This window comes from Pseudomonas tensinigenes (assembly GCF_014268445.2).
Taxonomy (GTDB): Bacteria; Pseudomonadota; Gammaproteobacteria; order Pseudomonadales; family Pseudomonadaceae; genus Aquipseudomonas; species Aquipseudomonas tensinigenes.
The window spans coordinates 5,214,727-5,272,397 of the sequence record NZ_CP077089.1; the positions used below are offsets into that span (position 1 = coordinate 5,214,727).

Annotated in this window: 50 protein-coding genes, 4 tRNA genes, 2 pseudogenes and 1 riboswitch (2 of these 57 only partly in view); of the genes and pseudogenes, 22 read left to right on the forward strand and 34 right to left on the reverse strand. The window is 57.9% G+C overall.

Annotated elements, in window-relative coordinates; translation table 11 throughout:
• Positions 1–28: the 3' end of a hypothetical protein gene (locus HU718_RS23150; RefSeq protein WP_095123075.1), read on the forward strand. The gene continues 209 nt to the left of window position 1, outside the view; 28 of the gene's 237 nt are visible here — the last part of the coding sequence; the start codon falls outside the window, past its left edge; it ends in the stop codon at positions 26–28.
• A gap of 20 nt (positions 29–48) precedes the next feature.
• A complete protein-coding gene (locus HU718_RS23155) occupies positions 49–228 on the forward strand; it encodes a PA3371 family protein (RefSeq protein WP_095123077.1) in 180 nt (59 codons plus the stop codon).
• Here the strand turns inward: HU718_RS23155 and phnN are convergent.
• Positions 203–772 carry a phosphonate metabolism protein/1,5-bisphosphokinase (PRPP-forming) PhnN gene (gene phnN / locus HU718_RS23160; protein ID WP_186614707.1) on the reverse strand — a complete coding sequence of 190 codons (570 nt, stop codon included), beginning with the start codon at positions 770–772 and terminating at the stop codon, positions 203–205. The two genes, HU718_RS23155 and phnN, sit on opposite strands and share 26 nt — an antisense overlap.
• 390 nt (positions 773–1,162) lie before the next feature.
• Here phnN and HU718_RS23165 point away from each other — a divergent pair, with 390 nt between their 5' ends.
• Positions 1,163–1,489: an Arc family DNA-binding protein gene (locus tag HU718_RS23165; RefSeq protein ID WP_003178899.1), complete on the forward strand. Its 327-nt coding sequence runs from the start codon at positions 1,163–1,165 to the stop codon at positions 1,487–1,489.
• Positions 1,490–1,615: 126 nt separating this feature from the next.
• On the opposite strand, the gene mgtE is transcribed toward HU718_RS23165, so the two are convergent.
• Positions 1,616–3,058, reverse strand: a complete 1,443-nt coding sequence (gene mgtE, locus HU718_RS23170) for a magnesium transporter (RefSeq protein WP_016983964.1) — start codon at positions 3,056–3,058, stop codon at positions 1,616–1,618.
• A 321-nt stretch (positions 3,059–3,379) separates the two neighbouring features.
• Here mgtE and HU718_RS23175 point away from each other — a divergent pair, with 321 nt between their 5' ends.
• Positions 3,380–3,898, forward strand: coding sequence for a cell envelope protein SmpA (locus HU718_RS23175; protein ID WP_095123080.1), 519 nt, complete (start codon positions 3,380–3,382; stop codon positions 3,896–3,898).
• 19 nt (positions 3,899–3,917) lie between these two features.
• On the opposite strand, the gene HU718_RS23180 is transcribed toward HU718_RS23175, so the two are convergent.
• The 8 genes from HU718_RS23180 to ltaE all read right to left on the reverse strand — a co-directional run bounded on the left by HU718_RS23180 (position 3,918) and on the right by ltaE (position 10,030).
• Positions 3,918–3,994: transfer RNA gene (locus HU718_RS23180), tRNA-Arg, on the reverse strand.
• Positions 3,995–4,066: 72 nt separating this feature from the next.
• Positions 4,067–4,143: transfer RNA gene (locus tag HU718_RS23185), tRNA-Arg, on the reverse strand.
• Positions 4,144–4,215: 72 nt separating this feature from the next.
• Positions 4,216–4,292, reverse strand: a tRNA-Arg gene (locus HU718_RS23190).
• A gap of 107 nt (positions 4,293–4,399) precedes the next feature.
• Positions 4,400–4,490: transfer RNA gene (locus HU718_RS23195), tRNA-Ser, on the reverse strand.
• A 62-nt stretch (positions 4,491–4,552) separates the two neighbouring features.
• The gene (csrA, locus tag HU718_RS23200; protein ID WP_002554426.1) at positions 4,553–4,741 is read right to left on the reverse strand and encodes a carbon storage regulator CsrA; all 189 of its coding nucleotides are present in this window, start codon (positions 4,739–4,741) and stop codon (positions 4,553–4,555) included.
• 187 nt (positions 4,742–4,928) lie between these two features.
• Complete coding sequence (locus HU718_RS23205; RefSeq protein ID WP_008086083.1) at positions 4,929–6,170, reverse strand: aspartate kinase; 1,242 nt, start codon at positions 6,168–6,170, stop codon at positions 4,929–4,931.
• Between the two features lie 90 nt (positions 6,171–6,260).
• Complete coding sequence (gene alaS, locus HU718_RS23210) at positions 6,261–8,879, reverse strand: alanine--tRNA ligase (protein WP_186614589.1); 2,619 nt, start codon at positions 8,877–8,879, stop codon at positions 6,261–6,263.
• 146 nt (positions 8,880–9,025) lie between these two features.
• Positions 9,026–10,030 carry a low-specificity L-threonine aldolase gene (gene ltaE, locus HU718_RS23215; RefSeq protein WP_186614587.1) on the reverse strand — a complete coding sequence of 335 codons (1,005 nt, stop codon included), beginning with the start codon at positions 10,028–10,030 and terminating at the stop codon, positions 9,026–9,028.
• Between the two features lie 274 nt (positions 10,031–10,304).
• A riboswitch (FMN riboswitch) is annotated at positions 10,305–10,476 on the forward strand.
• Positions 10,477–10,577: 101 nt separating this feature from the next.
• Between ltaE and HU718_RS23220 the strand changes: the two genes are divergently transcribed.
• Entirely contained in the window at positions 10,578–11,087 is a 510-nt protein-coding gene (locus HU718_RS23220) for a 6,7-dimethyl-8-ribityllumazine synthase (protein ID WP_007919335.1), read from the forward strand.
• 122 nt (positions 11,088–11,209) lie between these two features.
• Here the strand turns inward: HU718_RS23220 and astE are convergent, their stop codons facing one another.
• The 7 genes from astE to HU718_RS23255 form a co-directional block, all read right to left on the reverse strand.
• Positions 11,210–12,220: a succinylglutamate desuccinylase gene (gene astE, locus HU718_RS23225; RefSeq protein ID WP_122589432.1), complete on the reverse strand. Its 1,011-nt coding sequence runs from the start codon at positions 12,218–12,220 to the stop codon at positions 11,210–11,212.
• A gap of 12 nt (positions 12,221–12,232) precedes the next feature.
• Complete coding sequence (locus HU718_RS23230) at positions 12,233–12,523, reverse strand: hypothetical protein (RefSeq protein ID WP_016983958.1); 291 nt, start codon at positions 12,521–12,523, stop codon at positions 12,233–12,235.
• A gap of 57 nt (positions 12,524–12,580) precedes the next feature.
• Complete coding sequence (astB, locus tag HU718_RS23235; protein ID WP_007919347.1) at positions 12,581–13,927, reverse strand: N-succinylarginine dihydrolase; 1,347 nt, start codon at positions 13,925–13,927, stop codon at positions 12,581–12,583.
• Between the two features lie 163 nt (positions 13,928–14,090).
• The gene (astD, locus tag HU718_RS23240; RefSeq protein WP_186614705.1) at positions 14,091–15,560 is read right to left on the reverse strand and encodes a succinylglutamate-semialdehyde dehydrogenase; all 1,470 of its coding nucleotides are present in this window, start codon (positions 15,558–15,560) and stop codon (positions 14,091–14,093) included.
• The gene (gene astA, locus HU718_RS23245) at positions 15,557–16,582 is read right to left on the reverse strand and encodes an arginine N-succinyltransferase (protein ID WP_008077921.1); all 1,026 of its coding nucleotides are present in this window, start codon (positions 16,580–16,582) and stop codon (positions 15,557–15,559) included. The genes astD and astA overlap by 4 nt, the downstream gene beginning before the upstream one ends.
• A 51-nt stretch (positions 16,583–16,633) precedes the next feature.
• On the reverse strand, positions 16,634–17,653 hold the full coding sequence (gene aruF / locus HU718_RS23250; RefSeq protein ID WP_007919353.1) for an arginine/ornithine succinyltransferase subunit alpha: 1,020 nt from the start codon (positions 17,651–17,653) through the stop codon (positions 16,634–16,636).
• Positions 17,654–17,856: 203 nt separating this feature from the next.
• Positions 17,857–19,077 (reverse strand): aspartate aminotransferase family protein, encoded by a 1,221-nt coding sequence (locus HU718_RS23255; protein WP_007912711.1) that lies wholly within the window; start codon positions 19,075–19,077, stop codon positions 17,857–17,859.
• 304 nt (positions 19,078–19,381) lie between these two features.
• Between HU718_RS23255 and HU718_RS23260 the strand changes: the two genes are divergently transcribed.
• Positions 19,382–27,244, forward strand: coding sequence for a dermonecrotic toxin domain-containing protein (locus tag HU718_RS23260; protein ID WP_186614585.1), 7,863 nt, complete (start codon positions 19,382–19,384; stop codon positions 27,242–27,244).
• Positions 27,245–27,247: 3 nt separating this feature from the next.
• Here the strand turns inward: HU718_RS23260 and argR are convergent, their stop codons facing one another.
• The 7 genes from argR to acs form a co-directional block, all read right to left on the reverse strand.
• On the reverse strand, positions 27,248–28,228 hold the full coding sequence (argR, locus tag HU718_RS23265) for a transcriptional regulator ArgR (protein ID WP_007912706.1): 981 nt from the start codon (positions 28,226–28,228) through the stop codon (positions 27,248–27,250).
• Between the two features lie 262 nt (positions 28,229–28,490).
• On the reverse strand, positions 28,491–29,255 hold the full coding sequence (locus tag HU718_RS23270; protein WP_007912705.1) for an ABC transporter ATP-binding protein: 765 nt from the start codon (positions 29,253–29,255) through the stop codon (positions 28,491–28,493).
• A gap of 27 nt (positions 29,256–29,282) precedes the next feature.
• On the reverse strand, positions 29,283–30,395 hold the full coding sequence (locus HU718_RS23275) for a M14 family metallopeptidase (RefSeq protein WP_186614583.1): 1,113 nt from the start codon (positions 30,393–30,395) through the stop codon (positions 29,283–29,285).
• A 1-nt stretch (position 30,396) separates the two neighbouring features.
• Positions 30,397–31,095 (reverse strand): ABC transporter permease, encoded by a 699-nt coding sequence (locus HU718_RS23280; RefSeq protein ID WP_007912703.1) that lies wholly within the window; start codon positions 31,093–31,095, stop codon positions 30,397–30,399.
• The gene (locus HU718_RS23285) at positions 31,092–31,781 is read right to left on the reverse strand and encodes an ABC transporter permease (protein ID WP_007912702.1); all 690 of its coding nucleotides are present in this window, start codon (positions 31,779–31,781) and stop codon (positions 31,092–31,094) included. Before HU718_RS23285 ends, HU718_RS23280 begins: the two co-directional genes overlap by 4 nt.
• Positions 31,782–31,872: 91 nt before the next feature.
• Complete coding sequence (locus tag HU718_RS23290; protein ID WP_186614581.1) at positions 31,873–32,646, reverse strand: ABC transporter substrate-binding protein; 774 nt, start codon at positions 32,644–32,646, stop codon at positions 31,873–31,875.
• Positions 32,647–33,367: 721 nt separating this feature from the next.
• On the reverse strand, positions 33,368–35,323 hold the full coding sequence (gene acs, locus HU718_RS23295) for an acetate--CoA ligase (RefSeq protein ID WP_007912698.1): 1,956 nt from the start codon (positions 35,321–35,323) through the stop codon (positions 33,368–33,370).
• Between the two features lie 450 nt (positions 35,324–35,773).
• Here acs and HU718_RS23300 point away from each other — a divergent pair, with 450 nt between their 5' ends.
• The 4 genes from HU718_RS23300 (at position 35,774) to HU718_RS23315 (ending at position 38,755) form a co-directional block, all read left to right on the forward strand.
• Positions 35,774–36,034, forward strand: a complete 261-nt coding sequence (locus HU718_RS23300; protein WP_008084846.1) for a DUF2790 domain-containing protein — start codon at positions 35,774–35,776, stop codon at positions 36,032–36,034.
• Between the two features lie 542 nt (positions 36,035–36,576).
• The gene (locus tag HU718_RS23305) at positions 36,577–37,827 is read left to right on the forward strand and encodes a ribonucleotide-diphosphate reductase subunit beta (RefSeq protein ID WP_008084848.1); all 1,251 of its coding nucleotides are present in this window, start codon (positions 36,577–36,579) and stop codon (positions 37,825–37,827) included.
• 89 nt (positions 37,828–37,916) lie between these two features.
• Positions 37,917–38,600: a hypothetical protein gene (locus tag HU718_RS23310; RefSeq protein ID WP_186614579.1), complete on the forward strand. Its 684-nt coding sequence runs from the start codon at positions 37,917–37,919 to the stop codon at positions 38,598–38,600.
• Entirely contained in the window at positions 38,597–38,755 is a 159-nt protein-coding gene (locus HU718_RS23315) for a hypothetical protein (protein WP_186614577.1), read from the forward strand. The genes HU718_RS23310 and HU718_RS23315 overlap by 4 nt, the downstream gene beginning before the upstream one ends.
• A 97-nt stretch (positions 38,756–38,852) precedes the next feature.
• Here HU718_RS23315 and HU718_RS23320 read toward each other — a convergent pair whose 3' ends face one another.
• Complete coding sequence (locus HU718_RS23320; protein WP_186614575.1) at positions 38,853–39,680, reverse strand: hypothetical protein; 828 nt, start codon at positions 39,678–39,680, stop codon at positions 38,853–38,855.
• Between the two features lie 401 nt (positions 39,681–40,081).
• Between HU718_RS23320 and HU718_RS23325 the strand changes: the two genes are divergently transcribed.
• A complete protein-coding gene (locus HU718_RS23325; RefSeq protein WP_186614703.1) occupies positions 40,082–40,639 on the forward strand; it encodes a BRO-N domain-containing protein in 558 nt (185 codons plus the stop codon).
• On the opposite strand, the gene HU718_RS23330 is transcribed toward HU718_RS23325, so the two are convergent.
• Positions 40,636–41,733 (reverse strand): HNH endonuclease, encoded by a 1,098-nt coding sequence (locus tag HU718_RS23330; protein ID WP_186614573.1) that lies wholly within the window; start codon positions 41,731–41,733, stop codon positions 40,636–40,638. The two genes, HU718_RS23325 and HU718_RS23330, sit on opposite strands and share 4 nt — an antisense overlap.
• Before the next feature lie 171 nt (positions 41,734–41,904).
• Between HU718_RS23330 and HU718_RS23335 the strand changes: the two genes are divergently transcribed.
• Entirely contained in the window at positions 41,905–42,891 is a 987-nt protein-coding gene (locus HU718_RS23335) for a hypothetical protein (protein WP_186614571.1), read from the forward strand.
• Positions 42,892–42,894: 3 nt separating this feature from the next.
• Here HU718_RS23335 and HU718_RS23340 read toward each other — a convergent pair whose 3' ends face one another.
• The 3 genes from HU718_RS23340 to HU718_RS23350 all read right to left on the reverse strand — a co-directional run bounded on the left by HU718_RS23340 (position 42,895) and on the right by HU718_RS23350 (position 45,784).
• Positions 42,895–44,085: a hypothetical protein gene (locus HU718_RS23340; protein WP_186614569.1), complete on the reverse strand. Its 1,191-nt coding sequence runs from the start codon at positions 44,083–44,085 to the stop codon at positions 42,895–42,897.
• 86 nt (positions 44,086–44,171) lie between these two features.
• Positions 44,172–44,891, reverse strand: a complete 720-nt coding sequence (locus HU718_RS23345; RefSeq protein ID WP_186614567.1) for a DUF6933 domain-containing protein — start codon at positions 44,889–44,891, stop codon at positions 44,172–44,174.
• A 77-nt stretch (positions 44,892–44,968) separates the two neighbouring features.
• Entirely contained in the window at positions 44,969–45,784 is an 816-nt protein-coding gene (locus HU718_RS23350; protein ID WP_186614565.1) for a sulfite exporter TauE/SafE family protein, read from the reverse strand.
• 112 nt (positions 45,785–45,896) lie between these two features.
• On the opposite strand from HU718_RS23350, the gene HU718_RS23355 reads away from it, so the two are divergent.
• Both HU718_RS23355 and HU718_RS23360 read left to right on the forward strand, forming a co-directional pair.
• Complete coding sequence (locus tag HU718_RS23355) at positions 45,897–46,664, forward strand: AraC family transcriptional regulator (protein ID WP_186614563.1); 768 nt, start codon at positions 45,897–45,899, stop codon at positions 46,662–46,664.
• 93 nt (positions 46,665–46,757) lie between these two features.
• A complete protein-coding gene (locus HU718_RS23360) occupies positions 46,758–47,075 on the forward strand; it encodes a helix-turn-helix domain-containing protein (protein WP_064387600.1) in 318 nt (105 codons plus the stop codon).
• A gap of 36 nt (positions 47,076–47,111) precedes the next feature.
• On the opposite strand, the gene HU718_RS23365 is transcribed toward HU718_RS23360, so the two are convergent.
• Complete coding sequence (locus HU718_RS23365) at positions 47,112–48,167, reverse strand: MBL fold metallo-hydrolase (RefSeq protein WP_186614561.1); 1,056 nt, start codon at positions 48,165–48,167, stop codon at positions 47,112–47,114.
• A gap of 215 nt (positions 48,168–48,382) precedes the next feature.
• Here HU718_RS23365 and HU718_RS23370 point away from each other — a divergent pair, with 215 nt between their 5' ends.
• From HU718_RS23370 to HU718_RS23380, 4 genes and pseudogenes are all read left to right on the forward strand, one after another.
• Positions 48,383–48,991, forward strand: a complete 609-nt coding sequence (locus tag HU718_RS23370) for a TetR/AcrR family transcriptional regulator (RefSeq protein ID WP_137218991.1) — start codon at positions 48,383–48,385, stop codon at positions 48,989–48,991.
• 570 nt (positions 48,992–49,561) lie between these two features.
• Positions 49,562–50,245, forward strand: a pseudogene (locus HU718_RS30050) (PAS domain-containing protein); the annotation flags it as partial.
• Between the two features lie 108 nt (positions 50,246–50,353).
• Positions 50,354–50,791, forward strand: a pseudogene (locus tag HU718_RS30055) (methyl-accepting chemotaxis protein); the annotation flags it as partial.
• A gap of 187 nt (positions 50,792–50,978) precedes the next feature.
• Entirely contained in the window at positions 50,979–51,512 is a 534-nt protein-coding gene (locus tag HU718_RS23380) for a DUF1003 domain-containing protein (RefSeq protein ID WP_110718764.1), read from the forward strand.
• Here HU718_RS23380 and HU718_RS23385 read toward each other — a convergent pair whose 3' ends face one another.
• Entirely contained in the window at positions 51,513–52,454 is a 942-nt protein-coding gene (locus HU718_RS23385; protein WP_186614559.1) for a LysR family transcriptional regulator, read from the reverse strand.
• Positions 52,455–52,469: 15 nt separating this feature from the next.
• On the opposite strand from HU718_RS23385, the gene HU718_RS23390 reads away from it, so the two are divergent.
• Both HU718_RS23390 and HU718_RS23395 read left to right on the forward strand, forming a co-directional pair.
• Positions 52,470–53,174 (forward strand): CTP synthase C-terminal region-related (seleno)protein, encoded by a 705-nt coding sequence (locus tag HU718_RS23390; RefSeq protein WP_186614557.1) that lies wholly within the window; start codon positions 52,470–52,472, stop codon positions 53,172–53,174.
• Positions 53,174–53,479: an antibiotic biosynthesis monooxygenase family protein gene (locus HU718_RS23395; RefSeq protein WP_186614555.1), complete on the forward strand. Its 306-nt coding sequence runs from the start codon at positions 53,174–53,176 to the stop codon at positions 53,477–53,479. Before HU718_RS23390 ends, HU718_RS23395 begins: the two co-directional genes overlap by 1 nt.
• Before the next feature lie 125 nt (positions 53,480–53,604).
• On the opposite strand, the gene HU718_RS23400 is transcribed toward HU718_RS23395, so the two are convergent.
• Positions 53,605–53,931, reverse strand: a complete 327-nt coding sequence (locus HU718_RS23400) for a DUF2025 family protein (RefSeq protein WP_110718768.1) — start codon at positions 53,929–53,931, stop codon at positions 53,605–53,607.
• A 221-nt stretch (positions 53,932–54,152) separates the two neighbouring features.
• On the opposite strand from HU718_RS23400, the gene HU718_RS23405 reads away from it, so the two are divergent.
• On the forward strand, positions 54,153–55,280 hold the full coding sequence (locus HU718_RS23405; protein ID WP_186614553.1) for a glycerophosphodiester phosphodiesterase: 1,128 nt from the start codon (positions 54,153–54,155) through the stop codon (positions 55,278–55,280).
• Between the two features lie 162 nt (positions 55,281–55,442).
• On the forward strand, positions 55,443–55,748 hold the full coding sequence (locus HU718_RS23410; protein ID WP_007917758.1) for a PepSY domain-containing protein: 306 nt from the start codon (positions 55,443–55,445) through the stop codon (positions 55,746–55,748).
• Between the two features lie 312 nt (positions 55,749–56,060).
• Here HU718_RS23410 and HU718_RS23415 read toward each other — a convergent pair whose 3' ends face one another.
• Both HU718_RS23415 and HU718_RS23420 read right to left on the reverse strand, forming a co-directional pair.
• Entirely contained in the window at positions 56,061–56,507 is a 447-nt protein-coding gene (locus HU718_RS23415) for a hypothetical protein (protein ID WP_180698604.1), read from the reverse strand.
• A gap of 110 nt (positions 56,508–56,617) precedes the next feature.
• Positions 56,618–57,671: the 3' portion of a methyl-accepting chemotaxis protein gene (locus HU718_RS23420; protein ID WP_186614551.1), read on the reverse strand. It continues 569 nt past the right edge of the window; the window shows 1,054 of its 1,623 coding nt (coding positions 570–1,623); its start codon lies beyond the right edge, outside the window; the stop codon is at positions 56,618–56,620.

Below are 57,671 nucleotides of genomic sequence, written 5' to 3' on the forward strand. Positions count from 1 at the left end.
GGACGCTGGCGAACGTCTGGTTTTTTGAGATATCTTCAGGAGTACAGCATGTCCAAGTCAGCTGCAGGATTTCTGATCCTCGCCTTATTGAGTGGCGTTGTGCATTTTGCGCTGTTCGAGGACACCGGAATTACCCTGCCGTTGATTGGCTGCGGTGTGTTTGCGGTGTTGTTCGTATTGGCACTGGTTGCCGGCCGCCGGATCAAGTTTGATCCGGTGTTGCGTTGAGTCGGATCAGCTCAAGCAATTGATGAACGGCGGCCGCCAGGTCGCCGGAATTATCGATCAGGTGCACCGGCGCGTCACTTGATCGCCTGTCCTTGAAGAGCGCGTTGCGCGCGAGTCTGGCGTCGATCTGTTCCGGCGTCTCTCGGCCACGGCGCAGCAAGCGTTCGCGCAAGACCTCATCTTTGACTGTCAGCAGAACCGGCAACAGCGTCGGGTAGCTTTCCATCGCCTGACGCAGATTGGCGCGCGAGCCGTTCACCAGCACATCGCGCCCCGCACGCAACCATTCGTCCATTTCTCTGGGAATGCCATAGGCCAGGCCATTGGCTTGCCACGCCAGGGAAAACTCGCCGGCGCGCTGACGTCGTTCGAACTCTTCAGACGTAACGCCGATAGCATCCTCACCCACCGACTCCGCTGATCGGGTAATCACCCGACGCATGATCTCGCAGTGCCTCGCCCGCAATGGCTCACGCGCGGCCTCGATCAGGCTGTCCTTGCCTGAACCGGACGGCCCCATCAGATAAATAAGCCTGCCATCCATCCTGAAAAAGCCCTCGGGCACGTGTCTGCCCCTAGTAAATCGGCAAATTGCCACTATTCTGTACAAGGTAAGGAACAAGGATCGAAAGCCGCATAGCATGCACGTTCTGACGCCTTCGGGCATCAATTGATAGGCATCAGGAAGCGGTCAGTGACGTGGTCGAAGGAAAAGTTTTCCAACCAGTCCGCATTTCTGATAATTGGTGCTGGCATTACGCCTTTACCCGGCTCAATATTTGTCACAGAATTGACGCCAATGATCTGGCAATTTTGAGGCATGATGCCGGCCTCTTAACAATTCAGGTTGAACCATTTGGCGCGGATGCTTGTCCTACCACACATCCTGCGGCCAATCCCGAGAACCGCTCCCCTGAACTAACCGGTTAAATATATGCGCCCATTGAAACAGGCAATTTATTCCAGCCGTACGGCTGACAAGTTCGTCGTACGTCTGCCAGACGGAATGCGTGAACGCATTGCCGAGGTGGCTCGCAATCATCATCGCAGCATGAACTCCGAGATCATCGCGCGCCTTGAGCAGAGTCTTATTCAGGAAGGTGCATTGGGCGAAGAGCTGAGCATGCGCCTGGACAGCCCAGAGCTGTCGCTTCACGAGCGCGAGCTGCTGCAACGCTTCCGTCAGCTGTCTCACCGTCAGCAGAATGCGTTGGTGTCCTTGATCGCCCACGACGCTGAAATGGCCGCAGACGCGTCCTGAGCCGTATCGAACACCTCAAGCCAGCATGATTGCTGGCTTTTTTTTGTCTGCGATTTGAGGACTGCCACAGATAAAGCTCCGCGCACAAAAAAGCCCGCCAATCGGCAGGCTTTTCATTGAAGCGGATCAGAGCAGGAAGATTGTCGCCAACCCCAGGAAGATGAAGAAGCCACCACTGTCGGTCATTGCCGTAATCATCACGCTGGCACCCATGGCCGGGTCGCGGCCCATCTTGGCCAGGGTCATCGGGATCAACACACCCATCAACGCCGCCAGCAACAGGTTGAGCGTCATCGCGGCCGTCATGACCACACCCAGCGACCAACTGCCGTAAAGCAGATAAGCGACCACACCGATCACGCCGCCCCAGACCAGACCGTTGATCAACCCGACTGCCAGTTCTTTACGCATCAGACGTGAAGTATTACCGGTGCTGACCTGGTCGAGCGCCATGGCGCGAACAATCATGGTGATCGTCTGGTTACCGGAGTTACCGCCAATACCCGCCACAATGGGCATCAATGCGGCGAGCGCTACCAGCTTCTCGATCGAGCCTTCAAACAGGCCAATCACACGTGACGCGACGAACGCGGTGATCAGATTGATCGCCAGCCACGCCCAACGGTTGCGCAAGGATTTCCATACCGAAGCGAAAATATCTTCCTCTTCACGCAGACCCGCCATGTTGAGGACTTCGCTTTCACTCTCCTCACGAATCAGGTCGACCATTTCATCGATGGTCAGACGGCCGATCAGCTTGCCGTTCTTGTCGACCACCGGGGCCGAGATCAAGTCGTAACGTTCGAACGCCTGAGCGGCATCGTAGGCGTCTTCGTCCGGGTGGAAACTTACCGGATCGCTGGCCATGACATCAGCCACCTGCTTCTCCGGGTCGTTGACCAGCAAACGCTTGATCGGCAGCACGCCTTTGAGCACACCGTCGTAATCAACCACGAACAGCTTGTCGGTATGACCGGGAAGCTCTTTGAGACGCCGCAGATAGCGCAGCACCACTTCGAGGCTGACATCCTCACGGATCGTCACCATCTCGAAGTCCATCAGCGCACCGACCTGCTCCTCGTCATACGACAAGGCCGAACGGACACGTTCGCGCTGCTGGTTATCGAGGCTCTCCATCAGCTCATGGACGACGTCTCGCGGCAGCTCGGAGGCCAGGTCAGCAAGTTCGTCGGCGTCCATGTCCTTGGCGGCAGCCAGGAGCTCGTGATCGTCCATGTCGGCGATCAGCGTTTCACGAACGGAATCGGATACTTCGAGAAGAATGTCGCCGTCGCGATCGGCCTTGACCAGTTGCCAGAGCGTCAGACGATCGTCCAGCGGCAAGGCTTCAAGGATATAGGCGACGTCGGCGGAGTGCAGATCATCGAGCTTGCGTTGCAACTCGACGAGATTTTGCCGGTGAACCAGGTTTTCAACCCGGTCGTGATGCGCGCCTTCCTGGCGATGAGTCAGGTCTTCAACGACGCGCTGACGCTGCAGCAGCTCGACGACTTGCGCCAGGCGATCCTGCAGGCTTTCCTGTGTTTTCTTTACTTCGATTTCAGACATAGGCGAACTCCACTCCCAGCAGCGGGGCACGCCGGAAGGATCAATCAGTCAATTCATGATTGGTGAAACGGGGTACTGAGTAACTACTGGGTAAGTCCATGGAGGTTTTCCATAAGCCCCGGCGGGGCTGACGGGCGCAATGATACACCGCCTGACGGTTTTAAACGTTAAAAAATCACGGCCGAAACAAGCGCTTGCGAAACAAACCTGAGCACCGTCCTGATCCGTGCAAATGCGACGACTCATCCTGAAAAGAAAACACACCGGCAGTGAAAAATGTAGCGACTACCCTTTAGCGTAGATCGTCATGGAGGACGTCGAATGCCATTGAAATCATCATTGCCTTTACTCACCTGCCTGCTTTTCCTCCCGCCTGCCGAGGGCGCTGCCACCCTTCATCGCTGCGAAGCTATCGACGGCAGCATCACCTTCACCAGCATGAGCTGCGCGAGCGGCGAACAGCTGTCCGTGCAGGCAGTCCATCCTTATATGCCCGGGTCGGTTGTGGCGGTGATGCCGGAGCACAACCACGAAGAAATATCCGGCATGAAAATCAAAGGACGCGAACCTGGCGTTGCTGGCACCGCCGAAGACCCGTGTGGAAACCTGATCGATGCCAGACAACGTCGCGAAGCAATCATCAATCAACGCGTGATTGCCGGGATGACTCAGCAGGATGTCGAAAGCGCACTGGGCAAGCCGGACAAGGTGAATATTCGGACATCGACGACGAGCTATCGCTATGACCTCAAGCGAGGCCGAAGTGCTCAAGTCGATTTTGATGAGAGGGGCTGCGTGAAAGGAAAAGCCAAATCCCGGACAGCAAAAAGCCCGCGTTAAACGCGGGCTTTTCGGTATATGGTGCACTCGACAGGATTCGAACCTGTGACCGCTCGGTTCGTAGCCGAGTACTCTATCCAGCTGAGCTACGAGTGCAATTTGTGTTTTTAGACCAGACCACAACTGGCTGAAACCAAGTTATTCACATTGCTGCAACTAACTCTTAAATGGTGCACTCGACAGGATTCGAACCTGTGACCGCTCGGTTCGTAGCCGAGTACTCTATCCAGCTGAGCTACGAGTGCATTTGTGTTTGTTAGACCAGATCACACCTGGTTGAAGCCAAGTTATTTACATTGCTGTAACTAACTCTTAAATGGTGCACTCGACAGGATTCGAACCTGTGACCGCTCGGTTCGTAGCCGAGTACTCTATCCAGCTGAGCTACGAGTGCATTTGTTGCGCCGCATTATAGCCCGTCTAATCTCTATTCCAACCACTTTTTCTAATAAATTCAACAACTTACAGAAAAAGCCAGATTACGACGTACTAAGCAAATAATGGCGGAGAACGGGGGATTCGAACCCCCGACACCCTTTTGAGGTGTACTCCCTTAGCAGGGGAGCGCCTTCGGCCACTCGGCCAGCTCTCCGCAACACGGGGCGTATCTTAACCAACCTTTTCCCCGTTTGCAAACATAAAAATCGATAAAAATTAATGGCTTGGTTCTTCGTCCTTCTCTTTCTTTATACGCAGGTAAATTTCCTCACGGTGCACGGCAACCTCTTTCGGGGCGTTGACGCCGATACGCACTTGGTTTCCTTTAACGCCGAGCACGGTCACGGTGATTTCGCCATCACCGATAATCAGGCTTTCTGCGCACCGACGAGTCAGAATCAGCATACCTTTCTCCTCACGCAATTCAGTTCAGGGACAACAGTCTGCAAAAAAAAGGCACCCGACCTACAACCGGAGCGATCGTAGCCCTACATGCCTGAGTATTGACCAGCGCGAGCAAAAGAACAGTTCAGGGCTCGCGCCATTCAAAAAATAAAGGGCGCGGTCAGACCGCGCCCTTCAAGAAACGGAATTACTCGCCTTGACGGGCCGGAGCATCCAGTTCGAAAGCCGTGTGCAGGGCGCGCACGGCCAGTTCCAGATACTTCTCTTCGATGACCACGGAAACCTTGATTTCCGAGGTCGAGATCATCTGGATGTTGATGCTTTCTTTTGCCAGGGATTCGAACATGCGGCTGGCCACGCCTGCGTGGGAACGCATGCCGACGCCGACGATCGAGACCTTGGCAATCTTGGTGTCGCCAACCACTTCACGGGCACCGATCTCGCGAGCGGTGTTTTCCAGCACGGTCTGTGCGGCCTGGTAGTCGTTGCGGTGCACGGTGAAGGTGAAGTCGGTGGTGTTATCGTGCGCAACGTTCTGCACGATCATGTCGACTTCGATGTTCGCGGCACTGATCGGGCCGAGAATCTTGAACGCCACGCCCGGGGTGTCTGGCACGCCACGGATGGTCAGCTTGGCTTCATCGCGGTTGAAAGCGATGCCGGAAATGATCGGCTGTTCCATGGTTTCCTCTTCATCAATAGTAATGAGGGTGCCCGGACCCTCCTTGAAGCTGTGCAGTACGCGCAGCGGAACGTTGTACTTGCCGGCGAATTCCACCGCACGGATCTGCAACACCTTGGAACCGAGGCTGGCCATTTCCAGCATCTCTTCAAAGGTGATCTTGTCCAGGCGCTGAGCGACTGGAACCACACGCGGGTCGGTGGTGTAAACACCATCAACGTCGGTGTAGATCTGGCACTCGTCAGCCTTCAACGCGGCAGCCAGTGCCACGCCGGTAGTGTCGGAACCGCCACGACCAAGGGTGGTGATGTTGCCGTGCTCGTCGACGCCCTGGAAACCGGCGACAACCACCACGCGACCCGCTTTCAGATCACCACGAATCTTCTGGTCATCAATCTGCAAGATACGCGCTTTATTGTGCGCACTGTCGGTCAGGATCCGCACCTGATTACCGGTGTACGAAACCGCTGGCACACCGCGCTTGATCAGCGCCATGGCCAACAGGGCAATCGTCACCTGCTCACCGGTGGAAACGATCACGTCCAGTTCACGCGGAACCGGTTGGCCATCGCCACTGATTTGCTTGGCCAGATCGATCAGACGGTTGGTTTCGCCGCTCATTGCAGACAGCACAACCACCAGGTCATCGCCGGCATCGCGGAATTTCTTAACCTTGTCGGCGACCTGCTCGATTCTCTCGACAGTACCGACCGAGGTGCCTCCAAATTTCTGTACGATCAAAGCCATTTCAAAGCCGCCTCTGCCCATGAAGGGCGCCCAATAATTACTCGAACAGCCGCGCGGCCCGCCACTAGACTGCGGGCCGCACGGACTGTCTTATAAACCCTGCTCGACGAATGGAACGGTCAGCGCCAATGCACCATCCAGCGCGCCGGCGTCGATACCGCCGCCCTGCGCCATGTCCGGACGACCACCGCCCTTCCCGCCCACTGCCGCAGCAGCCTGCTTCATCAAATCACCGGCTTTGAGTTGGCCAGTCAGGTCCTTGGTTACGCCTGCAACCAGTACGACCTTTTCCTCATGGACACTGCCGAGCAGGATCACTGCGCGGCCGAGTTTGTTCTTCAACTGATCAACCAGCGCCAGCAGCGCCTTGGCGTCCTGACCATCCAGACGTGCGGCCAGAACCTTCACGCCCTTGACGTCCAGAGCCGAGGACGACAGATCGTCGCCCGCAGCGCTGGCCGCCTTGGCTTGCAACTGCTCGAGTTGCTTCTCCAGTTGGCGGTTGCGCTCGAGCACAGCCGACAGCTTGTCGATCAGGTTGTCGCGGCTGCCCTTGACCAGGCTGGCCGCTTCCTTGAGTTGTTCTTCTGCCGCGTTCAAGTAGGCCAGTGCTTGCGCACCAGTGACGGCCTCGATACGACGCACGCCCGATGCCACACCGCCTTCGCTGATGATTTTCAGCAGGCCGATGTCGCCGGTACGGTTGGCGTGGATACCGCCGCACAGTTCGACGGAGAAATCGCCGCCCATGCTCAACACGCGGACATTGTCGCCGTACTTCTCGCCGAACAGCGCCATGGCGCCTTTGTTCTTGGCGGTTTCGATGTCGGTTTCTTCGGTTTCAACCGCGGAGTTCTTGCGAATCTCGGCATTGACGATGTCTTCCAGCGCTTTGATCTGTTCCGGCTTGATCGCTTCAAAGTGGCTGAAGTCGAAACGCAGACGCTGACTATCGACCAACGAACCTTTCTGCTGAACGTGCTCGCCCAGTACCTGACGCAGTGCAGCGTGCAACAAGTGCGTGGCCGAGTGGTTCAACGAAGTGGCGTGACGCACTTCGGCGTCGACGTGGGTTTCCACTGGCGCGCCAATGGTCAGGCTGCCCGAATCCAGCACACCGTGGTGCAGGAAAGCGCCGCCGGTCTTGGTGGTGTCGCGCACATCAAAACGTGCGTTGCCCGCCTGCAGGAAACCGCAGTCGCCGATCTGGCCGCCGGATTCAGCGTAGAACGGCGTCTGATTCAGCACGATCACCGCCTCTTCGCCTTCATTCAAGACGTCGACCGACTGGCCGTCTTTATAGATAGCGACGATTTTGGCCGAACCGCTAGTGTCTTTGTAACCGGTGAACTCGGTGGCCACATCAACCTTGACCAGGGTGTTGTAGTCCAGACCGAACGAGCTGGCGGAACGCGCACGAACACGTTGGGCTTCCATCTCACGTTCGAAACCGGCTTCGTCGACAGTCAGGCTGCGCTCGCGGGCGATGTCGGCGGTCAGGTCCATCGGGAAACCGTAGGTGTCGTAGAGTTTGAACACCACGTCGCCCGGCACCACGGTGCCTTTGAGTTCCAGCAGGTCCTGCTCGAGGATCTTCAGGCCGTGCTCCAGAGTCTTGGAGAACTGCTCTTCTTCAGCCTTGAGCACGCGCTCGATGTTGCTCTGCTGCTTCTTCAGTTCCGGGAAGGCTTCGCCCATCTCGGCGACCAGCGCGGCAACAATCTTGTAGAAGAAGCTGCCAGTGGCGCCCAGCTTGTTGCCGTGACGGCAGGCGCGACGGATGATCCGGCGCAGTACATAACCGCGACCTTCGTTGGACGGCAGCACGCCGTCAGCGATCAGGAAACCGCACGAACGGATGTGGTCAGACACGACTTTCAGCGAAGACTGGTCGCCATTTTCGCAACCGATGGCTTCAGCCGAAGCCTTCAGCAGGTTCTTGAACAGATCAATGTCGTAGTTGGAATTGACGTGCTGCATCACCGCACTGATCCGCTCCAGGCCCATGCCGGTGTCGACCGATGGCGCTGGCAACGGATGCAACACGCCATCGGCGGTGCGGTTGAACTGCATGAACACGTTGTTCCAGATCTCGATGTAACGGTCACCGTCTTCTTCCGCCGAGCCCGGTGGGCCGCCCCAGATGTGGTCGCCGTGATCGTAGAAAATCTCGGTGCACGGGCCGCACGGGCCGGTATCGCCCATGGTCCAGAAGTTGTCGGAGGCGTATGGCGCGCCCTTGTTGTCGCCGATGCGGATCATGCGCTCGACCGGCACACCGATTTCTTTGGTCCAGATGTCATACGCTTCATCGTCGGAGGCGTAGACGGTGACCCAGAGTTTTTCCTTCGGCAGTTGCAGAACGCCGGTCAGGAAGGTCCACGCGTAGGTAATCGCGTCTTTCTTGAAATAGTCGCCGAAGCTGAAGTTACCGAGCATTTCGAAGAATGTGTGGTGACGGGCGGTATAACCGACGTTTTCCAGGTCGCTGTTCTTGCCACCGGCACGCACGCACTTCTGGCTGCTGGTCGCACGGGTGTACGCACGTTTTTCCTGGCCCAGGAAGCAGTCCTTGAACTGGTTCATCCCCGCGTTAGTGAACAGCAGGGTTGGGTCGTTGCCCGGAATCAAAGAGCTGGAGGCTACACGGGTGTGGCCTTGCTCTTCGAAGAAGCGAAGGAAGGCTTCACGGATTTCTGCGCTTTTCATTAGGTTCTTCCACGGAGGCTGCGGCCAAAGGCCTGTTCGAAACGTCAACAGACGAAGCGACGGCAAAGGGCCGCATTATATCGGCCCTGCGCGCGGGGTACAGCGTGTTTATACGATAGAAACGGTCAATTGGACGGCTAACGCTGTCACTTGCGCGAAAACTCGACGAATGTCGCGATCACTTGCTCGATTTGCGAGCGATTGACGTCCATGTGCGTGACCATGCGCAGACGCGCGGCGGCGCTCAATTTGATCCCGCGTTCGGCGGCAAAGGCCTTGATCGCTTCGGCTTTGTCGCCCATTTGCACATAAACCATGTTGGTTTGCACGGGTTCGACGATGAAACCTGCTTCACGCAGACCTTCGGCGAGCAATTGCGCATTGGCGTGATCGTCGGCCAGACGCTCAACGTTGTGATCCAGCGCATACAGCCCCGCCGCCGCCAACAGTCCAGCCTGACGCATGCCGCCGCCGACCATTTTGCGCAGACGGCGAGCCTTGCCGATCAACTCGGCCGAACCGCACAACACCGAACCCACCGGCGCGCCGAGCCCTTTGGACAAGCACACCGACACTGAGTCGAAATGCTGGGTGATTTCCCGTGCATCGACGCCCAGCTTGACCGCCGCGTTGTAAAGACGCGCGCCGTCGAGGTGCAACTGGAGACCATGGTCTTGGGTGAATTGGCGGGCCCGAGCCAGGTATTCCAGTGGCAGCACTTTGCCCTGCATGGTGTTTTCCAGCGCCAGCAAACGAGTCCGGGCGAAGTGAAAGTCGTCAGGCTTGATCGCTGCGGCGACCTGATCCAGATCCAGCGAACCGTCCGCCTGCACTTCCAGCGGCTGTGGCTGAATCGAACCGAGCACCGCCGCGCCACCGCCCTCGTATTTGTAGGTATGCGCCTGCTGACCCACGACGTATTCGTCGCCGCGCTCACAGTGCGCCATCAACCCCAACAGGTTGCTCATGGTGCCCGTCGGCACGAACAACGCGGCGGCGAACCCCAGACGCTTGGCCAATTCTGCTTCCAGACGATTCACCGTTGGATCTTCGCCGTACACGTCATCGCCAGTGTCCGCCGCAGTCATCGCGTCGAGCATGGCCGGAGTCGGTTGGGTGACGGTGTCGCTGCGAAGATCGATAACGCTCATGAACCTGGCCTCAAGTCCGCAGGGGAAATCCCTTTACGAAGTGGAATTACTGCGGTCATTGCGTGGATTAATCAACCCTTGTGCGCGAAAAGGTCAGGTTACTTCTTGAGAACACGCCATCCATGTGGGAGCGAGCCTGCTCGCGAAAGCAGTCTGTCAGTGACACATCTGCTGACTGACACACTGCTTTCGCGAGCAGGCTCGCTCCCACAGGTTCTGTGCAGGGCCGGAAAATATGTGTTAAAAACGCTGCGCCGCCCGAGAAGGGCGGCAAAAACGTTCTCAGGGCGGGGTGCAATTCCCCACCGGCGGTAATTGCGCGCAATGCGCATAGCCCGCGAGCGCTTGGCGACGAACACGGCATTAGCGGTGATCGACGGCAAGGTCAGCAGACCCGGTGTGATCCCGGGGCCGACGGTCATAGTCCGGATGAAGAGAGAACGGGATTAACGCCAAAGGGCCGTCCGCGCGATGTTGTGCGTGTGCGCACCCTTGAATCCCTTTCGATTCATAACGCCCTGTTTTTCACACAAACAGGAGTCAGAACATGCAACCCACCGCTATCGATAGCAAAAGCAAACACCCTCATGGCGAGCGCGTCGCGTTCATCCAGGCCTGCTGGCACAAGGAAATCGTCGACCAGAGCCGTAAAGGCTTCGTTGCCGAAATGATTGCCCTGGGTTATCAGGAATCCGACATCGATATCTTCGAAGTCGGCGGCGCCTTTGAAATGCCCCTGCACGCCAAGTTGCTGGCGAAGACCGGTCGTTATGCCGGCATCGTCGCCGCAGCCCTGGTGGTGGATGGCGGCATCTACCGTCACGAGTTCGTTGCCCAATCGGTGGTCAGCGGCCTGATGCAAGTGCAACTGGAAACCGAAGTGCCGGTGTTCTCGGTATCCCTGACCCCGCATCACTTCCATGCCGGTGACGAGCATCAGAAGTTCTTCTTTGAGCACTTTGTGCACAAGGGTCAGGAAGCGGCGCGGACTTGCGCGGATACGCTGCGCAAGGTTCGCGCACTGCGCCGCACCGAGCCGCATGCTGTAGCCGTCTAAGCCTCCAACGATCGTTCCCCTGCTCTGCGTGGGAATGCCTCAATGGACCGCTCTGCGTCCGCTTTGGGACGCGGAGCGTCCCGGGCTGCATTCCCACGCGGAGCGTGGGAACGATCATCACGTCAGGCGAGGTTTTCGTCGGTGGTCGGGACGATCAGGATGCCTGCGCGCAAGCCGTTCTTGACCTTGGGATTAGGGAAGATGATACGAGCGCCCTCTTCCTCGATGATCCAGCGGGTATTGGCCAGGTCCTCGGCCAGCACATAACCCATCTCCAACTCGGAAAAGTTTTCAATGTCCTGCGGCAGGTTCAAGCGGAACGCGTCGCTGTGCTTGATGATTTCCCGCGCCACGCTGAACAGTTGCAAACCGTCCAGCTCTGGCTCAGCCATTTCCGGCTCGTTGCCTTCGATGATCTGTTGCAAGCGAGTTTCCAGCAGCGAGACGTTAACCCCGTCGTTCTGCCCGAATGGCCGCGCCTTGCCCAGTTCCAGCGTGAAAGCCTCGGCACCGAGCTTGTCGTAGGTATACGAGCTGAACACGATCGACGGCTTGTTCTGCAGCAGCACCGCTTCCATCCCGGCAGCGCGCAAACGCGCCAGCTCAACACGCGAATGCTGGCGACCTTCCTTCCACGGATACAGCGCGAACTGCTCGATCTTCGAACCGCGAATGGCGGTATGCAGGTCATAGTGCAAACGCTGACGATCCGGCAGGCTGAAGAAACTCGCCGCCAGACGCTCCAGCTCACAGGCGCGCAGCGCTTCCGAACCACTGCTCTGTTCATGACGGCCGTTGAACAGCCGATTGACGTCCTGCTCGACGAAACGCTCGCCCTTGCGAATCGCTTCCGGGTTGCCGAACAGGAACAGAATGCGTGCGCGCGGCTTCAGATCACCGCGGGCGATGTCGTGCAGCAACCGATCGAGCAACTCGATCGGCGCTGTTTCGTTGCCGTGGATGCCTGCCGACAGCAGCAGGTCCAAGCCATTGTCGCGTGCTTCCGGCGGCCGGACTTCCAGCGCACCTTCGCTCAACCAGCGCATACGCACGCCTTCGACAGTCAGTTGAGTCTTCTCCGCCGGTTCGCGGCCGGCGAGGGTCAGTTCAAGCAGTTTGCCGAGGGCGAGCATAGAGCGGTTTCCTTAGTGGTCGTGGTTGCAATCCGGGCCGTGCACGTGGTCTTCGTCGTCGCCGACGTCAGCCGGTTCCATTTCCAGTTGCAGACTTACCAGATTAGTCGCCAATGGGCGCAGCAGCAGGTTGGCGTACTCGGCGTCACCTTCTTCAACGTCCACGCCGATCAGCAGTTGGCCACGGCCGTCCTGCTGGATCCACAGCTCTTTGCCTTGCCACATGACCGCGACGCGGGTGCACGAGGTTTGCAGTTGCGTGCCGTCGGTGTCTTCAAGGATCAGCTGCAGGGAATCGCTCATGTTTTTACTCTCTTGGGGAGACAAGCCGCGCGCCGCGTTCAGGCGGCGCATCGGCCATCAATTGATCTGGAATGGATAAACCGCGCCCAGTTTAAGGATTTGCGTCAGTTCATCCAGTGCCGTCCGGCATTCAAGCAGCAATTGCGGATCCGCCAGATCGGTTTCGCTCAGGCGGTCGCGGTAGTGCTTTTCAACCCATGCGGTCAACGAACCGTACAACGGTGGCGTCATGATAACCCCTGGGTTGACCGCCGCCAGTTCGGTTTCGTTAAGCGCGACGCGCAGTCGCAGGCACGCCGGGCCACCGCCGTTCTGCATGCTTTGCTTGAGATCGAAGACTTTCACTTCGCGGATCAGGCCGCCGGAACTGGTCAGTTCTTGCAGGTAAGTCCAGACGCGTTCGTTGGCCTGGCACTCTTGCGGCACGATCAGCAACATCGAGCCATCAGGACGCGACAGTAACTGGCTGTTGAACAGGTATGAGCGCACCGCGTCATCCACGGTGACCGCCGAACGCGGCACACACACCGACTGGAAGTTGCCGCCGGCTTTGGCGAGTTTGCTTTGCAGCTCGGCCAGCATCGAGTCGGTGTCGAGGAAGGCATCCTCGTGATAGAACAACACCTCGCCGTTACCCACAGCGATCACGTCGTTGTGGAACACGCCCTGATCGATCACATTCGGGTTTTGTTGCGCGTAGACCACACCTTCATCACGCAGACCGTGCAGACGCGCAACAGCTTGCGAGGCTTCGAGGGTCTGGCGCGCCGGGTACTTTTGCGGCGCCGGGAAACGATTGTCGAACGCACTGCGACCGAACACGAAAAACTCGACGCCCGCCTCGCCGTATTCACGGCAGAAACGCGTGTGGTTGGCCGCGCCTTCGTCGCCGAATTGCGCTACCGCTGGCAGAGCCGCGTGATGGGCGAAGTGTTGCTGATTGGCGAACATCGCACCGAGCACGCGACTGGTGGTCGGGTGTTCGATGCTGCGGTGGTATTTGCAGTTGAGGTTGGCGGCGGTGAAATGCACGCGGCCGTCTGCGGTGTCGGCACTCGGGCTGACCGTGGCGGCGTTGGCCACCCACATGCTCGACGCCGAGCAACTGGCGACCAGCAGCGGCATGGCTTCTTTGGCGGCGCGTTCGATCACTTGCGCGTCAGTACCGCTGAAACCCAGACGGCGCAGAGCGGCCACGTCCGGACGCTCCTGTGGCGCCAGCACGCCTTGCTGAAAGCCCATCTCCATCAGCGCTTTCATCTTCGCCAGACCTTGCAGCGCCGCTTCCTTCGGGTTCGAGGATTGCTGGCTGTTGCTCTGGGAGGCAACGTTGCCGTAGGACAGACCACCGTAGTTATGGGTCGGCCCCACTAGACCGTCAAAGTTGACTTCATAGGATTTCATCAGCGAGGCTCCACGAGAATCTGTTGTTATAGGCTTCAGTAACTATTCTTTGCGACCGAGGCGCGGCCTTCGCGAGCAGGCTCGCTCCCACAGGTTCGGTGGTGGTCACACATGTTGTGCACGACACAAATCCTGTGGGAGCGAGCCTGCTCGCGAATGGGCATCACGCCATTTTCACGCCAGGCGTCAGGGCCGATGGCAATACCAGGCTCGGGGTTTCCAACGACGCCACCGGGTACGCGCAGTAATCCGCTGCGTAATAGGCACTGGCGCGATGGTTGCCCGAAGCACCGACACCGCCAAAAGGTGCGCTGCTCGCAGCACCGGTCAGCTGTTTATTCCAGTTGACGATCCCGGCACGACTTTCCAGCCAGAACTGCTGATAACGCGCTTCGGAATCCGACAACAGACCAGCGGCCAGACCATAAGCCGTGTTGTTCGCCTCAGTGATCGCCGCTTCAAAATCAACATAGCGAATCACTTGCAGCAACGGGCCGAACAGTTCTTCGTCCGGACGCTCGGCCACCGCCGTTACATCGACAATGCCCGGGGTCAGCAACGCGGCCTGCGCCTGTGGCTGAGTCATCGCCAGCAGCGACACCGCGCCGTTGGCCAACAGATGTGCTTGCGCGTCCATCAGCGCTTTCGCCGCGCCGAGGGAAATCACCGAGCCCATGAACGGCGCTGGTTGTTGATCGAACGCGCCGACTTCAATGCTCGCGCTGACTTCCACCAGACGCTTGAGCAGGCTGTCGCCCCACGCGCCTTGCGGTACCAACAGACGGCGCGCACACGTGCAGCGCTGGCCGGCAGAGATGAATGCCGACTGAATGATCGTGTAAACCGCTGCATCCAGATCCGCGACCTGATCAACCACCAGCGGGTTGTTGCCACCCATTTCCAGCGCGAGAATCTTGTCCGGGCGCCCGGCGAATTGCTGGTGCAGGTGATTGCCAGTGCGGCTGGAACCGGTGAAGAACAGACCGTCGATGCCCGGGTTCGCCGCCAGCGCGATACCGGTTTCGCGAGCGCCTTGCAGCAGGTTCAAAACGCCGGCCGGCAGGCCGGCTTCGATCCAGCACTTGACCGTCAGCTCGGCGACTTTCGGGGTCAGTTCGCTTGGCTTGAACAGCACGCTGTTACCCGCCAGCAGCGCCGGTACGATGTGGCCGTTCGGCAGGTGGCCGGGGAAGTTGTAAGGACCGAACACCGCCACCACACCGTGCGGCTTATGGCGCAACACGGCAGTGGCGTCGCCCAACGGGCCGCTCTTCTCGCCGGTACGTTCGCGGTAGCTCTGCACCGAGATCGCGATCTTGTTGACCATGCTGGTGACTTCGGTCGCGGCTTCCCACAGCGGTTTGCCGGTCTCTTCACCGATGGTGCGAGCCAGTTCGTCAGCGTGGTTTTTCAGCGACGCGGCGAAAGCCTCAAGCACGCTGATGCGCTCATCCAGCGAACGACGTGCCCACTCCGGAAACGCCTGACGCGCAGCCTGCACAGCCGATTCAACCTGAGCAGTGGTCGCGCCCTCCCCCGACCACAGCACTTGCTGGGTCACCGGGTTCAGCGATTGAAAAGCTTCGCCCTGACCGGCCAGCCACTCACCTGCGATGTATAGCGAATTCATTATTTCGACTCCCGTGCAGCGGACAACGCTACGGCGCGCACTTGGTCGCCAGCGTTGAGTTGAAGACGTTTGGCGGTCTGCGGATCAACCACCAGCGTGCCGGCAGCGAGACGCGCCGGCGCAGCGGTGATGCGGCAGTCTTCGCGCTTGCGGTTATGGATGATGAACGGCGTGGCGTCGTCGCCCGGTGTACCGACGGCCAGCACCAGTGCTTCACTGTCACGCACCGCGCGGATCTTGCCGGTTTCGCATTCGATGGCCGGGCCGGCGTCGAAAATGTCGACGTAACCCTGATAGCTGAACCCTTCGCCCTTGAGCATCGCCAAGGCTGGCTCGGTGTCCGGGTGCACCTGACCGATGACACTGCGCGCGCCTTCGGAGAGGAAGCAGGTGTACAGCGGGAATTTCGGCATCAGTTCAGCAATGAACGCCTTGTTGCCAACCCCGGTGAGGTAATCGGCCTGGCTGAATTCCATCTTGAAGAAGTGCCGACCGAGGCTTTCCCAGAACGGCGAACGGCCGGCGTCATCGGACACGCCGCGCATTTCGGCAATGATCTTGTTACCGAACAGTTCCGGGAACTCAGCGATGAACAGCATCCGCGCCTTCGACAGCATGCGACCGTTCAAACCACTGCGGTAATCGGCGTGCAGGAACAACGAGCACAGCTCGGAATTACCGGTCAGGTCGTTGGCCAGGAACAGCGTCGGAATCTCGCGATAGATGTTCAGCTCTTGCGAGGCGCTGACGGTCAGGCCGACACGGAAGTTGTACCAGGGCTCACGCATGCCAACCGCGCCAGCAATGGCGGAAATCCCCACTACGCGGCCGTCATCGTCTTCGAGCACGAACAGGTAGTCCGCATCACCACGACCGGCTTCACCGCGAAAGGTCTTCTCGGCCCAGCCGACCCGATGGGCCAGACGTTCTTCGTTGGCCGGCAACGTGGTCAGGCCGGTGCCGGTGCTGCGGGCCAGGTCGATCAGAGCGGCTAAATCGCTGCTGCGTACGGGACGAACAATCATGCTATCTCCTCAAACGGGCCGCCTTCGCCACCCGTGAAACTCGCTAAGGCGTTAAACCGCCACCAGGCGCACGCTGGCACCTTCACCGACGCCCAGGGCTTCGGCCGCTTCCAGATCCAGAGTCACCGGTTTGCCCGGCGCGTAATCCAGCTCCAAGAGCACCGCGCGGTAATCCTGCAACTGCGCGTTGGCCACCAGATACTGGCGCCCGGCACCTTTGACAGGCTCGCCGATCTTCACCGGCACCACGCGGCTCTGGGCGATCGAACGGATCCCCGAAACACGCGCATGCAGGGTCGGGCCACCGTCAAAAATGTCGATGTAGTGATCAGTCTCGAAGCCTTCGCGCATCAGGATGTCGAAGGTGATCTGCGCACGTGGATGCACCTGGCCCATCGCCTCTTGGGCGGAATCCGGCAGCAGCGGCACGTAGATCGGATAATGCGGCATCAGCTCGGCGAGGAATGTACGGCTTTTCAGCCCGCACAGACGCTCGGCTTCGGCGTAGTTGAGGTCAAAGAAGTTGCGCCCGATTGCATCCCAGAATGGCGAGTCGCCGTTCTCGTCGCTGTAACCGACGATCTCGGTGACCACCGAATCAGCGAAACGCTCCGGGTGGCTGGCAACGAACAGCAGACGGCCACGGGAATTGAGTTCCGACCACGGCGAACCCACCAGCTCGCGCTGCACGTAGAAACTGGTCAGCAAGCTGTTGCCGGTCAGGTCGTGGCACTGCGAGAGCACGTGGATCTTGTTGTGGATCTTCAGCTCGCGCGAAGCGTGTACGAAGGTCTCGTTACGGAAGCTGTAGAACGGCTCCGAATAACCGGCCGAAGCGACGATGGCCGAGCAACCGACCAGCTTGCCAGTGGTGGAATCTTCGAGGACGAAGAAGTAACTCTCTTCACCGTTGAAGCTCACTTCGGCGGCAAACGAAGCTTCGCTCGCGGCGATCTTGTCGCTCAGACGTTCCACGTCATCCGGCAAGGAAGTGACACCAATCGGGCTGTCCGCAGCCAGACGCTGTACCTCGCCCAGATCAGCCATTTGCGCGGGGCGCATCACCAGCATGGTGTCACTCCTTTCTCTTATCAATTCACAGAAAAAAACACCGGACACTGTGGGAGCGAGCCTGCTCGCGAAAGCGGTGTATCAGTCAGCATAGATGGCGACTGAAACTCCCTCTTCGCGAGCAGGCTCGCTCCCACAATGAATCGCACCGGCATCAAAAATTGGGTTCGACGCCTGAAAAACTCCAGGCGTCGAAGGGTCTATCAGGCTTGCGTCAGTGCTGCAGCAGCGCGTTCGAAGCGGTCGAGACCGGCATCGATATCAGCGTCTTCCACCACCAGGCTCGGGGCGAAACGGATCACGTCCGGGCCGGCTTGCAGAATCATCAGGCCTTCTTTTTCAGCGGCGTTGAAGATGTCTTTGGCCTTGCCTTTCCAGGCATCGCTCAGCACGCAACCGATCAGCAGGCCGAGACCACGCACCTGAGTGAACAGGCCGTACTTCTCGCCGATCTGCTCAAGGCGCGCCTTGAATTTGTCGTGCTTGGCGTTCACGCCGTTCAACACTTCAGGGGTGTTGATCACGTCGATCACCGCTTCAGCGACCGCGCACGCCAGCGGGTTGCCGCCGTAAGTGGTGCCGTGAGTGCCGACGACCAGATGTTTGGCCAGCGCTTCGGTGGTCAGCATTGCCGCGATCGGGAAACCGCCGCCCAGGCTCTTGGCGCTGGTGAGGATGTCCGGGGTCACGCCGTAATGCTGGTAAGCGAACAGCTTGCCGCTGCGGCCCATGCCGGTCTGCACTTCGTCGAACACCAGCAGCGCGTTGTTCGCGTCGCACAGTTCGCGGGCACCTTGCAGGTAAGCCAGTTCGGCTGGCAGCACGCCGCCCTCGCCCTGGATCGGTTCGAGCACGACCGCACAGGTCTTGTCGGAAACGGCGGCTTTCAGCGCTGCCAGATCGTTATAAGGCACGTGGGTGATGCCGGTGATTTTCGGGCCGAAACCGTCGGAGTACTTCGACTGGCCACCAACGTTAACGGTGAACAGGGTACGACCGTGGAAGCTGTTCAGCGCGGCGATGATTTCGTACTTCTCGCTGCCAAAACGGTCGAACGCCACACGACGGGCCAGCTTGAACGCGGCCTCGTTGGCTTCAGCGCCCGAGTTGCAGAAGAACACCCGCTCGGCGAACGTGGCGTCGATCAGCTTGTGCGCCAGGCGCAGCGCTGGCTCGTTGGTGAAAACGTTGGACACGTGCCACAGCTTGTTCGCTTGCTCGGTCAGTGCACCGACCAGCGCCGGGTGCGCGTGGCCCAATACGTTAACGGCAATCCCGCCGGCGAAGTCGATCAGCTCGCGGCCGGCCTGATCCCAGACGCGGGAACCGGCGCCACGCACCGGAATGAAAGCGGCAGGCGCGTAGTTGGGAACCATTACCTGGTCGAAATCGGCGCGTTGTACCGCAGCGTGCTCAACGGACATCGGAGTCTCCTGATGAGGGCCACCCGCCTGAAACTGGCGAGCGATGGGGGGATTGTAAGGACAGTTTTCTGCCCGGCCTTGTCGCCAAGCGACAACTTCTTATAGCGCAAACCCCGGATTTTCACGGGTTTACGGCAATGCGACATATAGCGTCGCAAAGGCGCAGTTTAAACTGGCGCTGCCGATTTGCGGCAGGTCGGGAAGGATATCAACTCAATGCCCTTTCACCGGTATAAATATGTACCGCACTCGCTGTGCGTTGCTCTGTTTTGCTTGGCACTTTCCACCGCCAAGGATTGGCCCGATGTACCCGACCGCAGAGCAGCACACCGCCCCCCGCCAAATCGTCGATTCCCGACAGCCCGATGCTCATTACCTGCATCTCAAAGACAGCCTGCCCGATTGGCTGGGCAACGCCTCGCCAACCCGACGCAACGCCCTCAAGAACACACTTCCGGTGATGCCGCTGAAACTGCAAGGGCTGCCGGTCGCTCAGCATCAGGCGCTTAAAGCCCTCAATGCCGCCCACTGGTCGGCACAAAACGCTGTCGACCAACGGCTGGCCCACTTGCAGGATGCCCGAGCCTTCGCCGAGCCATTGCTCAAAGCCGCGCTCAAGGCTCAGTTCAATCTGGATCTGGATGTCAGAACCACGTTCCTGCACCTGTACATCCCGGTGACCACTCCGGTGTTTTCGATCAAGACCGGTGCCCGTACCTGGAAAGTGTCGTTGCTGGACGCCGCTTTGCATAACTTCGAGGAAAAGGAAACCGTGGACGATGCCTACGAGGCCGACTCCACCTACATCACCGTCCCCACCCGGAATGGCCGTCCCCTCGGTGAGGAGGATGTCGATCCGGCGCTCCCCGCTCAACCCTCGCTGAGTGACGTGTTCGACACCCTGCCCGGGATCAAGCAACAGATGAGCATCCCGGCGTTCACCCGGCTCTGTCGCAAGCTGGATATCGGCGCGCAATACATGACCTATCTGGAAGACAACCTCGGAATCAGCGACGGGCAAACCGCCGCGGCCTTGCGCCAGCAAGTCGACAAAAGCCAGCAGGCCGGACTGAAAGCCGCCCTGCAATTTGCGCGCATGAGCGGCGACATCAGTGACAGCTGGTTTCGCACGATCAGCGCATTGGCCGATGGCATCCCGCATATGCGGATCAACGGCCATTCCGTGTTATGCCACAGCCTGACGATGATGGCCGCGCCGCTGGCTGACATTGTGCTTTTTGCGCCGCCAACCTATGAGCTGCGAAGTGCGGCCCGAGTGGTGGTCTATGTGCCGAACGACCCCGAGCACCCGATCAAGGAGTACGCCTCATCGGCAGCCTTTGAAGTCGAGCTGACCCGCCAGTTGCGCTCCGCCGACTACCAGAACTTCTTCAGTCGTTTCATCAACCATGAACAGCGCGGCTTTTTCTTCTCCAGCCTGAACACGCGGCTGAGCCGGGTCACATGGCACCCACCGCAAGCCGGCAGTTCTGAAGCGCCCTGGCGAGACGAACCGTTGGACAAACCGAAACTTCAATTGAACCCGACACCGATCAGCGGCGAATTATGGGAACACCTTTATCAAGGCAAGTTGAACAAGATTCTTAACGACGCCGCAGTCATTGCCGTCGCCACCGCTGCGGTGGATTCAAAAGCGCGCTGGGCGCTATGGGATTCGTTCGTCGGCATCGCTTCGGCCGTTATACAGACCGCTGCGTTCATCATTGCGCCGTTCGTGCCGTTTCTGGGAGAGATGATGATGGCGTACATGGCCTATCAGTTTCTCGACGAAGTATTTGAAGGCATCGTCGAATGGGCACACGGTCAAAACACCGAAGCGCTGGAACATCTGTTCGGTTGCCTGGAGTCACTGGTCCAGCTCGGCGCATTTGCCGTCGGCGGTGGCATTGCCGTGAGCGAGTTTCGCAATGTGTTGCCCAAAGAGATTGTCGCCTTCATCGACCGCTTCAAACCGGTGAAGATGCCCGACGGCCAAACCCGCTACTGGGCACCGGATCTGGCCCGCTACGAACAAAAAACCGCACCTGACCACTCGTCCACGCCGAATGGACTCGGGTTGCATCAGCATCAAGGAAAGCAAGTGCTGTCACTGGATGAAGCACATTACGCCGTGACCGAAAGCCAGATTCCCGGCCAGTATCGAATTGACCATCCCACCCGCTCCGATGCCTACAAACCGCTACTTCGCCATAACGGCAACGGCGCGTGGCATACCGAGCTCGAACAGCCGCTGGAGTGGGATTCGCCTACGGCATTGCGACGAATCGGCCACACAATCGAAGCGTTCACTCCCGCTCAACGCGAGCGCATCCTTCAGGTCAGCGGCTTTGACCATGAAGCCCTGCGCCTGATGCATGTCGATCAGGCGCCGTTGCCGCCTTTGCTGGCCGACAGCATTACACGCTTCAGGATCGACCAGGATCTTCAACTGTTCATCGAACAAATGGCCAGCGAACTGCCTGAACAGCAACGTGCCGCCGACCCGTTGACACAGTTGCAACTGCTCAGCGAATACGGTCGCTGGCCTGCCGGCAAACGCCTGCGCCTGACCGATCAGCAAGGTCTCGTCATTTGGCAGTCTGCAGCCGACGAGACCTTGCCACTGACCGATATTCACTTGAACAATCTGCGCGACGGCGACGTTCTCAAAACGCTGCTGCAAACGCTCAACGAACAGGATGCCAAAGCGTTATCGGGCGAAACATTCGCCGGGCCGGATCTGTCGCTGGAGGTGCGCACCCGCAATTTGCGCCAGCAGCTGCTGCAAGTCGCCAAAGCGCAGCGCGGGGTGTTGTTCGATGCTCGCTACCAGGCCATCGAAACGCCCGAAGACCCATTGATCACCTGCATCACGCAACATCAATCGACACTGCCCCTGCCCGTCACCCAGGCACTGCTCAACAGCGCCACCGGCGATGAGCTGCTGCAGATCAGCGAAGGTCAGTTGCCACAGCGTCAGCAAGACCTGATCCAGATCGCCACTGCCCAAGTACGCATCACGCGTGCTTATGAAGGACTGGAGCTGGACTCGACGAGCAATCCGGACACCGACACGCTGGTCCTCCACAGCCTCCGGAACTTGCCGGGCTGGAGCGGTGACGTGCGCCTCGAGATCCGTGATGAGCACTACGCAGGCGCACTGCTCGACAGCACCGGGCGTGTCGATGCCCCGTCGCAAAAAGTCCTGGTCAGGCAGACCGATGGTCGCTACCAGCCGTTCGATGACCGCGGCCAGCAATTGCACGCGGTCGCGGATATTTACTCGAGCATCCTCTACGCCCTGCCGGACACTGAACGCCAGGCGCTGAACCTGCAGATTGACCAGGCGCCACAATTGAAAAGTGCAATACGTGCCCGACCGCTGGATCGCGCGAATCTGCGCGTGGCGATTTCTTTGCCCCCCGCGCCAGAGACACAGCTGGAAACCCTGCGCTTGGTGGGACGCGGCGGTCATCAGCCAACGTTTGGTCTGTCTGAAGCCTATCTGCCGCCCGGCGGCCTCGCAGAACCCGCTCCGCTGGAACCTGTTCAGGTGATCTACCGCGGCTACACCGCCCAGGAGGCCGAGGACTTTGCGCTCAGTTTCAACCAGGATCCGGTCGCCATCAGAAACGAACTGGCGCGCCTGAGAGGCGAACTCGGCCAGCTTCAAGATGATCTGCGTCTGTGGGAGCAGCAGGTGCCGGCGAACAACCCCGCCACCGGCCTCCCTTTGACGGCGATTGAACGGCGAGCGGCAAGGCAAAGCCGAACGAATCTGAGGATCGACCTCGAACGCTGCTGGCGCAGAGAGTTACGCAGCTCTGCCGGTTACATCCTGCAGATCAGGGACCCGATCATTGGCGATCTGCCGGTGCTGAACGCCGATTTCAGCCATGTCATCTTGCTGAGCATCAATGGCAGCGCCCGCACCGGTGCCGTCGACGGGTTTCTGCAGCGATTCCCGCGGCTGATGTATCTGGACATCCAGAACCTGAACGTGCCGAACCTGCCGCCCGCCATCAGCACGATGTCGAGCCTGCGAAACCTGACCGTGCGTAACTGCGGCATAGCGCTGCCGGCCGACAGCCGCTCGCTGTTTTCGCCGCTGTCCGAACTGCAGGTGCTGGACCTGCAGGGCAACCGACTGGGCGCCACGCCCGATGTGCACGCCATACCTTCATTGCGCTACATCAATCTCGACAACACGAACATCACCACGCTGCCGGACGGTCTGCTCAATCATCCACGACTGGCTACCGGCAGGTTCGACGGCAATCGGATCGTCGACATTCCCGAGGCTTATTTCGAGCTGTCTGCGGTGTTGAGCGATGGCTTCAGCTTTGCCAACAATCCCTTGTCTGCAGTCAGCCGCGAGCGGGCGAAAATCTACTACCAGCGAACCTCAAAACACTTCGGCATCTTGCCGGAACGAGCCGATTTGAATCGGGCCATGAACCTCTTTCCCGTACTCGACACCGAGCGCGCCACTGAACTGCTCTATCGATTGCCCGGAACACTGGTTGACGGCCGCGCGCGGCTCGCCCGCTGGGAAACCGAACTCCACCAGATGCAAAACGACCTCGCGCAATGGACCAATAACGTTCCTGACGTTCACCCCGAAACCGGCCTGGCGTTGACCATGAGCGAGCGGGTAAATGAGCGCCTGGCCCGACAAGGATTCAGCATCAAACTGGAACAGTTCTGGCGCGAAAGATCTCCGGCAGCCCCGAGCCTGCGCAACAGTCGTCTGCAAGCGAGCGTCGAGTTCATCGGCGATATGCCGGTGCTCGAAGCAGACTTCGCTCACGTTGGCGCATTGTTGCTCGATGGCAACAAAAACGTTTCGGCCCTGCGGCCCTTTCTGCAACGTTTTCAGAATCTGACCCAACTGGAACTGAGTTTTTTTGACCTGGAATCCGGCACATTGTCATCCATCGATGCGCAGCAACTGGTCACATTGCGGCTGAAGGATTGCGGGGTGGTAAACACCCCGCAAAATCAGGCAGCGCTGACCGCCATGAACCAGTTGCAGACACTCGAATTGCGCGGTAACCCCCTCGGAACCTTTTTTGATCTGAATCTGCTGCCCTCGCTCAAATATCTGGACGTCTCCGATACAGGCCTGCGCGAGCTTCCACCCGGCATCGCCGACCATCCCCGCCTGAGATCCGCACTGTTCAGCGAGAACAACATCAGCGAAATGCCCGACGCCCTGTTCGATCTCCCGGCCGACCGCAGCGACGGCATTGATCTGGCCGATAATCCGCAACTCTCGCTCGCCACCCGCGAACGAATAAAAACCTACTACCGCCGAACCGGGCAGGATTTCGACGTACTCGCGGATCCTGCAGACATCACCCTGGCGCGCGAACTGTTCCCGGCGCTCGACACCGTCGAGGCCAGTGAAGTGATCTATGACCTGCCCGGCAACCTGGCAGACGGCAGGACTCAGCTCTACACCTGGAAAACAGAGCTGGAAGGGCTCAAACGCGACCTTCGCGCATGGGCCCTTCAGGTACCGCAACACGATCCCGTGACCGGTGCGGCGATCGATGCCATCGAGATGTACAACAACTACACGGCACGATCGGAATTCGCTCAACGACTGCAGAATTTCTGGCAGAGCCGATCGAGCACATCGAGCATGCGCGAGGATCATTTCTTCGCCAACCTGGCCTTCAGCGGAAACATGCCACGGCTGACGGCGGACTTCAGCCATGTGTCAACGCTGAATCTGATAGGCACGCCAGCCATTGGTGAGATCGCCTCCTTCATTGACCGGTTTCCCAACCTGCACGTTCTGGAAATGCGCAACTTCGCACTGGGGCAGGTCCCGGCCAACCTTGCGCGCCTGTCAGAGCTCAGGGAGCTGACACTGTCCAGTTGCGGTATCACCTTCACGCCTGAAGGGCAGACGTTGCTGCAATCGTTGAGTGAACTTGAACGGCTGAATCTGAGCCATAACACGCTGGTGCAGATTCCCGATCTGGCGGGGCTGCCGATGCTCAATGATATTCGCTTGATCAACACCGGCCTGGCCAACGTGCCCAATGGCCTGGCCACTCACTCGAACCTGCGCACTGCGCTGCTCAACGACAACGCGATCACGGATCTGCCGGAATCCTTTTTCACGATGGACATCGATCTGGCTGACGGCATCAATCTGGCCAAAAACCCGTTGTCCACCGCTACGCGTGATCGCATCAAGGCGCACTACGCGGCCATTGGTTACGACTTCGGCGTACTTCCCGATCTCGCCGACATCACCACCGCACAGCAATTGTTTCCTGACCTGGACATCGAAGATATCACTCATGTGATCTATGAATTGCCCGGAACACTGGCAGACGGCAGCGCTCAACTGGCGCACTGGGAGATGGAAATCACGCAGATGGTCAGCGACCTTGCCGAATGGTCCGACCGTGCTCCGGCAGGCCCTTTGGGGTTGAACATGATCGCGGCTGATCGAGCCACGCAACGGTTTGAGCGCCGAGCGTTCAGTCGGCAACTGGAACACTTCTGGCGTAGTCGACAAAACAGCAAAACAGAACTCAGGCTCAATGCGTTCGACGCCAATCTGCGGGTGATCGGCGATCTGCCGACGCTGGCGGCCGACTTCAGCCATGTCACCCAACTAACCTTGCAAGGCAACGAAGCGCTGTCCGGCACCGAGGGGTTCCTGAGCTGCTTTAGCGGACTTGAGGCACTGGAAATGCGCGGTTTTGCCTTGGGTCAAGTACCCCTGGCCCTGTCTCGTATGCCCAAGCTGAAAACACTGGTATTGAGCAACTGTGGCGTTGCTCTGGAAGAAGCCGGGCAAGCTGCGTTGTCCTCGCTGTCCCGACTGACCATGCTGGATATGTACAACAACCCACTGGGCGACACCCCTGACGTTTCTGCATTGAGAGCACTGACCTTCATCGACCTCTCCAGAACCGGGATCGAGCAGATTCCCCCCGGCCTGCTCGAATTGCCGGTACTGGAAACCGCGATCCTTCATCAAAACCGCATCAGCGTGCTGCCAGAGGCACTTTTTCAGCTGTCCCCGGACGCCAGCAATGGTTTTGACTTGAATCAGAACCCACTGTTGCCGGCCATGCGCGAGCGGATAAAAACCCACTGGCAAGCACAGGGCATTAATTTTGGCGTTTCCGTCCCGCAGGAAAACAGCCTGTTGGCCCGCGAGCTGTATCCGCATCTGACCGATTCGCGGCTCGACGAACTGGTTTACAGCCTGCCCGGCACACTGGCCGACGGGCACCTTGAACTGATACGCCGACGCGGCGAGCTGACGTCCCTGATCAGTGATCTCGAAACCTGGACCACACAGACTCCAGTCGATCCCGTCAGCAATGCCCCGCTGCCCCCCGAAACCTTGCTGCAGGAGCGCGAACGCCGGGAACAATTCAAGACAAGCCTGGAGTATTGCTGGCGCCGAATCGTCACCGCGGGTCAAAGCGAAATCAGTTTCACCTCGAACCTGCCGATCATCGGTGAGCTGCCGACGCTGTCCGCTGACTTCAGCCACATACTTGCACTGAACCTGACGAGCAGCAGCTTCACATCGCCTCGTCTCGGTCGATTCCTCGAGCGTTTTGCCAACCTGCACGCACTTGCCATAGAAGGCTACCAACTGGGGGACATTCCCTACGCGGTTGCAGCCATGGAAAACCTGACGGAACTGAGCCTGATCGACTGCCGTGTCACCCTTACCGAGGACACCGCGAATGCATTGCGCAACATGATCAATCTCAATCGACTCAACTTGAGAAACAACATGCTGGGCCGAGTCCCCGACCTCAGTCAGATGACCGCACTGGCCAGACTGGATCTGAACAACACGGGACTGACAGACATACCGCCGGGTTTATTCAGTAGCGCGCGCCTTGATAATGCCAACCTGGGCAACAACGGCATCAGCGAATTGCCCATCGAAATCATGGACGCCGACACTACCGATTTCGACTTCAACGGCAATCCGCTATCCCCGACCAGTCAGCAAACCCTCAATGTTTACCACAGCAGAAGGGCTGCGCGATTGGCGCTGACGCGAAGAACCCGACAGGAATTCGACGCGTTCGAAGACGACTCGTTTTCCAGTGGCGCCGAAGCCAGGCCGTACATCGACTCTTCCGGAAGCTCCGCTGACCTGGTCGTCGACTAAGGGTTAGCCGCGCTCAGGCGGCACCGACGACAATTCGAACGGGCTGCTGCTGCGCCGCTGGTTGCGATCTTCCCGCGGCGTGGCACCGAAGAAATTGCGGTAGGCGCTGGAGAAATGCGGCCCCGAAGAGAAGCCACAAGACAGGCCGATCTGGATGATCGACTTGCTGGTCTGCATCAACATCTGCCGGGCCTTGTTCAGGCGCAGTTCCAGGTAGTACTGGCTCGGCACACGGTTGAGGTATTGCTTGAAGATCCGTTCCAACTGACGACGGGATACGCACACGTGCTGGGCGATTTCGTCGGTGGTCAGCGGTTCTTCGATATTGGCTTCCATCAGCAACACCGCCTGGGTGAGCTTCGGATGACTGGAACCGAGACGGTTCTGCAACGGGATGCGCTGACGCTCGCCGCCCTCGCGGATGCGCTCAACGACCAGCTCTTCCGAGACCGCGCCGGCCAGTTCTGCACCGTGATCACGAGCCAGCACCGCCAGCAACAGATCGAGCACGGACATGCCGCCACACGCGGTCAGGCGATCGCGATCCCAGTCGAACAGATGGCTGGTGGCGATGACTTTCGGGAAACGCTCGGCGAAATCGTCCTGCCAGCGCCAGTGCACGGCGGCGCGATAACCGTCGAGCAAACCGAGTTGCGCCAAGGGATAAACGCCAGCGGACAGACCGCCGATGACTGTACCTGCGCGTACCAATTGCTTGAGCGCACTGCTGAGTGCCGGGGCCAACGTGGTCGGTGGCTCGTCAGCGAGCAGGAACAGTTTCTGGAAATTTTCGAGCTTGCCCGCCCATGCCTCGCCGGGCAATTGCCAGGCGCCTTCGGCCGGAGGTTCTGCTTGCAGGAACGACAGTTCGTAAACCACGTCCGGGTGTACCCGCTGAGCAACACGCAAGGCTTCCTCCGCCAGCGCCAGCGTCAACGCTTTAGTGCTGGGCCAAATCAGGAAACCAATTCGATGGGCAGTCATGGGCGGGCGATCCGAAACGAAGAACAGTGATGAAGGCATGGGCCAATGCTAGCCCGTAAATGAACACAAATCTTGAAACCAACCGAGATCCAGGCAGGGATCCAACTGTGGGAGCGAGCCTGCTCGCGAAAGCGGTGGATCAGTCGACATCTATGTCGGATGTCACACCGCATTCGCGAGCAGGCTCGCTCCCACAGAGATCGCAGGCCGGCCTTCTGGCTGCGAAGCATGCACTATCACGGTGCACAACGGCAGCTCTGATTTATTTCAAACTGCCCGAGAGGAATTGTTGCAAACGTTCCGATTGCGGATTAACCAGCACTTCACGCGGGTTGCCGCTTTCTTCCACCACACCTTTGTGCAGGAACACCAACTGGTTCGACACTTCACGGGCAAAGCCCATTTCGTGGGTTACCACAACCATGGTGCGACCTTCCTGAGCCAGCGCTTGCATGACTTTCAGCACGTCGCCCACCAGTTCCGGGTCGAGGGCTGAGGTCGGTTCGTCGAACAGCATCACCTCTGGCTCCATCGCCAGTGCACGAGCGATTGCCACGCGCTGCTGCTCGCCACCGGACATGTGCCCCGGGAAGGCGTCTTTACGATGGGCCACGCCGACCTTGTTCAGGTAGTACTCGGCTTTTTCGCGCGCTTCGTACTTGGGTACGCCGAGCACGTGAACCGGCGCTTCCATGATGTTTTCAATCGCGGTCATGTGCGACCACAGGTTGAAATGCTGGAACACCATCGACAGGCGCGAACGCATGCGTTGCAGCTGCTTCGGATCAGCGGCTTTCAGCGCGCCGTCCTTGTTCGCCACCAGTTTCAGCTCTTCGTTATTGAGCAGAATCTTGCCCGCGTGCGGCTGCTCGAGCAGGTTGATGCAGCGCAGGAAAGTACTTTTGCCGGAGCCACTGGAGCCGATGATGCTGATCACATCGCCGGCTGCCGCTTTCAGGGACACGCCCTTGAGCACTTCGTGACTGCCATAGCGTTTATGCAGGTCTTGGACTTCAAGTTTGTACATGCGGTCGGTTCTCACAAAAACAGTCAGTCAGTCGTTGAGCAAGCGCCCGTGACGCAGCGCTTCGCGCCCCGCCACCTTGGCCAGCCAGAAACCGGGTTGGGCATAACGCAGCCGTTCAATGGCAAACAGCACCCCGGAGGTACCAGCACACACCGTGCTGAGCCGATCGGACAGAGGATCAATCACTTCAAAAATCTCATCGCCCGCCTCGACCCATTCGCCGGGCTTGCGCAGAAAACTCACCACGCCCGGATGCGGCGCGAACAGCAACTCGGTGCCTTCGAACGGCATGCCTTCACACGCTTCGTGCGCCGGGTTCGGCCACTCGCCGGTAATCAAACCTTGCTCGGCGAGGAACGCGAGAATGCCTTCAGCATAGGCCTCGGCTTCGGCGCGACCAGTGTCGGCCTGACCGCCCAGCTCAATGGTGGTCGCCAGACACGCCAGCGGAATCTGCGCATCGGGGAACTGCCGCGACAGACGCAGCCACGGCAACGAGCAGGCTTCATCGAACGAGCTGCCGCCGGAATCTTCCGCGAGCAATCCGACCTTCACATTCAGATGCGCAGCCAGCGAACGCCACTGCGGCCAGTGCTGCGGCAACGCATACATGTGCAGCGCGGCTTCGGCATCGCAGTGCAAGTCCAGCACCACATCAGCGGTGCAAGCATGGCTGAGCAACACACGTTGCATGCCTTGCAACTGGCTGCTCGCCTCCGGCAATGCCGTCAGATGATCGGCCATGGCCTGACGGATCAGACGCACATTAGCGTGCGGATCATCTCCGAGACGGTCGGCCAAAGCGGCGGCAACCGGCGCGCTCAGCTCAACAAAATCACGGTTGAAGTTCTTGCCGCTACCGGCCTCGAAACGGCCCTGGTGATTGCCTTGCAGCAACTGCCCAAGACCCAACGGGTTGGCGACCGGCACCAGCTCGATGACACCGTTGAGCAAGCCTTTGGCTTCGAGTTCGCCGAGGCGCTTTTTCAGCTCCCAGGCGGTGCGCATGCCCGGCAATTCGTCAGCGTGCAGGCTGGCCTGAATGTAGGCCTTGCGCTCGCCATGCCCGAAGCGGAACACCGAAATCTTGCGCTCGCTGCCCAGATGGCTCCACGGCAATACGTGGTCAATGCGTTGCATATCAGTGCTTCCGCGGGGCCAGGTAGCTCAACCAGCGACGCTCAGCCAGTTTGAACAGCTTGACCAGAATGAACGTCAGGCACAGGTAGAACACGCCGGCGGTGATGTACGCCTCGAACGGCAGATAGAACTGCGCGTTGACCGTGCGCGCCGCACCGGTGATATCGATCAAGGTGACGATGGAGGCCAGACTGGTGGTCTGCAGCATCATGATCACTTCGTTGCTGTACTGCGGCAGCGCCCGGCGCAGGGCCGATGGCAGCAGGATGCGTTTGTACAGTTTGAAGCGCGACATGCCCATGGCTTTCGCCGCTTCGATCTCACCGTTCGGCGTGGCCTTGAGGCTGCCGGCAATGATCTCAGCGGTGTAGGCGCTGGTGTTGACGGCGAAGGCCAGGCACGCGCAGAACGTTGCGCTGGACAGCCACGGCCACAGGAAGCTTTCGCGGACCGCTTCGAACTGCGCCAGACCGTAGTAGATCAGGAACAGTTGCACCAGCATCGGCGTGCCACGGATCACGTAGGTGTAAAGCCACGCGGCGCCGTTGACGACCGGGTTCTTCGAGACGCGCATCAGCCCCAGCGGCAGGGCCGCGAGCAGACCGAAAAACAGCGACAGCGCGAGCAGTTTGAGGGTGGTCAGCAGGCCGCCGAGGTACAGCGGCATGGCCTCCCAAATGACGTTGTAGTCGAAGATCATAGATCAGCCGCCCTTACGCCTACCGAGTAGCGCTTCTCAAGTTGACGCAGGATCAGCAACGAAACACTGGTGATCACCAGGTACATCGCCGCCACTGCGAGGAAGAAGGTGAAAGGCTCACGAGTGGCATCCGCCGCCTGCTTGGCCTTGAACATCATGTCTTGCAGACCGACCACGGAAATCAGCGCGGTCGCCTTGGTCAGTACCAGCCAGTTGTTGGTGAAGCCCGGAATCGCCAGGCGAATCATCTGCGGCACCATCACCCGGAAGAACACCTGAAAACTGCTCATGCCGTACGCCATGCCGGCTTCGGCCTGACCTTTGGGAATGGCCATGAACGCGCCACGGAAAGTTTCCGACAGGTACGCACCGAAGATGAAACCGAGGGTGCCGATACCGGCGGCCAGCGGGTTCAGATCGATGTAGTCGTCATAGCCGAGCATCGGTGCGACGCGGTTGAGCAAATCCTGGCCGCCGTAGAAGATCAGCAGGATCAGCACCAGATCGGGAATCCCGCGGATCACCGTGGAATACAGATCGCCCAGCCAGGCCAGCCAGCGCACCGGCGACAGGCGCAACGCGACACCGATCAGCCCGAGAACGATGGCCAGAGCCATGGACGACAAGGCGAGCTGAAGCGTCAGCCATGCGCCATCGAGGATGACAGCCCCGTAGCCTTTCAACATGATTCAGGTCCTCGAAAGTTGGGATGAAAAAATGGCGCAAACCGCAGAGATCCTGTTGCTTGCGCCATTTCGGACTTGTCGCAGAGACGTCTTACTTGCCGTAGATATCGAAGGCGAAGTACTTGTCCTGGATTGCTTTGTATTTGCCGTTTTCGCGGATGGCCGCGATGGCCGCGTTGATCTTGTCTTTCAGGGCGTCGCCCTTGCGCACTGCGATGCCTACGCCGTCGCCGAAGTATTTGACGTCGGTGAACTGTGGACCGACGAAAGCGAAGCCTTTGCCGGAATCGGTGTTGAGGAAGCCATCTTGCAGCAGGGTGGCGTCAGCCACGGTGCCGTCGAGGCGACCGGCGGCCACGTCGAGGTAGATTTCGTTCTGCGAGCCGTACGGCTTGATCTCGGCACCCAGTGGCGCGAGGACTTCGCGGGCGAAACGCTCGTGGATCGAGCCACGTTGCACGCCGATGTTCTTGCCTTTGAGCTCAGACAGGTTGTCGCTGACAACGGCGCCTTGCTTCATGACCAGACGTGCCGGGGTGTTGTAGTACTTGTTGGTGAAGTCGACCGACTTCTTGCGATCTTCAGTGATCGACATCGACGACAGGATCGCGTCGATCTTGCGCACTTTCAGTGCCGGGATCAGACCGTCGAACTCTTGCTCAACCCATACACACTTGACCTGCATCTGCTCGCACAGAGCGTTGCCGATGTCGTAGTCGAAACCGACGATGCTGCCATCCGGTGCTTTCGAGGCGAACGGAGGATAAGCCGCTTCGATACCGATCTTCAGAGGTTTTTCGTCAGCGAAGGCGTTCATCGACAGCACGGACAGTGCCAGGGCGCCAAGCAGCACAAGTTTCTTCATCTCGGGACTCCATCGGTAAAGGGCAAAAACGGCAGAGTGAGCGACAGCCCAATATGCGAATGGGTGAATCGGGAAATCGGTTGCTGCATCGGTGGGAAATTTCCGATTGAAACCGTCAGAGATTTCAACCTCGGCCACGATGAGCGAGTGATCGGCATTCTAACGACAGGCCCGAAGCCGATATTTCTTCAATGCGACAACTAATTACAGATGCACAGAGAAAGCGACTTTGGCACATTGACAGCCCTGCAATTTCATGCAGGAGCGAAAGACAGTGAACCGATCCATGTTGCAAATTGCGGGCCTATTATTCGCAAACCCTTCTAATCCGGCAAGCGCAGCGTTGTGTCTTATTTTTCACTGGGGCTTTTAAGGCTCTAAAACGGGGCGAAGCGTTTCCCTTTGCCCCGTCGCGAGGCGGGCGGTTACACATTCGGTTACGTGAAAGGCAGCGGGTAACAGCGGGAAATGTCTTACGGGGGAGATCGATAATTATTGGTTGGGTGGGTTTGTGTTCCGACAGCGGACTATCCCGGCGTCTGACAAATTGCCTTCGCGAGCAGGCTCGCTCCCACAGGAATCTGCATTTTGTCTGAAGGTACTCGGTCAAACTGTGGGAGCGAGCCTGCTCGCGAAGAGGCCAGCCCAGTCACCACAAAACCTCCAGACACAAAAAAGCCCCGCCCGGCAAAACCGGACAGGGCTTCCATGCTTCTAACGCTTAAGCAACATTCATGGTCTTGTGCGTATCAATCAAATGCTGCACCACACCCGGATCCGCCAGGGTCGAGATATCCCCCAACCCGTCATATTCCGCCGTGGCAATCTTGCGCAGAATCCGGCGCATGATCTTGCCCGAACGGGTCTTCGGCAACCCCGGCGCCCACTGGATCACGTCCGGCGAAGCAATCGGCCCGATCTCCTTGCGCACCCAGTTCTTCAGCTCCAGACGCAACTGCTCGGTCGGCTCCTCGCCATTCTTCAACGTGACATAGACATAAATGCCCTGCCCCTTGATGTCATGCGGCACACCCACCACCGCCGCCTCGGCGACTTTCGGATGCGCAACCATCGCGCTCTCGATCTCGGCCGTGCCCATACGGTGGCCCGACACGTTGAGCACGTCATCGACACGCCCGGTGATCCAGTAGTAACCATCGGCATCACGGCGCGCGCCGTCACCGGTGAAATACATGCCACGGAAGGTCTTGAAGTAGGTATCAACGAAACGATCGTGATCGCCGTACAGCGTGCGCGCCTGACCTGGCCACGAATCGAGAATCACCAGATTGCCTTCAGCCTCGCCCTCGATAATGTTGCCAAGGTTGTCGACCAGCGCCGGCACCACACCAAAGAACGGCCGCGCCGCCGAACCCGGCTTCAGCGCGTGCGCACCCGGCAACGGGCTCATCATGTTGCCGCCGGTTTCGGTCTGCCACCAGGTATCAACGATCGGGCAACGCGACTTGCCGACATTCTTGTAGTACCAGTCCCAGGCTTCCGGGTTGATCGGCTCACCGACCGACCCGAGCAGACGCAAGCTGCTGCCATCGGCGCCTTCAACAGCGGCTTGACCCGACGCCATCATCGCGCGAATCGCGGTCGGCGCGGTGTAGAGGATGTTGACCTTGTGCTTGTCGACAATCTTCGCCACCCGGGTGATGTCCGGGTAGTTCGGCACGCCTTCGAACAGCAGCGTGGTCGCGCCATTGGCCAGCGGGCCGTAGACGATGTAGCTGTGGCCGGTGACCCAGCCGACGTCGGCGGTGCACCAGTAGACTTCGCCCGGACGGTAATCGAACACGCGCTCGTGGGTCATCGCCGCGTACAGCAGATAACCGCCAGTGGTGTGTTGCACGCCCTTCGGCTTGCCGGTCGAACCGGAGGTATAGAGGATGAACAGCGCTTCTTCGGCGCCCATCTCTTTCGGCGCACAAACGGTGCCCGCCACTTTCATCAGGTCTTCGTACCAGATGTCGCGATGCTGGTTCCACTTGATGTCGCCACCGGTGCGCTTGCAGACGATGACTTTCTGGATGCTGCTGGTTTCCGGGTTGGTCAGCGCGTCGTCGACGTTGGCCTTGAGGGAAATCTTCTTGCCGGCGCGGATGCCTTCGTCAGCGGTGATCACCACTTTCGATTTGCAGTCGATGATGCGACCGGCCAGGGCTTCCGGCGAGAACCCGCCGAACACCACCGAGTGAATCGCGCCGATCCGGGTGCAGGCCAGCATGGCGACCACGGCTTCGGGAATCATCGGCATATAAATGGTCACCACGTCGCCGCGGTGCACGTCCTGACCACGCAGGGCGTTGGCCAGTTTGCAGACTTGTTCGTGCAGTTCGCGGTAGGTGATGTTGCGGCTCTCGGAAGGATCGTCACCTTCCCAGATGATCGCGACTTGATCGCCGCGCTCGGCCAGATGACGGTCGAGGCAGTTGTAGGAAACGTTCAGGGTGCCGTCGGCAAACCACTTGATGTCGACATGGTGATCGTCGAACGACGTCTGTTTCACCGTGGTGAAAGGTTTGATCCAGTCGAGACGCTTGGCTTGCTCGCGCCAGAAGCCGTCAGGGTTGACGACCGACTGCTGGTACATGGCTTTGTAGGTCGCCTCGTCAGTCAGCGTGTTAGCCAGAACCTCGGGACGAACGGGATACAGAGAAGCCGCACTCATCTTTCCTACCTCGGTGTAATAGTTGTTTTTGTATGACCCTGTTGTAACGGGGCGGGGGCCATAGAACCATTCGACGATGGTAGTAACAAGCCCTCGCCCACCCACGAGGGCCCGTGTAGGAGCTGCCGAAGGCTGCGATCTTTTGACTTTGATCTTTAGGTGCAAGATCAAAAGATCGCAGCCTTCGGCAGCTCCTACAGGGGATTGAGGTGGTTTCTGGGGGATTGTTACCAAATCTGCCAAAGGTGTTTATCAAAACCCGCTCTGTTTACCCCTGCCCCATCTCCCTAAAATCCACCTCGCCAACAAGGCAAACGCGATTAACAACGATACAGCCCCCACGAAGGCCGTTAATCCAGCTCTCAAGTAATAACCGCAAACGATGAAGTTACACACGCAACCCCATAAAGGTTGCGTGACCCCACTCGACCTCAAAAAGGTAAATCTGAAATGAAAGCTTTATTGGTTCTGGCCCTCAGCAGTCTGTGCGCAACCGCCATGGCAGATGAGGTCCCGACTGATGTCGCACAGCAACAACCGGTGATCGAGGAATACACTTACTCCACTCACCTGGACATCGCCAACGTTGTATCGATGAGTGAAATTCCCAACGTCTGCGAAGTAGTACCGGCAAAAATGGAGTACGACGACTCCAAAGGTCAGCGCCACATCCTGCGTTACAGCGTCATGGGCAACGGCTGCACCAATTGATGATTCGAGACTGCACCGAATTGGATCTCTCAGCGCTTCATTGAGGGTCGATTCCAGCCCGACTTCGGTCGGGCTCAGTTGTGTTTGAAGTCATCAAAAATGCTTGCAAACCACTAGATGTAGTGAAAAACGCAGTTTTTTGTTCGTTTTTTGAGCAAATTCACAATGGCGAGATTTTTGCGAAAAAAAATCTATCCCCGGCAAAGCCCTGTAAACCCTCACTCTCATCGAAAAACCACCCTCCTCGACCGCTCCATGCGCGGATTCGCCTCAGCACAGCCGTGTTTTTTTCCCTATAATGCCGCCCCATACGGGTCAGCAATATTCCCTTACAGGGAGCAAAAGCCATTCTGAAGCCCCGCAGCAGCGTTCAACGCTGATTGCGCCCATCAGAGGCTCTCGGAACCCGTCAAAATTTCTGTTTATTTGCCTGCGTGCATCGCTGCAAAAAACGACATCCAACGCGGTCTGTACGACCGTGTGAAAAACCAACCAATCAGGTTTCACACGGGCACAGGCCCTCACGCAGGAGACGACACGTCATGCTGAGCTGGGACGAATTCGACAAAGAAGACAGTGAAGTAGCAACCGTGAAAGGCGCCAACGCCGGCCACGCTACTGAAGCCAACATGGACCGCCTCGACAACGCTGGCGGTGCCGCCGCGATCGAAGCCCGCGCCGTGACCGCCGACGACTCGGCCGCTGTCGCCCGCGCCAAGGCTGCACTGAACTCCCTCGACGTCGCCGAAGGCCTCGCCGAACTCGAAGGCGCCTCCGCCCGTGTCGCCGTTGACGAAAAGCGCATGATCAACTGCCGCGCCGACCTCAACCAACTCGTGCCATTCAAGTACGACTGGGCCTGGCAGAAATATCTGGACGGTTGCGCAAACCACTGGATGCCGCAAGAAGTCAACATGACCGCCGACATCGCCCTCTGGAAAGACCCGGAAGGCCTGACCGACGACGAGCGCCGCATCGTCATGCGCAACCTCGGCTTCTTCTCCACCGCCGACTCCCTGGTTGCCAACAACCTGGTGCTGGCCGTGTACCGCCTGATCACCAACCCGGAATGCCGCCAGTACATCCTGCGCCAGGCTTTCGAAGAGGCGATCCACACCCACGCCTACCAGTACTGCATCGAATCGCTGGCCATGGATGAAGGCGAGATCTTCAACATGTACCACGAGATTCCATCGGTCGCTAAAAAAGCCGCCTGGGGCCTGAAATACACCCGCTCGATCTCCGATCCGAAGTTCGAAACCGGCACCCCGGACACCGACAAAGAACTGCTGCGCAACCTGATCGCCTACTACTGCGTTCTGGAAGGCATCTTCTTCTACTGCGGCTTCACCCAAATCCTCTCCATGGGCCGCCGCAACAAAATGACCGGCGTCGCCGAGCAGTTCCAATACATCCTGCGCGACGAATCCATGCACCTGAACTTCGGCATCGACGTGATCAACCAGATCAAAATCGAAAACCCACATTTGTGGGATGCCGAAATGAAGGAAGAAGCGACCCAGATGATTCTGCAGGGTACGCAGCTGGAGATCGAATACGCACGTGACACCATGCCTCGCGGCGTACTGGGCATGAACGCGGCGATGATGGAGGACTACCTGAAGTTCATCGCTAACCGTCGTTTGTCGCAGATCGGTTTGAAAGAGGAATATCCAGGGACGACTAACCCGTTCCCTTGGATGAGCGAGATTATGGACTTGAAGAAAGAGAAGAATTTCTTTGAGACGCGTGTGATTGAGTATCAGACTGGTGGGGCGTTGAGCTGGGATTGATTTTCATGCTACAAACCCAAGATATTATTGAAGGGTAGCGAATAAATCTAAGCCCCGCTGTAAAGCGGGGTTTTTTTTGGGGCTACAGAATGCAGAACACAGTTGAAAAACTAAGAAACAGCCGAGAAGAGGCAAGATTATTTCTTTTATCTTTAGATTTAGAGAAGCGAGAAAAAGAAATACTGAAGCGCGAACAAGAATTAGATACACAAAAAGAAAAAACTAGTGCCGAGGAACTTTATAACAGTCATGCCGTAGAATTCAGAAGCCAATCTATCGCTTCTTTCTACAACACAAAAATGGAAAAGGATAAAACCCTACTTACACTTTCCATCGCAACCCTCGGCTTTATTATTACCTTTTTAAACTCAACCTTCGAACTCTCATGGCAAACAACTTTAATCACTTCCGCCAGCGCAGCATTGCTTTATACGTCCTACGCGATAATAAAAATCTTTGATAAAAATGGTGATTACATACTCGCCAGCATCAAAGACGAAAATGAAAAAGTCAAAAAAATCAGTCTTACCTTGAGAAAGCTTGACGCATCCGCAACAAACTCATTCTATGCCGGGATACTTTTAACCGTAATATTGGCTGCCGTATCTCAATACAAAAAAGAGGACACGATGAAAAAAGAACCTAGTGGCAGAAGCAGTAGCCTTCAAGTTAGCAAGGAAAGTTTTGCAGGCGCATCCAGCCTTAAACCAAATAAACCAAGCAAAACTGAAAAAGATTCAAAAAAAGAAGAAAAGAAGGAAGACAAGAAATGACCACTAAAAAACCAAACTCCACCGTCATTGGCAAAACCACACATGGGGACAAAAAAGGCAGCGTAGACGGAGCATACGACATGCGGCCTAAACGCCCCGAAAAAAATAATGAAGATGACACCACAAAAAAAACCAAACCAATTGAGAATAGCTAATCGAGGCGGAGAGCGCTCAGAAACACAATGCTTTTGAGACGCTCTCCCACAGAAATTAGCACTCTACAACGCTCACCCAAATTAGAATTCAATCACATTAGATCCCCTCCAATGGATCCTCCTCATGTATGCGTTCTATTTCATCCGCCTCAAACTCTGTGATACTTTTGGTTTCCGCCCCTAGCCTATAAATAGGATGTCCTTTAAACAAAAAAAGCGGATTTTTTTCTTTCAAATACCTAACAACCTCAAAATCCTTCTCACTTAAGAAAACCGTCACCGTTTTACCACCGGCCCGACGAATCCCTACAATATTACTATTCGGATACAGTTTATAGACACGACCTTTGATCTCTTCGTATCCACCTAGATAATTTTCATCTTTAATCTCCGCGAGATAGTGCTTGGTATCAGAGTCAAAAGTCGCTAGTGTTTCGCGCTCGAGCACAGGAGAGCCTAGAACGACGGACTCCACCCCGCCCGAAGTACCCACGCGAATGGCGATCCCTTCCACTTCTTTATAAATAGACGCGATAAATATTTTTTTATTTTTATCAGGTTCCTTCCGAATCCGATCAACAACATCACCTACAAAATACCCTATTAAGCCCGATGCCACATAATCCATCAATTTTAACAAAACCATTTGTACAGCTGGGTCACTCAATATAGGAACCAGAGCAAACGCATCTGATTGCCGCCTTCTCTCTCCTAATTGCAGCGCCAGCTCTTCCCTTTCCTCTTTAGTTGGATACGCTCCCTTCATCAAGCGCCCCTGCTGGGCTAAAAAAGCTTTATGCACTATCCTTTGTATCGCTAACAGCGACTCGCCTAGATCATAGATACTAACGCCATGTTGATTTAATGCTTCACCGACAAACCGAACACTTAGAATTCCATTCTCAAATTGCTCTCGCTGCTTCATCAACGTCCCCTGTTACGAATTCAAAAAAATACCGCCACTTAATAATGGCAAGACGCCACAACCTTACCAACGATAGATCATCCTCGGATTTTATTGACCTTTTTCAAAAAAATTTGTGTCTGCAGTCTTGCCGCCCGCCAATAAGAAAGGTTTACCAGCCACTTACGTCCTACGTCCCTACGCTAAATTACCTACTCAACACACAGCAGTATCTCCATTGATACGCTCTCCAGGCCCCTCTATGCTCTACAGCAGGTGCCTAAGAAACGCCCAACGTAGAAAGCATGGTCAACCCACAGACGCACACGTCGTCGGTGGTGATTGCCTGCTCGTTGGGATTTCTTCAGTCCACTCTACGTTGGGGCCAGGTTCTCCAAAATCTAAACGTAGAGGTCATGGATATGCCCGATCCTTTTTCTGCAAGTGTCTTCTCTCGCCACAACCTCGCTCTTCATGCACTTCTACTCGAAAACCAACCATGGTTCTGCGCACGCGATATCGGCCGTTTGATGGGTGTCCATCTAAGCGAACGCATGGTCAACAAACTGGACAAGGATCAGCGTCGCGTTTTGTGGATCGAGTATTTCCGGCAACCCGAAAAGCAACTGATGCTCAGCGAGTCCGGTGTGTACGCGCTATTGGTATATCACTACGTGCCCGGAAATCGATTGTTGCGTGAGTGGCTGACTCATCAGGTGGTGCCGGCCTTGCGCGATGCAGAACCCTCGGGCCATTCAGATCGGCCGATGTTGAGTTTGTTGGACTGGCCGGAGATGTCTCTGAGTCTGTTGCATTGGCAGGATGAGAGTTGGATTCGGCTGCGGGACATGCCTTATCTGTTGAGTCATCCGCCGCAGCGCCGCGTTACCGGGCCCAAGTCTTTATGGAGGCTAGTCGCGCAGGCGTTTCAATCATCGAAACGTAAATACGGAAAGTGTATGAATGATTGGAGCTCTTAGCTTTCAATTACTTCCAACCGTCGCTTTAGCCTCTCATTCACCAACGCTCCGTGCGCTCCAGAATGAATTTCCCGGTGGCAACTTGGACACACAGCCGCCACGTAACGTGGATGGTCCAAACCGCCATCGGAAACACGGTTTACATGATGAGGCTCTAAGTAGGGCGTGCCATCCTTTTTCATGAAAGGAGCAGGCCGGCGACAGCTCTCGCATGCTCCCTGGGCACGCATCAGCACATAGTGCGCAACCTTTCGGCTGCGCTGATAAATCTTACGCGGAGCAGATAGTTTTAGATCATCACTGTCAGGCTTGCATGCAGCAAGCGCAACCAAACGCGCAGCCTCCAGAGAGCCAGGAAGGTCAGCCTCGTTCTCATCATCTACCTCAGACTCAATCACGCCATTTGCAAGGCCCACAGGAACTAGCCGAAAAACTATCGCCGTCCGAGCTTCGCCGTTCACATCCGGCTGGGTACGTTCAAACATGTCGGCACAAGAAAACTCGCCCTCGTAAACGTAGCCTTCACCCTTACCGAGCGATCTGAACATATGCAGCGCTCGGCCATCCACGGCATGCTGGGCAATGGCTCGGTTGCCGCTAGTCAGAGTCATCGGCCCGCGCTGTCCTTGCCCGGTGTAAAGGTAAGCACCGTCCTCCCATCCATCGGCATACCCGTATTGCTTACCGCTATCGCCGGTGAACAAAAAAATCACAGGGTAGGTTCTGGAGCTTGCGATGCCGTTTTGTCGGCTTCCGCCAAAAGGTCCATTGATCTCTGTTATTCGATCGTAAACAGCCCCCTGCGTGAACTGAAGCACTGGCTCGCCTTCGCCACGCGGCAACTCCACAATATTGAAACCGCGCTTTTTTAGGTAACTGTTAGTCGGATGCCCCCCGGAAAATTCGCCGACTGCAATTCCTGTCGCCAAGGAGACGATTTTCTTCGCTGGATACAGTTCACCGCCCGCGTGAACGGCATAACGGTGAGCTTGGTTATCTTCCCAATCCCTCCAATCAGGCTTGCCTCGGAATTTATTATCAAACTCCAGCATCGCGTTGACTATTCGTTCCTTCGAAACCGCCTTGATCGCCACGGGAGCTGCCCCTTTATCGCTAACGTCTGTAGGAAATTTCCTATAGTCGCCAAACAGCAAAAGGGTTTCAATACGTGACAGAGCGAAGAGCCACTAATTGTTCAAGCGTGCGCCATCATTCGTTTCCCGCTATTAATACCCCTCCCCCCACTCAAGGATCCGAGCCCCACCATGAAATTCGATCTCGCCTACTGCCTCAGCCTCGACGACAAGTTGTCGATCTATGACGTTCGCGATCTCAATTTCGATGAGACGGTTGCCTTCGACTCTGCGAAGGAGCACTTCCAGTGCCCCAACGATGCCTGTCGTTCGACGTTCGAGGCTTCCAACGAGTTGGGCACGCTCAACGCCAAGAACGTGAATTACGTGCGCACGCCGCACTTCAAGAATCTGCCCACTACGCAGCATGTGGCGGGTTGTCCGTATGTGAGTTTGAAGGCTTCAGCGTCTGGCGTTGAGACGGCGGATGGCGAGGTGGATGACGGGCGTGAGGAACACTTTCCATCAGAGTTATTGCTGACCCGGCGTGAGTATGTGCGCAAGCCTGTCGCGCCAGCGGGGGTGGCGGATGTGTTGCGGGATGATCCGGTGCGGGTGGCGGCGGACAGTGGTAAAGAGTCGGCGGGTCGTGAGTCGGCACCGGACAAGACCAGTGTGTTTGCTCATCCGGTGGAGTGTTTTGTTTCCAACTTCGCCGACAAGGAGTTGCTCAAGCGGATGCCGTTGAAGGTCGGCGAGCATTCGGCACCGTACAGTTCGTTCTTCAAGAGGATTGAGTATCTGACGGACAACAAGGGGCTGATTTACTGGGGGCGGATCAAGAAGATCGAGGACTTCCACAGTGCCAGTTTTCGTATCGATTTCGAGGACAAGGTCTGGTTCAAGAAGCCCGAGGACAGTAAGAAGAAGCCGTATCCGGTCAGCGTTTATCTGAACAAGAAGCTGATCGACAACTACCGCAAGCGCAAGGCGTTTCTGGAAGAGATCAAGCATGCGGTGGATAGCGACAAGGCGTTGTTCTGTTTCTTCTATGGGGTGACGCCGGAGTTGAAGCAGGTGCCCGGCAAGAAGAACCCCGAAAAGCCTTTCGAGGTCTTCAATGCCAATATCGAGAACCTGGATCACTTCATTATTCGTGAAGCGCCGGGGCTGGAGTGACGGTTAGCCTTGGGGCAGTTGCAGTTTGACGGCGCCGGGGTGTTGTTTGACGACGGAGTAAGGCAGGATCGACCAGTCAGGTCTATCGCAAGAGCGTTGCACGCGGGCGAAGTAGGCGCCGAGGTACAAGCCCTTCTCGGTGAAGTACCAAGGTGAAGTGCCCCAGATGCTCTCATCCTGGAAGTTGCAGTCGTCATCTCCCGTCGGTTTCTTCATTTCTGTGGGGTACAGGGCGGTGAATTGCTTGATTACCCAAGGTACCAACTCTTTGCTTACGTACTGATAGCGCGCGTTACTTTCGTCCTTGCTCAGCGGTTTGTCGCCTAGGCTGTCGCGCTCGGCATGTAGCAGCGGTTTGCCCTCTCCGACCCACAGCACATCTTCGAGGGACAGCGGGTGGCCGGTTTTCACGTCGATATTGAGCGGGGAATCGCCGAAGTCGGGATGCGCGCCGCCGCAGTAATAGCTGGTCGAGATATTCAGGCTGACCACGGCTGGCGAGATCATTTTCGGTTCTGCCTGTTGCATGAACTCCACGTTCTCCCCGCCCTGTAATTGGCAGCCGTGATAGCTGATGACTTCATTCCAGAGGCGCCCGAGCAACTGCTGGTTAACCCGTTGCTGATCATCTTTCGACAATCCGGACTCCACGCTGAACAGCGAAATCTTTGTCTCAGGCTCGGTCCACCATTGCAGGTCATAGCCCATGAAGTTGTCTTTCTTCGCCGGTTTGAGCTTGAGTCCCTGCAGGCGCAAATACTCGTAAGGCTCGCCGTATGGCAGTGCGGCAATGAAAGGTAAAGTTGCCGAGGTGGGCGCGGGAAGTCTGGCCTCGGTGAGTTTCACCGGCAGCTTTTTGCCCTGCGGACTTTGCCATTCGCCCTGCCAGCCGCTGCCGGTTTCTTCCAGCTTCAAGGTCGGCAGCGGCTTGTCGTCACCGTAGCGGTTATTGCCTTCAACAAGGTTCAACGTGCTGTCTTGTAGCGAGCCGCTGAGGGCTAGGTCACGGTGATATTTCTCGTAGAAATAGCGGCCGGTGACTTCGTCCTGCTGTGTGGTGTTGAGTTCAACAACAATCGCCGTCTTGCCCAATGTGCCGGTAAATACGCGCCGGCCATCTTCGGCATGGGCAGTGGAAATCAGTGTGAACAGCGCCGCGGCATATGGCGCCAGGCGCATCAGTCCCTTGAGCATGAATCAATCCTTGAAGGAGTCGGAGAACGCGTCGGCACACAGGCGCCGGCGCTGAAAAATACGCTGCGGATTATGGCGGGGACAGCTTAACTATTCGAGTTTTCTTGCTCGTACTTTTTAAGCCAGGCTTCGTGCTCCAGCGCCGCAATTTCCCGAGCCATTTGTTGGCGACGTTCCTTGGCAGCATGAAGCTGGACGTCATCAAGAAAGCAGTAATGACGCAGCCAGTGAAGCGCCATTTCCTCATCCGGAAAGTAGTAAGACTTGGCGCCCTTGCTGTTCCTGGGCGTGTCATTCATTTGCTCGTCAAATACCATCGCAGTGATGTCATCCGGTGGCAAAGACCCCGTATGGGCGACCTTGTCCTGGAACATCCATGCAATTTCATCAATGTGTTTTTGCGCGCTGCGATGGCTACGTCGATAGAACCGTTGATGCTCACAAGTCTGTTTCAGCCGCGCCAACATCAACTCCGGGTTAAGCCACTGCCCGAGGTCATGATGATGGGCGTTGATCACTATCCCCTTGACCCAACGATCCACAAATCGATCAACAAAGTCTTCTGTGTCAGCCTTTTTCGCATCAGCGAAAATCAGGCAATAGCGGGTTTTTATGTGAATGGCCAGCAGCACGTGCTTGCGTTGTACCGTTATCGCGTGCACCAGCCACTGCTCATCAGCGCCGTTCGACTCATCATCTTCAATGATTGAGGACGGCGGATTAGTGTCCACCGGCGTGATCTTTTTGCCTTTGTGAATACGGCTGAAAAACTTACTGGCGGCTTCGGTGCAATTGAAGATCAACATCCTGGTTCTCTGGTAGTTGCTGGAGGACGGCGCTCAGTTACCGATTTTGATTTCTTCCGCTGTAACCTGGCAATGATTCATTTAAGCGAAATGCACAGCAGCACAATAATCAGCAACCCGATATAGACCCAGGCATGCACCTGGTCTGGTATCCGCCCGATCCATGGCGTGGCCAAGCGAATCCCGATGAGCGAGCCAACCGTCAGCACAGCAAACGCCAGCAAATCCACATACCCGACAAACCACGCGCCCAAGTCAGCCTGACTGAACCCGGCCAACGCCATGTACGTCAGCGTCCCGGCCACTGCCACCGGCACGCTCAGTGGATTGGCCATGGACGTCGCTTGCGACATGCTCAATCCACAACGGCGCAATAGCGGCACGGTCATGACGCTGCCTCCTACACCGAGAAACGTCGCGATGGCGCCGATGCCTACACCGCCTGCGGAAGTTTCCGTAGCGCCAAGTCGGCGTGGGATGACGTCTGCGTTCTGAGTGAGAAAGCCGCGTCGCAGCAGGCAATCAATGATGGTCACGCCGAGGTAGCCGATGAACGCGTAGCGAATCACTTCGCCGCTGACCCACACCGCCGCTATTGCGCCAACGACCGCGCCCAACCCGATGAACCCGCCCAGCGGCCACAGGTAATGACGGATGAGATTGCCGGCGCGACGGTGTTTGTTGGTGGCGATCAGGGCGTTGACGATCATCACGCAGGTTGAAGTGGCGACGGCGATGTGCATCGCCGATTGGCCGATCGGGTCGTCGGCGCCGTGGCTGGCGCTGAGCATCCGATACAGCAGCGGCACTACAACGAAGCCGCCGCCGAAGCCGAACAGCACGGCGGTGATGCCGGTCAGGCAGCCGAAGAGGGTCAGCAGTAAATAGAACATGTCGAAGCGTCCGTGGAGGGAGAGCGGTCGACGATAGAACGGCATCGCTTGGCCCGCTTCAGCAAGTCAGCCAATAATGCTTGCGTTTACGCCAACCACCGGGAAACGCCAGATGCGCAATGTTTCGATCAATCTGCTGGATGACACGCCGCGCGCGGTGGTGGCGATCGGTACGGATTATTCCCACGGTCACTTGCTGCCCTTTCACACGCATCGGCGGGCGCAGTTGTTGTACGGCGCGACCGGTGTGATGCAGGTCAGCACCCATGACGGTAACTGGGTAGTGCCGCCGCAGCGGGCGGTGTGGATTCCGCCGGGGGTGGCGCATGAGGTGCTGATGCTCGGGGTCAGCACTCGCAGTGTCTATATCGAGCCGGGCACAGTGGATTTGGGCGAGCGCTGCCAGGTGATCAGTGTGTCGCCGTTGATGCGGCATTTGCTGATGGAGGCGGTGGAAGTGCCGCTGACCTATGATTTGGGAGGCCGCGATGGTGTGTTGATTGATCTGTTGCTGCATGAATTGACGCGCAGTGCGCCGCTGCCGTTGCACATTCCGCTACCGACTGACGGAAAGCTCCTATCCCTGTGTCAGACCTTTCTGCATCAGCCGTACGCCCATCAATCTCCACAGCAGTGGGCCGAGCAGTTACACATAAGCTTGCGCACCTTCAACAGGATGTTTCGGCAACAGACCGGATTGAGTTTCAGGCAATGGCGGCAGCAGGCCTGCGTGGTTCTGGCGCTGGCGCGACTGGCCGCGGGTGAAGCGGTGACGCGCATCGCGCTGGACTTCGGTTATGAAAGCCCGGCGGCGTTCTCGACGATGTTCCGGCGGATCCTCGGGCAGGCACCGTCCGTCTGGTTGGAGGCGGCGAATTAGGGCAAATCAAAAAATGCGTTTGATCCCGGCCGAAAACAACTGTACAAAAACACAGTACATTTTCAATCAGCACTCTTGAGCCCGGAGCACACCATGGCCTCTCTTGCGATGAACCACATCCTCGAACGCATTGCCCTTTTCCAGTTCACCCCGACGCACTGCGTCCAGGCCCGAGCGATGCTGGGCTGGAGCGTGGAACAGCTATCGCGGGAGGCTGAGGTTTCGGTTGAAGACATTCATCGGTTTGAGGCGCAGCAGGACGTAGCGGATGCGGCGCGACTGGCCCTGGCTTACCGGTTCGAGGCGCAGGGGCTGGTGTTCTTTCCCGGGTTTGCACCGGGGCGTAGTGCGAGTGTTCAGGGCGTGTCATCGGAAGCGATGGGGCGTGGGGATTTTGCGATGGCTGAGTAAGACAATCGCCCCCGAAGGGGCGAACTGGGCGAGCTATCAGGCGCTCTGCACCACCGCCTCACTCTCCCCTTCAACCGCCAACCACCACGCCTCCCCGCGTTGCGGTTGGGCGATGTTAAACGCCTCACCCATCTGCGGCGTGGTAATCGAAATACTGCGTTCCCACGCCAGTGCCAGAATCCGGTCAAACGGTTCGTGCCAGGCGTGCATGGCCAGGTCGAAGGTGCCGTTGTGGATCGGGAAGAGCCAGCGGCCCTTTAGGTCGATGTGCGCTTGCAGGGTTTCTTCGGGCTGCATGTGCACGTGCGGCCATTCGACGTTGTAGGCGCCGGTTTCCATCAGGGTCAGGTCGAACGGGCCGTACTGTTCGCCGATGCGTTTGAAGCCGTCAAAGTAGCCGCTGTCGCCGCTGAAGAAGATTCGGGTGTCGCCGTCGATCATCACCCAGGACGCCCACAGTGAGCTGTTGCCATCGAACAAGCCACGGCCGGAAAAGTGTTGCGACGGTGTGGCGACGAAACGGATGCCGGCAATCTCGGCGCCCTGCCACCAGTCGTACTGGCGGACTTTGCTGGCATCGATGCCCCATTTGATCAGGGTGTCGCCGACGCCCAGCGGGGTCAGGAACAGGTTGGTCTTGGCGGCCAGTCTGAGCACGGCCTGGTAATCGAGGTGGTCGTAATGGTTGTGCGACAGGATGACCGCTTCGATCGGCGGCAACTGGTCGATACTGATCGGTGGCTGGTGGAAGCGTTTCGGCCCGGCCCACTGCACCGGCGAGGCGCGCTCGGCGAAGACCGGGTCGGTGATGAAGAATTTGTCGCGCAGTTTCAGCAACAGGGTCGAGTGACCGAGGCGAAAGACGCTGTGATTGGGCGCTGCCAGCAGTTCTTCCCGGGTCAACGCTTGCACCGGGATAGGCGCGGCGGGCCGGGTGTTGCGCGGTTTGTGGAATATCATGTTCCACATGATCCGCAGCATTTTGCGTACGCCTTCGCGCTGCACGGGTGCGTGATTGCGAAACAGCCCCTGATGCTGCCGCGAGGCTTCAGGCGTGGATGTGTGATCCGGGATCGAAACTGGATTGGCCATGACTGAATGACTCCAGAAAAACCGCGCAATTCGCGGTTTTTCCACGGTGGGACGATAAATGGCCAAAGCTGCACGCATAGGCCGAACTTCTGCTTTTTAAGTTGCGAGGATTAACGCAACATTACACTGATCGGTGTAGTTTCTAGGTTGCATCAAAGCGGATGACAAGTAAACTTCCAAGTGTAATTTCATCTTTTCCCTGCCGAAGCTTACTCATGACAGCTCCACAACGCCTCACCGACCGTAAACGCGAAGCCATTATTCAAGCGGCGATTACTGAATTCCGTGCCAACGGTTTCGAAGTCACCAGCATGGACAAAATCGCGGCCACCGCCGGTGTATCCAAGCGCACGGTGTACAACCATTTCCCCAGCAAAGAAGAGCTGTTCGCCGAAATTCTCAACCAGTTGTGGGCACGAATCAGCGCTGAGCAATCGGTCGTCTATAACCGCGATCAGCCTCTACGTGATCAGTTGCGGCAAATGCTTCAGGCCAAAGTGCAGTTGATGGCCGACGAAAACTTTCTGACCCTGGCCCGAGTGGCAATTGCTGCGACCATTCATTCGCCGGAGCGCGCGCAGAACATGGTCGAGCGAATGGGTGAACGCGAGGAAGGCCTGACCGTGTGGATTCGCGCCGCGCAGGCTGACGGTCGACTGAAAGCGGTCGATCCGGAGTTCGCCGCGCATCAGGTCCAAGGGTTGCTCAAAACCTTTGGCTTCTGGCCACAGATGTCGATGGGCCGCGCAGCCCTCGATGTCGAGATGCAGAACACCGTCGCCGAATCGGCACTGGAAATGTTTCTCGCCTGCTATCAACGCTAATCCGCCCGTCTCCTGTAACCCGCTCTGCGTGACCCTGCCAGTTGCCGCTGCATGAGGCCTGGAGGGTTGATGGCGCGATGGGTCAAGCATTGAATTCATGCTGTCATCCGCAGGTGCCGGAGTTGCGAGTGGGCCTTAGTATCGGTTTGGCGCGCTATAAATCCTTGTACAAGGATGCCCTCGACTGGCTGAACGATGTCGACAAAGCGCTCTAAACCGCTAAAAACAAGGGCCTCAACACCATCAGCGTTGCCTTGAGCAAGGGCGCGACGGACAACATCGATGCCCGAAAAGTTATACAAAATTACAAATAATTACTCTCTTGTACAAGTTTATGAAGTTTTGTATAAGTAGCCATCTGCCAGCTAAGGAATACTGGCATTGAGCAGTCATTGCCGAATGCCGTCCGCGCATTCGGTCTGCCGGCGCGGAAATAGGGACTGAATCCTCGATCCTCCCCACTTCCAGAGTAGTGCGAACATGTTCTTCAATCGCCACAAATCCGTCATCGACGATCTTCAGCGCACCCTCACCGAACAAGCCGGCCTGCTCGATGCGATCAATCGCTCGATGGCGGTGATCGAGTTCGACCTCGATGGCGTGGTGCTGCGTGCCAATGACAACTTTCTCAAGACTATGGGTTACACCGCCGAACAAGCGATCGGCCAACCGCATCGACGCTTTTGCACGCCAGAGTTCGGCCGTAGTGCTCAGTACACTGATTTGTGGTCACGCCTGAAAAATGGCCAGTTTCAGTCCGGTACGTTTGAGCGGGTCGACGGCAAGGGCCAGCCAATCTGGCTGGAAGCCAGTTACAACCCGATCAAGGATGCCTCGGGGCGCGTAGTAAAAGTGGTCAAGTACGCGATGGACGTGACCGCCAAGGTGCAGCAGGAAAGCGAAGCCAACGCCAAGTTGCAGGCGATTGACCGGGCAATGGCGGTCATCGAATTCAACCTCGACGGCAGTATTCTCACGGCCAATCAGAATTTTCTGACGCGCATGGGTTACACCCTCGCCGAGCTGAAAGGTAAACATCACCGTTTGTTCTGCACGCCGGCACTGGTCAACAGCAGCGCCTACGAAGATTTCTGGCGGCGCTTGAACCAGGGCGAGCTTTTCCAGGGTCAGTTCGAACGCGTCGATAAACGCGGGCAAACCGTATGGCTCGAAGCCAACTACAACCCGGTTTATGACGCTGCCGGGCGCTTGTGCAAAGTGGTGAAGTTCGCCTCCGACGTGACTACCCGCGTCGAGCAACACGAACAGGACGCGCGCAGTGCCAGCGCGGCGTATCACATCTCCGTGGCGACGCGAAAAGTCGCCGAGCAAGGCACCCAGGTGATCCAGCAGGCCGCCAGTGAAATGCGCGAGATCGCCGAGGACATTGCTGAGTCTTCAACGCTGATTGCACAACTGGGGGAACGCTCCGAGCAGATCACCGCCATCGTCAACACGATCCGCGCGATTGCCGACCAGACCAACCTGCTGGCGCTCAACGCTGCGATCGAAGCAGCGCGCGCCGGTGAACAGGGTCGCGGTTTTGCCGTGGTCGCTGACGAAGTGCGGCAATTGGCGGCTCGAACCAGCGGCTCGACTGCGGAGATTTCCAGCATGATCGGTTTGATCCAGAACGAGACCCGCCAAGCCATCAAGAGCATGGAAGGCACCCGGGGGCGCGCGGCTGAAGGGGTCGAGTTGGCGAATCAGGCGGGGACGGTGATTCTGCAGATTCGTGATGGCGCCAGTGAGGCGGTGGATGCGGTGAGCATGTTTGCCAATGAGCGGGCGCCGGGTTAAGGCTTGTACAAGGCAGCCAGACCGCGTCGTGGCCTTCGCGAGCAGGCTCGCTCCCACAGGGGTCAGGTTGATCACAATATTTGTGAATACCCCGGCTACCTGTGGGAGCGAGCTTGCTCGCGAAGGGGCCGGTCGCCATAACGCAGGGCTATAGTGACTACACGTCCCACGCCCTGCCGAGTGCACCATGACCACTGAAAAACCCGCATCGCCTGAAACAGCTCCGGTCGATCACCTGCGCTTCCACCGCCCCCACGCCCACCTCAGCACCACCTTCGGCAACGACACCTTCGCCCTGCGCGCCGAGGCGTTTGCGCGGTTCTTCGGCACGCCGATGTTTCTCGGCGCGCAAACCCTGATTGTGCTGTTTTGGGTCTGCCTCAACGTGTTTGGCGTGACCACCTTCGACGTCTACCCGTTTATCCTGTTGAACCTCGCTTTCAGCCTGCAATCGGCCTACGCCGCGCCGCTGATTCTGCTCGCACAAACACGCCAGGCTGCCCGCGACAAGGCGCAGGCCGATGCCGACGCACTACATCGTGAAGACCTGGCACAGGCCAATACCGAGCGTCAGGCCCAAGCCGCGAAGAACACCGCGCAACTGCTTGAGCTGCTGGAGCAGAACACCCGCCTCACCGAGATGACCAAAAACCTCACCGAACGCATCGCCAGCCTGACCAGCGAGTTGCACGATCACATGCGCCAGAACCCGCAGCGCTGATCACGGCAAACGCAGCGCCCGCCCCAACTCATCGAACAACGTCACCACCGAGCGCAACGCCCGGCAATCCGGGCGGGTCAGCAGCCACAGCGCGGTGTCATAACCATGCAGCGGCTCGCTCAACGCCTGCACACCCTCGGTAATCAGAAAGTCCGGTAACGCCGCCACGCCGAGGCCCGCGCGAACCAGCTCTGTCACCGACAACATGCTGTTGCAGCGATAGCCCGGGGTGACGCCGGGTAGATGCTGACGACGCCAGGCGATGGTTGGGTGATCGGGTAGAAAGTCGTCCGGGGCGATCCACGTCAGCGCCGTCAGATCCGATGCATCGACATTCTGCAGATACCGCGCACTGGCGCAGACCCTGTAGGAAATCTTCGCCAGTTGTCGTCCGACCAGATGCTCGGGCGGTGTCCGCGTCAGGCGCAGGGCGATGTCAGCATCGCGGCGACTGAGGTTGGCGAAATCGTTGGAGGTGCTTAGCTCAATGGTCAGTGCCGGGTAATTGGGCATGAACTGCGCCAGCGCCGGCAGCAGCAAACCTTGCAACACCGAATCGGTGCAGGTCAGGCGCACCGTGCCGCTGACCACTTCACCGCCCTGCTCCACGCCGATGCGCGCGGCTTCCAGCGCCTGTTCGGCGCGTTCGGCTTGCTCGGCCAGTGTCTGCGCGAGAGTTGTCGGTAAATAGCCGGCGCGGCTTTTTTCGAACAGTTGCTGGCCGAGCGCAGCTTCGAGACGGCGCACGGCGCGGAACACCGTCGACACGTCAACCTTCAGCAGTTGAGACGCCCTAGCCAGAGAGCCGCCGCGTACCAAGGCGAGAATCAGGGCCAGATCGGGATAGTCGAGTTGATAGTGCGTCGCTGCATTGATCACTTGGGCAAACGCCAATGTTGAGTGCGTGAACGCCAATCTATAGTGAAGGCCATCAATCAACAAGCGCAGGGAACCTCCATGGAAAACAGCGCCATCCGTATCGCCCTGATTGGCGATTACGACCCGCAGGTCACCGCTCACCAAGCCATTCCCGTCGCCCTCGGGCTGGTCGCCGAACACCTCAACCGCAACGTGCAATTCGAATGGTTGCCCACCGAGCAGATCCACGCCGATACGCCGCTCGAGCGGTTCGACGGTTTCTGGTGCGTCCCCGCCAGTCCTTACAAAAGTGAAGCCGGCGCATTGCGGGCGATCCGTTTTGCCCGCGAACAGCAGCGCCCTTTCCTCGGCACCTGCGGTGGTTTTCAACATGCGGTGCTGGAATTTTCCCGCAACGTGCTGGGTTGGGAGGATGCCGAGCATGGTGAGACGTCACCTGAATCTGAACGTGCGGTACTCACGCCGTTGACCTGTTCGCTGGTAGAAGCGGTGGACAGCATTCACTTGGTGCTCGGTTCGTTGATCGCCAAGGCGTACGAAACGTCGCAGATTCGTGAAGGTTATCGCTGCCGCTTCGGTGTGAATCCGCTGTTCGAACGGGAACTGTTGAACGATCGGCTACAGGCCGTGGGGCATGATTCGTCAGGGGATTTGCGCGCGATTGAACTCAAGGATCACCGCTTCTTTGTCGCTACGTTGTTCCAGCCAGAACGTGCCGCGCTCAAAGGGCAGATGCCGCCGCTGGTGCGCGCGTTTGTTGAAGCTTGTGCGGAGTCACGTTGATGGCTGCCTGCTTTGCGGTGATTTTTACGTCGACTCGAACCGAGGGTGACAACGGCTATGCCGAGGCGGCTGAGCGCATGGATTTGTTGGTGCGTGAACAGCCGGGGTTTCTTGGGGTGGAGTCGGTTCGAGGGGCGGGTGGCTTCGGGATTACGGTGTCGTATTGGCAGAGCGAAGCGGCGATTCTGGCGTGGCGGCAGCATCCTGAGCATCGCTTGATTCAGCAGCGTGGGCGGGAACAGTGGTATTCGGCATTTCATACGCGGGTGTGCAAGGTTGAACGCGAGTATCGGTTCGGGCCATAAAATGGCGGCGCATTGGCGGCCGCCTTCGCGAGCAGGCTCGCTCCCACAGGGGATTTGTGAACACCACGGTTCCCCTGTGGGAGCGAGCCTGCTCGCGAAGAGGCCCTCACCCTCACTGCAAAACTTCAGCCCCGCACCAGACTCCGCACCGCCTCAATCTCCGGCACGTCAACCTTGCTCATATAAACGCGCAACGGCTCGGTGATGTTGATTCGGTCATCAATATTCTGATCCAGCAACAACTGAATCAACTCGCGTTTAAGCGTCATGGTCTGCGCTGTCGCCGGCGCCCAGACGAATTCGTTCACAGGAATAATGCCGTCATCCGCCACGTCCATGCCGAACGAATCTTCGCTGAAGCGCACGATGTACTGACCGGTCTTGCGGTTAAGGCCAACAAATCCCTTGAGATCGTCAGCAGCCTGGCAGATGAGTTGGGAGGTGATGCGCATGGTAAACCTCACGAAAAATGATCGATGGTTTACACGCAGGGCAACGGAGCGGCGCGCCCTCTGCCGGAGCGTCTGCCGAGGGCAAGCGTACTGCAAACCGCGCCACAAAAGTGCAGGAAAAATCGCTTTTAATACGTTTATGTCGGTCCTGCGATAGCACCCGAGCGCTTCAGTTGTTAAAAGGTACGTCTTTGAAAATGCCCTGCGAAAGGAACTCGAACATGCCCGCTACTTTCACCAAAAGCGCTCTGGTCCTGAGCCTGCTGCTCGGCCTCGGTCACGCGCACGCCGCCAGCCACACCGATCCGAAAGCGATCGCGGCCACCAACGGCATCCCGCACCCGGCGGTGATCGCCCACCGTGGCGCGTCTTTCGATGCACCGGAATCCACCGCTGCCTCCTACAAACTGGCTCGCGACCTGGGCGCCGATTACCTGGAAATGGACCTGCAGCGCAGCAAGGACGGCGTGCTGTTCGCCCTGCACGACGACAATCTGCAACGCACTACCGACGTCGCCACCAAGTTTCCGGAGCGTAAAGACAGTTCGGCCACCGCGTTTACCATGGCCGAACTGAAAACCCTCGATGCCGGTAGCTGGTTCAACGCCAAGTACCCGGATCGCGCCCGCCCGTCCTACGCCGGACTGAAAATTCTGACCCTCGATGAAATCATCGACATCGCCCAGGCCAACCCGCAACACAAGCCGGGCCTGTACATCGAGACCAAAGAGCCGCAGCTGTTTCCCGGGATAGAGAAAGACCTCAAGGAAAAACTCCAGGATCGTGGCTGGCTGAGCCCGGCCGGTTCGAAACTGGCGAAAAGTGCGCTGGGTGTTGGTCAGGGTAAAGGCAAAGTGATCCTGCAGACGTTCGAGAAAAACAGCCTCGAACTGCTGGAAAAAGAAATGCCGCAAGTGCCGAAAATCCTCCTGTTGTGGGTGGGCGAAGGCAGCATCGAGCCGAAATCGAAAGTGACGTTTGCCGAATCCGGCGAGAAAGACAAAAACGTTTTCTACGGCAAGCAAGAGCCGAAGTCCGAAGCCGAATTCAAACAATGGGTGGATTACGCCAAGGCCCAGGGTGCGATCGGCACCGGCCCTTCGGCGAAGTTGACCAAGGGTGGCGACCAGAGCTATTCGGATCTGGTGCAACCGTGGATGAACCAATACACCCACGACCAGGGCATGCTGGTGCACGTCTACACTGTCGACGAGCCGGTGGACTTCGAGAAAGTCATGGCGGCCGGTGTCGACGGCATCTTTACCAACCGTGCCAGCGAACTGTTGAAATTCTATAAACGCCCGGCGTCCGCCAGTGTTGATCAGGTATTGAAGAACAACGGCTTCTGATCTGAAATCGAGGCGCCTTCATCGCGGGCAAGCCACGCTCCCACAGGTTCTGTGCAGGTGCAGGGCTTGCCCGTTTTGTTTGGGTTTGGGATTTTAAGGGTGAGTTAAGTTGTGCCGGTTAACCTGAGGCAACTTAAACGAATCACCCCAAGGAACGAACCGATGAAAACTTTGACTGCCCTGTTTACCGCCGCTGCCCTGACTCTTACCGCTGGCCTGGCCCAGGCTGATGTTCGCGTTGACCAGATTCCTGAACTGGTTAAGTCGGGCAAGATCAAGTCGCTGGAGTCGATGAACGCCGAAGCACTGAAACTGCATCCGGGTGCGACTATCACTGACACGGATCTGGATAACCACTTCAATGGTTATGAGTATGAAGTTGAATTGAAGACTGCTGATGGCAAAGAGTTCGATGTGGACTTTGATGCAACGACCGGCAAGGTGTTGAGCAACAAGCAAGACACTTGATTGAACGCACCACCAAAAGCCGCACGATTGAAAGATCGTGCGGCTTTTTTGTGTCTGGTGTTTGGCATGGTTGATGTGTTGTCAGTGAGATTTTCTCCCCCTCACCCCAGCCCTCTCCCCCAAGGGGGCGAGGGGAAAGGGAGCCGATCGGGGGTCATTCAAGACCTGGGTTAGCCTCGCAATCTTGCAGCCGATCAGGAAAACAACAAGGACCTGAGTGCGCCTCGATATTTCAGGTCGGCGTACCTCGAATAGTCACCACGGTCAGTCCCCTCTCCCTCTGGGAGAGGGCTAGGGTGAGGGGAAAAGGCATCACGCCGAGGTGCTGACCAGCGAACCCGAGGTGCTCGAATCGGAATCCTGCAACGCCTGCAACAGCGAGGCGGTGGCGGTGGACAGGGAGGCCGAGGTGGCAGTGATCTGCGCTTGTGCGGCAGCCACTTCGGCGACCTTCGCATCCGAACTTTCCTGCTTCGCCTGCGCCGCTTGCAACGCCTGTTGCTGTTCCTGCAATTGCTTCTGCAACTCGGCAATCTGCTTGCGCAGTTCTTTCACCGAATCCGACTCCTCGCTGCTGCTGGAACCGCTGTCACCCGCCGGAGCGGCACCACCACCGGCGGCGACTTTACCGGTATCGGCAGTCGCACCCGTGCTGGCGGTTGCTGAGGTAGACGTGTCGTCACCAACGTCACTGATCGACGTTTTACTGGTGGGTGTCGTGACGGTCTGATTGATCGAAACAGAAGTAATGCTGACCATGGAAAGGCTCCAATGCCGGTGATAGATAACCGGTCATCGACCACGGCCGCAGGTAATTGAGATCGACTGTGTACCGACTCGGTATCCGAACCGGTACACAGTCAATGGCCTCAGGCGCTCAGGCGCGCGGTGACCTCGTTCAGTTGCCCGGACAGACCATGCAGGTTCTGGCTGGCACTTTCGGTGCGCTGCACATTGTCGAGGTTGGTGCTGGCAATCGACGTAATCTCGGTGAGATTGCGCGAGATGTCCTCGGCCACCGAGGTCTGCTCTTCCGCAGCGGTAGCGATCTGACGGTTCATGTCGCGAATCGCTTCCACCGCGTGAGTGATACGCTCCAGCATCGCGCCGGCCTGGGTCACCTGCTCAACGCTTTCGTCACTGCGCGTCTGGCCGCTGTCGATGGCTTGCGCCGCGTCCACCGCACCGGTTTGCACGCTCTGAATGATCTGATTGATCTCGATGATCGACTCCGCCGTGCGCTGTGCGAGGTTGCGCACTTCATCGGCAACCACGGCAAAACCACGCCCGGCTTCACCGGCGCGCGCCGCTTCGATCGCAGCGTTGAGCGCCAGCAGGTTGGTCTGTTCGGCGATGCCACGAATCACTTCCAGCACTTTGCCGATACGACCGCTGTCGGCTTCCAGACGACGGATCACCGTGGCGGTGTTGGCGATTTCACCGCGCATCTGCGTGATCGAGTGGATGGTGCTCTGCATGACCTTTTCACCCTGTTGGGCGGACTGGTCGGCATCGTCGGCAGCACGCGCAGCATCGGCAGCGTGACGCGCCACTTCCTGCGCAGTGGCGGACATTTCGTTCATCGCCGTGGCGACTTGATCGGTGCGGTTGAACTGCTCGTTGGTGCCGCCAGCCATGGTCGTGGCGATCGCGTTCAACTCACCGCTGGCGCTGTCCAGATCACTCGCGCTGCGCTGCAGACGGGTGAAGGTTTCGGCGAGAAAATCACGCAGGGTGTTGGCCGCCGCGGCAAGATTGCCCAGCTCGTCCTGGCGGTCACTGACCACACGTTCGGCCAGTTTGCCGCGGCTCAATTGGGTGACGTAATCGATGAGTTTGCGGATCGGCTCGACCAGGTTGCGGTTGACCAGCCACAGGCTCAACAGGCCGATCAGCAGACCCGACGCGAGCATCACCAGCAGC

Excerpts from the sequence above, each read along its gene's own strand:
- HU718_RS23155 (WP_095123077.1), top strand. The coding sequence starts at position 49 with ATGTCCAAGTCAGCTGCAGGATTTCTGATCCTCGCCTTATTGAGTGGC.
- phnN (WP_186614707.1), bottom strand. The coding sequence starts at position 772 with ATGGATGGCAGGCTTATTTATCTGATGGGGCCGTCCGGTTCAGGCAAG.
- HU718_RS23165 (WP_003178899.1), top strand. The coding sequence starts at position 1,163 with ATGCGCCCATTGAAACAGGCAATTTATTCCAGCCGTACGGCTGACAAG.
- mgtE (WP_016983964.1), bottom strand. The coding sequence starts at position 3,058 with ATGTCTGAAATCGAAGTAAAGAAAACACAGGAAAGCCTGCAGGATCGC.
- HU718_RS23175 (WP_095123080.1), top strand. The coding sequence starts at position 3,380 with ATGCCATTGAAATCATCATTGCCTTTACTCACCTGCCTGCTTTTCCTC.
- csrA (WP_002554426.1), bottom strand. The coding sequence starts at position 4,741 with ATGCTGATTCTGACTCGTCGGTGCGCAGAAAGCCTGATTATCGGTGAT.
- HU718_RS23205 (WP_008086083.1), bottom strand. The coding sequence starts at position 6,170 with ATGGCTTTGATCGTACAGAAATTTGGAGGCACCTCGGTCGGTACTGTC.
- alaS (WP_186614589.1), bottom strand. The coding sequence starts at position 8,879 with ATGAAAAGCGCAGAAATCCGTGAAGCCTTCCTTCGCTTCTTCGAAGAG.
- ltaE (WP_186614587.1), bottom strand. The coding sequence starts at position 10,030 with ATGAGCGTTATCGATCTTCGCAGCGACACCGTCACCCAACCGACTCCG.
- HU718_RS23220 (WP_007919335.1), top strand. The coding sequence starts at position 10,578 with ATGCAACCCACCGCTATCGATAGCAAAAGCAAACACCCTCATGGCGAG.
- astE (WP_122589432.1), bottom strand. The coding sequence starts at position 12,220 with ATGCTCGCCCTCGGCAAACTGCTTGAACTGACCCTCGCCGGCCGCGAA.
- HU718_RS23230 (WP_016983958.1), bottom strand. The coding sequence starts at position 12,523 with ATGAGCGATTCCCTGCAGCTGATCCTTGAAGACACCGACGGCACGCAA.
- astB (WP_007919347.1), bottom strand. The coding sequence starts at position 13,927 with ATGAAATCCTATGAAGTCAACTTTGACGGTCTAGTGGGGCCGACCCAT.
- astA (WP_008077921.1), bottom strand. The coding sequence starts at position 16,582 with ATGATTGTTCGTCCCGTACGCAGCAGCGATTTAGCCGCTCTGATCGAC.
- aruF (WP_007919353.1), bottom strand. The coding sequence starts at position 17,653 with ATGCTGGTGATGCGCCCCGCGCAAATGGCTGATCTGGGCGAGGTACAG.
- HU718_RS23255 (WP_007912711.1), bottom strand. The coding sequence starts at position 19,077 with ATGTCCGTTGAGCACGCTGCGGTACAACGCGCCGATTTCGACCAGGTA.
- HU718_RS23260 (WP_186614585.1), top strand. The coding sequence starts at position 19,382 with ATGTACCCGACCGCAGAGCAGCACACCGCCCCCCGCCAAATCGTCGAT.
- argR (WP_007912706.1), bottom strand. The coding sequence starts at position 28,228 with ATGACTGCCCATCGAATTGGTTTCCTGATTTGGCCCAGCACTAAAGCG.
- HU718_RS23270 (WP_007912705.1), bottom strand. The coding sequence starts at position 29,255 with ATGTACAAACTTGAAGTCCAAGACCTGCATAAACGCTATGGCAGTCAC.
- HU718_RS23275 (WP_186614583.1), bottom strand. The coding sequence starts at position 30,395 with ATGCAACGCATTGACCACGTATTGCCGTGGAGCCATCTGGGCAGCGAG.
- HU718_RS23280 (WP_007912703.1), bottom strand. The coding sequence starts at position 31,095 with ATGATCTTCGACTACAACGTCATTTGGGAGGCCATGCCGCTGTACCTC.
- HU718_RS23285 (WP_007912702.1), bottom strand. The coding sequence starts at position 31,781 with ATGTTGAAAGGCTACGGGGCTGTCATCCTCGATGGCGCATGGCTGACG.
- HU718_RS23290 (WP_186614581.1), bottom strand. The coding sequence starts at position 32,646 with ATGAAGAAACTTGTGCTGCTTGGCGCCCTGGCACTGTCCGTGCTGTCG.
- acs (WP_007912698.1), bottom strand. The coding sequence starts at position 35,323 with ATGAGTGCGGCTTCTCTGTATCCCGTTCGTCCCGAGGTTCTGGCTAAC.
- HU718_RS23300 (WP_008084846.1), top strand. The coding sequence starts at position 35,774 with ATGAAAGCTTTATTGGTTCTGGCCCTCAGCAGTCTGTGCGCAACCGCC.
- HU718_RS23305 (WP_008084848.1), top strand. The coding sequence starts at position 36,577 with ATGCTGAGCTGGGACGAATTCGACAAAGAAGACAGTGAAGTAGCAACC.
- HU718_RS23310 (WP_186614579.1), top strand. The coding sequence starts at position 37,917 with ATGCAGAACACAGTTGAAAAACTAAGAAACAGCCGAGAAGAGGCAAGA.
- HU718_RS23315 (WP_186614577.1), top strand. The coding sequence starts at position 38,597 with ATGACCACTAAAAAACCAAACTCCACCGTCATTGGCAAAACCACACAT.
- HU718_RS23320 (WP_186614575.1), bottom strand. The coding sequence starts at position 39,680 with ATGAAGCAGCGAGAGCAATTTGAGAATGGAATTCTAAGTGTTCGGTTT.
- HU718_RS23325 (WP_186614703.1), top strand. The coding sequence starts at position 40,082 with ATGCCCGATCCTTTTTCTGCAAGTGTCTTCTCTCGCCACAACCTCGCT.
- HU718_RS23335 (WP_186614571.1), top strand. The coding sequence starts at position 41,905 with ATGAAATTCGATCTCGCCTACTGCCTCAGCCTCGACGACAAGTTGTCG.
- HU718_RS23340 (WP_186614569.1), bottom strand. The coding sequence starts at position 44,085 with ATGCTCAAGGGACTGATGCGCCTGGCGCCATATGCCGCGGCGCTGTTC.
- HU718_RS23345 (WP_186614567.1), bottom strand. The coding sequence starts at position 44,891 with ATGTTGATCTTCAATTGCACCGAAGCCGCCAGTAAGTTTTTCAGCCGT.
- HU718_RS23350 (WP_186614565.1), bottom strand. The coding sequence starts at position 45,784 with ATGTTCTATTTACTGCTGACCCTCTTCGGCTGCCTGACCGGCATCACC.
- HU718_RS23355 (WP_186614563.1), top strand. The coding sequence starts at position 45,897 with ATGCGCAATGTTTCGATCAATCTGCTGGATGACACGCCGCGCGCGGTG.
- HU718_RS23360 (WP_064387600.1), top strand. The coding sequence starts at position 46,758 with ATGGCCTCTCTTGCGATGAACCACATCCTCGAACGCATTGCCCTTTTC.
- HU718_RS23365 (WP_186614561.1), bottom strand. The coding sequence starts at position 48,167 with ATGGCCAATCCAGTTTCGATCCCGGATCACACATCCACGCCTGAAGCC.
- HU718_RS23370 (WP_137218991.1), top strand. The coding sequence starts at position 48,383 with ATGACAGCTCCACAACGCCTCACCGACCGTAAACGCGAAGCCATTATT.
- HU718_RS23380 (WP_110718764.1), top strand. The coding sequence starts at position 50,979 with ATGACCACTGAAAAACCCGCATCGCCTGAAACAGCTCCGGTCGATCAC.
- HU718_RS23390 (WP_186614557.1), top strand. The coding sequence starts at position 52,470 with ATGGAAAACAGCGCCATCCGTATCGCCCTGATTGGCGATTACGACCCG.
- HU718_RS23395 (WP_186614555.1), top strand. The coding sequence starts at position 53,174 with ATGGCTGCCTGCTTTGCGGTGATTTTTACGTCGACTCGAACCGAGGGT.
- HU718_RS23400 (WP_110718768.1), bottom strand. The coding sequence starts at position 53,931 with ATGCGCATCACCTCCCAACTCATCTGCCAGGCTGCTGACGATCTCAAG.
- HU718_RS23405 (WP_186614553.1), top strand. The coding sequence starts at position 54,153 with ATGCCCGCTACTTTCACCAAAAGCGCTCTGGTCCTGAGCCTGCTGCTC.
- HU718_RS23410 (WP_007917758.1), top strand. The coding sequence starts at position 55,443 with ATGAAAACTTTGACTGCCCTGTTTACCGCCGCTGCCCTGACTCTTACC.
- HU718_RS23415 (WP_180698604.1), bottom strand. The coding sequence starts at position 56,507 with ATGGTCAGCATTACTTCTGTTTCGATCAATCAGACCGTCACGACACCC.